This is a genomic window from Comamonas sp. A7-5 (genome assembly GCF_039581385.1).
GTDB classification, from domain to species: Bacteria; Pseudomonadota; Gammaproteobacteria; order Burkholderiales; family Burkholderiaceae_C; genus Comamonas; species Comamonas thiooxydans.
Genome location: NZ_JBCPWO010000002.1, coordinates 345681 through 402018, shown reverse-complemented (window position 1 = coordinate 402018; position 56338 = coordinate 345681). Strand labels below are relative to the sequence as shown.

Annotated in this window: 54 protein-coding genes and 1 tRNA gene (2 of these 55 only partly in view); 28 read left to right on the top strand and 27 right to left on the bottom strand. The window is 62.4% G+C overall.

Annotation, left to right across the window (positions count from 1 at the left end):
- Together creD and AAIL67_RS04785 are read left to right on the top strand one after the other, a co-directional pair.
- Positions 1-265, top strand: partial view of a cell envelope integrity protein CreD gene (creD, locus tag AAIL67_RS04790; RefSeq protein WP_045838415.1) — the end only. It extends 1160 nt beyond the left edge of the window; 265 of the gene's 1425 nt are visible here — the last part of the coding sequence; its start codon lies beyond the left edge, outside the window; its stop codon occupies positions 263-265.
- Entirely contained in the window at positions 262-543 is a 282-nt protein-coding gene (locus AAIL67_RS04785; RefSeq protein WP_034389269.1) for a hypothetical protein, read from the top strand. Before creD ends, AAIL67_RS04785 begins: the two co-directional genes overlap by 4 nt.
- A 63-nt stretch (positions 544-606) precedes the next feature.
- Here the strand turns inward: AAIL67_RS04785 and mutY are convergent, their stop codons facing one another.
- The 3 genes from mutY to mutM all read right to left on the bottom strand — a co-directional run bounded on the left by mutY (position 607) and on the right by mutM (position 4783).
- Positions 607-1674 (bottom strand): A/G-specific adenine glycosylase, encoded by a 1068-nt coding sequence (gene mutY / locus AAIL67_RS04780; RefSeq protein ID WP_045838416.1) that lies wholly within the window; start codon positions 1672-1674, stop codon positions 607-609.
- Between the two features lie 4 nt (positions 1675-1678).
- Positions 1679-3676 (bottom strand): dynamin family protein, encoded by a 1998-nt coding sequence (locus AAIL67_RS04775; protein ID WP_343483478.1) that lies wholly within the window; start codon positions 3674-3676, stop codon positions 1679-1681.
- Between the two features lie 267 nt (positions 3677-3943).
- A complete protein-coding gene (mutM, locus tag AAIL67_RS04770) occupies positions 3944-4783 on the bottom strand; it encodes a bifunctional DNA-formamidopyrimidine glycosylase/DNA-(apurinic or apyrimidinic site) lyase (protein WP_059439835.1) in 840 nt (279 codons plus the stop codon).
- Between the two features lie 50 nt (positions 4784-4833).
- Between mutM and AAIL67_RS04765 the strand changes: the two genes are divergently transcribed.
- The 7 genes from AAIL67_RS04765 to pth all read left to right on the top strand — a co-directional run bounded on the left by AAIL67_RS04765 (position 4834) and on the right by pth (position 10719).
- Positions 4834-6621, top strand: coding sequence for a tetratricopeptide repeat protein (locus tag AAIL67_RS04765; RefSeq protein WP_059439834.1), 1788 nt, complete (start codon positions 4834-4836; stop codon positions 6619-6621).
- A complete protein-coding gene (locus tag AAIL67_RS04760) occupies positions 6618-7139 on the top strand; it encodes a lipoprotein insertase outer membrane protein LolB (RefSeq protein WP_045838418.1) in 522 nt (173 codons plus the stop codon). Before AAIL67_RS04765 ends, AAIL67_RS04760 begins: the two co-directional genes overlap by 4 nt.
- Positions 7140-7196: 57 nt before the next feature.
- A complete protein-coding gene (gene ispE / locus AAIL67_RS04755; protein ID WP_224649876.1) occupies positions 7197-8060 on the top strand; it encodes a 4-(cytidine 5'-diphospho)-2-C-methyl-D-erythritol kinase in 864 nt (287 codons plus the stop codon).
- A gap of 30 nt (positions 8061-8090) precedes the next feature.
- Positions 8091-8167 (top strand) — tRNA-Gln (locus tag AAIL67_RS04750).
- 44 nt (positions 8168-8211) lie between these two features.
- Positions 8212-9171, top strand: a complete 960-nt coding sequence (locus AAIL67_RS04745; RefSeq protein ID WP_003066035.1) for a ribose-phosphate pyrophosphokinase — start codon at positions 8212-8214, stop codon at positions 9169-9171.
- Between the two features lie 156 nt (positions 9172-9327).
- Complete coding sequence (locus AAIL67_RS04740; protein WP_034389256.1) at positions 9328-9951, top strand: 50S ribosomal protein L25/general stress protein Ctc; 624 nt, start codon at positions 9328-9330, stop codon at positions 9949-9951.
- A gap of 129 nt (positions 9952-10080) precedes the next feature.
- On the top strand, positions 10081-10719 hold the full coding sequence (gene pth, locus AAIL67_RS04735; protein ID WP_034357598.1) for an aminoacyl-tRNA hydrolase: 639 nt from the start codon (positions 10081-10083) through the stop codon (positions 10717-10719).
- 80 nt (positions 10720-10799) lie between these two features.
- Here pth and AAIL67_RS04730 read toward each other — a convergent pair whose 3' ends face one another.
- Positions 10800-11060, bottom strand: coding sequence for a YfhL family 4Fe-4S dicluster ferredoxin (locus AAIL67_RS04730; protein WP_003073919.1), 261 nt, complete (start codon positions 11058-11060; stop codon positions 10800-10802).
- Between the two features lie 175 nt (positions 11061-11235).
- Here AAIL67_RS04730 and AAIL67_RS04725 point away from each other — a divergent pair, with 175 nt between their 5' ends.
- The 5 genes from AAIL67_RS04725 to AAIL67_RS04705 all read left to right on the top strand — a co-directional run bounded on the left by AAIL67_RS04725 (position 11236) and on the right by AAIL67_RS04705 (position 16621).
- The gene (locus AAIL67_RS04725; RefSeq protein WP_063661769.1) at positions 11236-12198 is read left to right on the top strand and encodes an ABC transporter permease; all 963 of its coding nucleotides are present in this window, start codon (positions 11236-11238) and stop codon (positions 12196-12198) included.
- Positions 12195-13100 (top strand): ABC transporter permease, encoded by a 906-nt coding sequence (locus AAIL67_RS04720; RefSeq protein WP_034409204.1) that lies wholly within the window; start codon positions 12195-12197, stop codon positions 13098-13100. The genes AAIL67_RS04725 and AAIL67_RS04720 overlap by 4 nt, the downstream gene beginning before the upstream one ends.
- Positions 13101-13106: 6 nt before the next feature.
- A complete protein-coding gene (locus tag AAIL67_RS04715; protein ID WP_063661771.1) occupies positions 13107-14135 on the top strand; it encodes an ABC transporter ATP-binding protein in 1029 nt (342 codons plus the stop codon).
- A complete protein-coding gene (locus AAIL67_RS04710; RefSeq protein ID WP_224649875.1) occupies positions 14132-14962 on the top strand; it encodes an ATP-binding cassette domain-containing protein in 831 nt (276 codons plus the stop codon). The genes AAIL67_RS04715 and AAIL67_RS04710 overlap by 4 nt, the downstream gene beginning before the upstream one ends.
- Positions 14963-15133: 171 nt before the next feature.
- Complete coding sequence (locus tag AAIL67_RS04705; RefSeq protein ID WP_224649874.1) at positions 15134-16621, top strand: ABC transporter substrate-binding protein; 1488 nt, start codon at positions 15134-15136, stop codon at positions 16619-16621.
- Between the two features lie 179 nt (positions 16622-16800).
- On the opposite strand, the gene AAIL67_RS04700 is transcribed toward AAIL67_RS04705, so the two are convergent.
- The 16 genes from AAIL67_RS04700 to AAIL67_RS04625 all read right to left on the bottom strand — a co-directional run bounded on the left by AAIL67_RS04700 (position 16801) and on the right by AAIL67_RS04625 (position 34702).
- Positions 16801-17448, bottom strand: coding sequence for a LysE family translocator (locus AAIL67_RS04700; protein ID WP_224649872.1), 648 nt, complete (start codon positions 17446-17448; stop codon positions 16801-16803).
- A 78-nt stretch (positions 17449-17526) separates the two neighbouring features.
- Positions 17527-18417 (bottom strand): DMT family transporter, encoded by an 891-nt coding sequence (locus AAIL67_RS04695; RefSeq protein WP_224649870.1) that lies wholly within the window; start codon positions 18415-18417, stop codon positions 17527-17529.
- Positions 18418-18593: 176 nt separating this feature from the next.
- A complete protein-coding gene (gene folE / locus AAIL67_RS04690; RefSeq protein WP_003073932.1) occupies positions 18594-19316 on the bottom strand; it encodes a GTP cyclohydrolase I in 723 nt (240 codons plus the stop codon).
- A 194-nt stretch (positions 19317-19510) separates the two neighbouring features.
- Positions 19511-20275, bottom strand: a complete 765-nt coding sequence (locus AAIL67_RS04685) for an endonuclease/exonuclease/phosphatase family protein (protein ID WP_003066010.1) — start codon at positions 20273-20275, stop codon at positions 19511-19513.
- A 14-nt stretch (positions 20276-20289) separates the two neighbouring features.
- Entirely contained in the window at positions 20290-20793 is a 504-nt protein-coding gene (gene nudB, locus AAIL67_RS04680) for a dihydroneopterin triphosphate diphosphatase (RefSeq protein ID WP_224649869.1), read from the bottom strand.
- A 243-nt stretch (positions 20794-21036) separates the two neighbouring features.
- Positions 21037-22842, bottom strand: a complete 1806-nt coding sequence (gene aspS / locus AAIL67_RS04675) for an aspartate--tRNA ligase (RefSeq protein ID WP_039049630.1) — start codon at positions 22840-22842, stop codon at positions 21037-21039.
- Between the two features lie 18 nt (positions 22843-22860).
- Positions 22861-23505: a DUF502 domain-containing protein gene (locus tag AAIL67_RS04670; RefSeq protein WP_003058473.1), complete on the bottom strand. Its 645-nt coding sequence runs from the start codon at positions 23503-23505 to the stop codon at positions 22861-22863.
- Between the two features lie 14 nt (positions 23506-23519).
- Positions 23520-23795 (bottom strand): FmdB family zinc ribbon protein, encoded by a 276-nt coding sequence (locus AAIL67_RS04665; RefSeq protein WP_012837126.1) that lies wholly within the window; start codon positions 23793-23795, stop codon positions 23520-23522.
- Positions 23796-23896: 101 nt separating this feature from the next.
- Positions 23897-25348: a sodium:solute symporter family protein gene (locus AAIL67_RS04660; RefSeq protein WP_224649867.1), complete on the bottom strand. Its 1452-nt coding sequence runs from the start codon at positions 25346-25348 to the stop codon at positions 23897-23899.
- Positions 25349-25383: 35 nt separating this feature from the next.
- Positions 25384-26952 carry a ubiquinone biosynthesis regulatory protein kinase UbiB gene (gene ubiB, locus AAIL67_RS04655; protein WP_012837124.1) on the bottom strand — a complete coding sequence of 523 codons (1569 nt, stop codon included), beginning with the start codon at positions 26950-26952 and terminating at the stop codon, positions 25384-25386.
- A complete protein-coding gene (locus AAIL67_RS04650) occupies positions 26949-27560 on the bottom strand; it encodes a hypothetical protein (RefSeq protein WP_063661781.1) in 612 nt (203 codons plus the stop codon). The genes ubiB and AAIL67_RS04650 overlap by 4 nt, the downstream gene beginning before the upstream one ends.
- A 139-nt stretch (positions 27561-27699) precedes the next feature.
- Positions 27700-28701 (bottom strand): Tim44-like domain-containing protein, encoded by a 1002-nt coding sequence (locus AAIL67_RS04645; protein ID WP_063662079.1) that lies wholly within the window; start codon positions 28699-28701, stop codon positions 27700-27702.
- Between the two features lie 51 nt (positions 28702-28752).
- Positions 28753-29484 carry a bifunctional demethylmenaquinone methyltransferase/2-methoxy-6-polyprenyl-1,4-benzoquinol methylase UbiE gene (gene ubiE / locus AAIL67_RS04640; protein WP_003065997.1) on the bottom strand — a complete coding sequence of 244 codons (732 nt, stop codon included), beginning with the start codon at positions 29482-29484 and terminating at the stop codon, positions 28753-28755.
- Between the two features lie 243 nt (positions 29485-29727).
- Positions 29728-30147, bottom strand: coding sequence for a DUF971 domain-containing protein (locus AAIL67_RS04635; protein WP_003065996.1), 420 nt, complete (start codon positions 30145-30147; stop codon positions 29728-29730).
- A gap of 74 nt (positions 30148-30221) precedes the next feature.
- The gene (locus tag AAIL67_RS04630; protein ID WP_034357570.1) at positions 30222-30659 is read right to left on the bottom strand and encodes an HIT family protein; all 438 of its coding nucleotides are present in this window, start codon (positions 30657-30659) and stop codon (positions 30222-30224) included.
- Between the two features lie 125 nt (positions 30660-30784).
- A complete protein-coding gene (locus tag AAIL67_RS04625; RefSeq protein WP_034357568.1) occupies positions 30785-34702 on the bottom strand; it encodes an FAD/FMN-binding oxidoreductase in 3918 nt (1305 codons plus the stop codon).
- 504 nt (positions 34703-35206) lie between these two features.
- On the opposite strand from AAIL67_RS04625, the gene ugpB reads away from it, so the two are divergent.
- The 5 genes from ugpB to ugpQ all read left to right on the top strand — a co-directional run bounded on the left by ugpB (position 35207) and on the right by ugpQ (position 40407).
- On the top strand, positions 35207-36520 hold the full coding sequence (gene ugpB, locus AAIL67_RS04620) for a sn-glycerol-3-phosphate ABC transporter substrate-binding protein UgpB (protein ID WP_034357566.1): 1314 nt from the start codon (positions 35207-35209) through the stop codon (positions 36518-36520).
- A 122-nt stretch (positions 36521-36642) separates the two neighbouring features.
- Positions 36643-37524 (top strand): sn-glycerol-3-phosphate ABC transporter permease UgpA, encoded by an 882-nt coding sequence (ugpA, locus tag AAIL67_RS04615; RefSeq protein ID WP_034357563.1) that lies wholly within the window; start codon positions 36643-36645, stop codon positions 37522-37524.
- Positions 37525-37526: 2 nt separating this feature from the next.
- Complete coding sequence (gene ugpE / locus AAIL67_RS04610) at positions 37527-38375, top strand: sn-glycerol-3-phosphate ABC transporter permease UgpE (RefSeq protein WP_034357561.1); 849 nt, start codon at positions 37527-37529, stop codon at positions 38373-38375.
- A gap of 65 nt (positions 38376-38440) precedes the next feature.
- Complete coding sequence (locus AAIL67_RS04605) at positions 38441-39448, top strand: sn-glycerol-3-phosphate import ATP-binding protein UgpC (RefSeq protein ID WP_063661785.1); 1008 nt, start codon at positions 38441-38443, stop codon at positions 39446-39448.
- A 182-nt stretch (positions 39449-39630) separates the two neighbouring features.
- Entirely contained in the window at positions 39631-40407 is a 777-nt protein-coding gene (gene ugpQ / locus AAIL67_RS04600) for a glycerophosphodiester phosphodiesterase (protein ID WP_343483477.1), read from the top strand.
- A gap of 274 nt (positions 40408-40681) precedes the next feature.
- Here ugpQ and AAIL67_RS04595 read toward each other — a convergent pair whose 3' ends face one another.
- The 4 genes from AAIL67_RS04595 to AAIL67_RS04580 form a co-directional block, all read right to left on the bottom strand.
- Complete coding sequence (locus tag AAIL67_RS04595; protein WP_231905804.1) at positions 40682-41665, bottom strand: tripartite tricarboxylate transporter substrate binding protein; 984 nt, start codon at positions 41663-41665, stop codon at positions 40682-40684.
- Positions 41666-41848: 183 nt separating this feature from the next.
- Positions 41849-43477 (bottom strand): SEL1-like repeat protein, encoded by a 1629-nt coding sequence (locus AAIL67_RS04590; RefSeq protein ID WP_059439822.1) that lies wholly within the window; start codon positions 43475-43477, stop codon positions 41849-41851.
- Positions 43478-43666: 189 nt separating this feature from the next.
- Positions 43667-44560 (bottom strand): N-formylglutamate amidohydrolase, encoded by an 894-nt coding sequence (locus AAIL67_RS04585; protein WP_343483476.1) that lies wholly within the window; start codon positions 44558-44560, stop codon positions 43667-43669.
- A gap of 11 nt (positions 44561-44571) precedes the next feature.
- A complete protein-coding gene (locus AAIL67_RS04580; RefSeq protein WP_034389215.1) occupies positions 44572-45561 on the bottom strand; it encodes a tripartite tricarboxylate transporter substrate binding protein BugE in 990 nt (329 codons plus the stop codon).
- Positions 45562-45719: 158 nt separating this feature from the next.
- Between AAIL67_RS04580 and AAIL67_RS04575 the strand changes: the two genes are divergently transcribed.
- On the top strand, positions 45720-46625 hold the full coding sequence (locus AAIL67_RS04575) for a LysR substrate-binding domain-containing protein (protein ID WP_343483475.1): 906 nt from the start codon (positions 45720-45722) through the stop codon (positions 46623-46625).
- 89 nt (positions 46626-46714) lie between these two features.
- On the opposite strand, the gene AAIL67_RS04570 is transcribed toward AAIL67_RS04575, so the two are convergent.
- On the bottom strand, positions 46715-46990 hold the full coding sequence (locus tag AAIL67_RS04570; RefSeq protein WP_034357547.1) for a hypothetical protein: 276 nt from the start codon (positions 46988-46990) through the stop codon (positions 46715-46717).
- 72 nt (positions 46991-47062) lie between these two features.
- Between AAIL67_RS04570 and hemA the strand changes: the two genes are divergently transcribed.
- From hemA to AAIL67_RS04530, 8 genes are all read left to right on the top strand, one after another.
- Positions 47063-48367 (top strand): glutamyl-tRNA reductase, encoded by a 1305-nt coding sequence (hemA, locus tag AAIL67_RS04565; RefSeq protein WP_063661793.1) that lies wholly within the window; start codon positions 47063-47065, stop codon positions 48365-48367.
- A gap of 126 nt (positions 48368-48493) precedes the next feature.
- Entirely contained in the window at positions 48494-49573 is a 1080-nt protein-coding gene (prfA, locus tag AAIL67_RS04560; RefSeq protein WP_003058512.1) for a peptide chain release factor 1, read from the top strand.
- An 80-nt stretch (positions 49574-49653) separates the two neighbouring features.
- Entirely contained in the window at positions 49654-51630 is a 1977-nt protein-coding gene (locus tag AAIL67_RS04555) for a PEP/pyruvate-binding domain-containing protein (protein ID WP_343483474.1), read from the top strand.
- Between the two features lie 9 nt (positions 51631-51639).
- On the top strand, positions 51640-52173 hold the full coding sequence (locus AAIL67_RS04550; protein WP_343483473.1) for an SUKH-3 domain-containing protein: 534 nt from the start codon (positions 51640-51642) through the stop codon (positions 52171-52173).
- A gap of 13 nt (positions 52174-52186) precedes the next feature.
- Positions 52187-53062 (top strand): peptide chain release factor N(5)-glutamine methyltransferase, encoded by an 876-nt coding sequence (gene prmC, locus AAIL67_RS04545; RefSeq protein WP_343483472.1) that lies wholly within the window; start codon positions 52187-52189, stop codon positions 53060-53062.
- A 127-nt stretch (positions 53063-53189) separates the two neighbouring features.
- Positions 53190-53510 carry a Grx4 family monothiol glutaredoxin gene (gene grxD / locus AAIL67_RS04540; RefSeq protein ID WP_003058519.1) on the top strand — a complete coding sequence of 107 codons (321 nt, stop codon included), beginning with the start codon at positions 53190-53192 and terminating at the stop codon, positions 53508-53510.
- Positions 53511-53543: 33 nt separating this feature from the next.
- The gene (locus AAIL67_RS04535; protein WP_343483471.1) at positions 53544-54002 is read left to right on the top strand and encodes a ribonuclease HI family protein; all 459 of its coding nucleotides are present in this window, start codon (positions 53544-53546) and stop codon (positions 54000-54002) included.
- Between the two features lie 97 nt (positions 54003-54099).
- A complete protein-coding gene (locus AAIL67_RS04530) occupies positions 54100-55482 on the top strand; it encodes a hemolysin family protein (RefSeq protein ID WP_034381637.1) in 1383 nt (460 codons plus the stop codon).
- A gap of 110 nt (positions 55483-55592) precedes the next feature.
- Here AAIL67_RS04530 and AAIL67_RS04525 read toward each other — a convergent pair whose 3' ends face one another.
- Positions 55593-56246: a transglycosylase SLT domain-containing protein gene (locus AAIL67_RS04525; RefSeq protein WP_343483470.1), complete on the bottom strand. Its 654-nt coding sequence runs from the start codon at positions 56244-56246 to the stop codon at positions 55593-55595.
- A 12-nt stretch (positions 56247-56258) separates the two neighbouring features.
- Positions 56259-56338 carry the 3' end of a proline--tRNA ligase gene (locus tag AAIL67_RS04520; protein WP_343483469.1) on the bottom strand. Its footprint extends 1663 nt past the window's final position, so 80 of the gene's 1743 nt are visible here — the last part of the coding sequence; its start codon lies beyond the right edge, outside the window — the gene reads right to left on this strand; it ends in the stop codon at positions 56259-56261.

Sequence of the window (56338 nt, the reverse complement as noted above, 5' to 3'; positions counted from 1 at the left end):
CGTGGCTCTGCTGGCCTTCTATGCCAGCCATATTCTGGGCAGCATCAGACGCGGCCTGCCGTTCGCAATTGCCATCTCGGCCCTGTACGGCCTGCTGTATGTGCTGCTGCAGCTGGAGCAGACCGCTCTGGTCGTCGGCTCCATCGCCCTGTTCGGCGTGCTGGCCCTGGTCATGATCTGCACGCGTCATGTGGACTGGTACGCCTTTGGACGCAGCGAGAGCGAAGCGCCAAACAAGTCTTCGAAACAAGAGGAGGCCGCATGAACCAGTCACGACACACCCCGCAGGCTCAGGCCTTGCTGAACACTTCGTCGCGCCATCTGCTTGGCGAGCCTTGCCAGCTCAGCGTGCAGCAGTACCAGCAACTCTGGCTGAGCGCACAAAGCCAAGGCGACCGCAAGGCGCAGCAAGTCCTGCGCCAGCAGGTGGTGGCCGCGGGCCGGCAATTGCAGACACAGCGCGGCAACCCGCAGGCCAGGGTCCTGTGGCTGGCCTTGATGGGACTGCGCTGCTCCATGCTGATGCCCAGATTGCGCTTCTGAAATCTGCAGCCATCAAAAAAGGTGACGCCGCCCGTCACCTTTTTTCATTCATGCGGCAGGCGTTCAAGCCAGCTCGGCATCGAGCAGCTTGCGGATCGGGGCCGGCAGACCCAGCTCCGCCCAGGCCGCTGCATCCGCCCAGCAGGATTCATCAGCCTCTGAGACCAGGGCGGCATGCGCCTGATCGACGGGCACAAGAACCGGATGCAGGTGCAGATCCTTGTGGGTCAGCACATGCAGAAAGCCGGGAAGGTCCTGCCAGCTCCGGGTCCCGTCCTGAGGCCATGCGGCCTGCGCATGGCTTTGCAGTGCCGCATAGTCTTCAAAGACCGGCGGGCTGTAAAGCCCGGCCCAGATACCGGCTTGCGGACGCTTTTGCAACCATACGCGGCGCTGCGCGTCCACCGCCAGCAGCAGCCACCAGGACTCGGCGCTGCGCTTGATCTTGCGCGTGCGCACGGGATAGTTCTCCGGGTTGCCGGCGCGGGCCGCCCGGCATTCGGAGTGCAGAGGGCACACCAGGCAGGTGGGCTTGCGCGATGTGCAGACGCTGGCGCCCAGATCCATCATGCCCTGGGTGTAGCGCGGCATGGCTTCGTGCAGATTCTCGGTGGGACACAGTTGCTGGGCGTGTTCCCACAGCTGCTTTTCATTTCTGGACTGAGCCAGATCCGCATCGAACGCCAGCACCCTTGTGAGAACACGTCGCACATTGGCATCCAGAATCGGCACCCGCTCGGAAAAGCAGAACGATGAAATGGCACCGGCCGTGGAACGGCCAATGCCTGGCAAGGTCGCCAATTCTTCGGCTGTTTGCGGAAAAGCCCCGCCCCATTGCTCCATCACGGTCTGCGCGCATTTATGCAGATTGCGCGCGCGGCTGTAGTAGCCCAGGCCGCTCCACAGCGCCAGCACGGCATCCTGCGGTGCAGCCGCCAGGCTGGCCACATCCGGGAAAGCGTCCAGGAAGCGCTGGTAGTAGCCCAGCACGGTGCTGACCTGGGTCTGCTGCAGCATGATTTCAGACAGCCAGACGCGGTAAGGGTCACGAGTTTGCTGCCAGGGCAGATGATTGCGGCCATGGCTGGCCTGCCACTGCACTACGGCTGCGGCAATCGAAGGGAGAGTCAAGATTTCAAGCTACCAGGTTGATGTCCAACGGCATGGACGCGGCCTGCGGCCGCTCGGCCGCAATCGGATCCAGCAATTGCGCCGATGCGCTGATCAGCTGCGTCTGCAGCATGCCCAGGCGGGCTTGCGCATTTTCCATGTCTGCAATGCGCTCCTCCAGTTCAGTGGCTGCACCGCTGATCCGGTCCACAGCCTCCAGGCGGCGCGTGTAACTGCGTTTACGTTCGCGCAATTGTGCATCGACTGGTGCAGTCAGTGATTTGCTCCACATATCCACGTCGTTCGATGCCGCTTCAAACACCGTGCGCAGACGCAGCGCCAGAGCTTTGATCAGGCGCTGCGAAAAGTCGGCACTGCCGAGCCTGATGACACTGCTTAGCCCCAAATACTGGGTGTAACTGCCTTCGATGCTGCGCAAGTCGTCCTTGAGCTCGGACAGCACCAGCTGCGGCGGTGTCTGCAGGGAAAAGCCAAACTCCGCATTGAGCTCCTTGAACGAGGAACTCATCATTGCCTGGGTCTCATCGGCCTGGTCCTGCGCCTTTGCAGCCACGGCATGCAGGCGCTCGAAAGTCTGCTCATAGACCTTGCGCAGGCCAAGTTTGAGCCCACGCTGATCCAGCGCTTCTTTCAGCTCGGCCAATTCGGCCTTCAAAGTGCTCGAGCTCAGAAGCAGGAAAAGCTCCTTGAGCATGCGCATATGGATATTGCGCATGGCCTGGATGCGGCTGGCACTCTGGTCGAATTCCTTGTGCTCGGCCTCGATACGGGCACGCATGCTGGCAATCACCGTCGCATTCTTGCCGCGCAGGCCGCAGAGCTCGGCCAGCTGGTCGTCGAGATCGCCGCGGCGCATATTGATGACACGCTCCACCTGCGACTGCAGTTGTTGCACATTGGTGCGCACAGCAGCCTGCAGCACTTTCTGGCGCTGCCCCATGATGCCATTGGCCAGAAGGTCTTCAAAAGCGGGCAGGCCGCTGGCCTGAAGCAGGCTGTCGTTATGCCCCACCTTGGCGACCAGCCCCTTCTGGGCGGAGATGGGCAGCACGCGCTCCAGCGCCACCCCCAGCAACTGGGCCGAGTCCTGCTGCTGACGGCGCAACTGGGCCTGCACCTGCGCGCCAGAACTCAGACTGTCCCACAGCGTATCCACCTTGTTGAGCACCACCAGACGCGATGCTGCCAGAGCGTCATCGCCCCCCGCCTTGCCGGCTCCTGCCGGCAGCACATGGTCGCGCCAGATGGCAAGGTCGGACTTGGTCACGCCGGTATCGGCGCCCAGCACAAAGACCACAGCATGTGCCTGGGGTATCAGATTGACGGTCAGCTCCGGCTCGGCCCCCACGGCATTCAGACCAGGCGTGTCGAGAATCACCAGTCCCTGCTTGAGCAGAGGATGGGGCATATTGATCAAGGCATGACGCCACATCGGCACTTCGACCCAGCCGTCGGCATCGACCATGGGGTTGTCGGCAGCCTCGTCGTCATGCCAAAAGCCCCAGGCCCTGGCCTGATCGATGGAGACCTTGCGCACCTCCGCCACCTTGGCCAGCGTGTCGGATATCTGCTGCGCATCGGCGATATCCAGCGGCTGCTGCACCCAGGCGTCGGGACGCATGCGCCACTGGCCGAGGCTCTCCGGCGACTCTCTGGTATCAATGGGCAGCAGACGCAGACAAGGCGGCAGCTCCGGCTCCCAGCCCAGCTCCGCCGGACACATGGTGGTGCGGCCTGCACTGGCCGGCATCAGCCGGCGGCCGTAATGGGCAAAGAAGACAGCGTTGATCAGCTCGGATTTGCCGCGCGAGAACTCGGCCACGAAGGCAACCATGACCTTGTCGGTGCGCATCTGCTCTTCCAGTCTCTGCAAGCGCTCCTGCACCGAGGCGTCCAGCAGATCCTGGGCAATCAACCATTCACGCAGCTCCTGCAGTTGGGTGGCAAAGCCCCGTCGCCATGCGCCATACTGACCAAACTGCTCGTTGAATGAAGCTGACACATCTACCCCTCTTGTTTGTCTGAGTCGCCGGGTCAGCCAAGGCTGACCGCCTGATCAATATATAGCATTGCCCCTTGACAGCATCTACGGCTCTTCCAGAGGCTGGCCTGATATCTCCAGCCGCCAAGTATCTGCGCGCAACGGCGCAGAACAGCGCCAATGCCTGGGCACTGGCGACGCCTCTGAGGCATATCAAGCATCAAAATGAAATTGTGACGTCAAAACATGCCTGAACGCATACTCAAACTGCGGTATTAGCTATCAAATTCAGAGAGTTTTTGCGGCCTTCTGGCAGCGGGCGCAGTAATAGGTGCTGCGCTGCCCCTGGCGCATGAGCTGGATGGCGGCTCCGCAATGCGAGCAAGGCAGGCCATCGCGGCCATAAACCTGGGCCTCCAACTGAAAGTGCCCTTCCATGCCGTTGGCCGCGGAAAAATCGCGCAAGGTCGTGCCGCCTTTCTCCACCGCCAAGGCCAGCACGGTTCGAATGGCCTCATACAAAACCTTGACCTTGCGCCTGCCCACATCGCGCGCCGGTGTTGTCGGGTGAATCCGCGAGAGAAACAACACCTCGGAAGCATAGATATTGCCGACACCGACGACCACGCTGCCGCTGAGCAGCAGTTGCTTGATGGGCGAGCGACTGGCCGCCAGCCCGGCTTGAAAGGCGTCCAGCGTGAATCCGTCGCTCAGCGGCTCCATACCCAGATGGTCAAGCAGCTTGCGCGCCAGGGCATCGCCTTCATCCGGAACATAGATCACGGCTCCGAAGCGGCGCGGATCATGCAGACGCAGCAAGCCGCGCGATGTCTGCAGGTCGAAGTGATCATGCACTCCGCCAGTTCCCAGCGGCTCCTCGTCGCGGCCCACAAAGCGCAGACTGCCAGACATGCCCAGGTGCATGAGCAGTAGACCCTCGCTCAGGTCCAGCAGCAGATACTTGCCGCGTCTGCGCACGCCCAGCACGACCCTGCCGACCAATGCCTGCGGCAACAGCCCCAGAGGCCAGCGCAGGGGCTTTCCCAAGGTGGCTTTCTCAATCTGCGCACCCGCAATGCGGTCAGCAAAAGAGCGGCGCGTAACCTCGACTTCGGGCAACTCAGGCATGCAATCTCATCTTCGCCAAGTGTTCAACAAGCTTGGATTATTATGAGCCGATGGTTCATCCTCTACGTTTTCAGGGACTCGCCGTGGCCGCCGTTCTGGCCATGGGATCGGCAATCGCATCCGCCCAGACCGCTGACCCGCCATCCCAGCAGGACAAGATCGAGCAAAGCACCGATCTCGAACAGGCCGCGGAGCGTGAGAATGAGCAAGCGGCCCTCTCTGCCGAGCTGTTCTACGAAATCCTGGTGGGAGAGATGGCCGCTCAGGAAGGCGCCCTGACGGACGCCCAGGCCCTGATGATGGAGGCCGCGCGCAGCAGCAACAACGAAAAGCTCTATCGCCGCGCCACCGAACTTGCCATTCAGTCCCGTTCGGGCGACCGCGCACTGCGCAATGCCCGCGCCTGGCTGGAGGCCTACCCCGAATCACGCGATGCCAACCGCGCAGTGCTGCGCATTCTGGTGGTGATGAACCGCATTGCAGACTCGGCCAGCTATCTGCGTCGAGAGGTCGAGCTGACCCCTCAAGCCAATCGCAGCGCCACTTTTCTGGCCATCACCCAGCTCTACAACAATGCCTCGGACAAGCCTCTGGCCGCCGATGTGGTCGAGCAAGCGCTGGAAATCGATTTAAAGGACCCGAAGAACGGCCCCATGGCCTGGGCCGCCATAGGCCATATGCGCCTGATCGCCGGTCAGAAACCTGCCGCCCTGCAGGCGCTGCAGAACGGCGCCAAGCTGGGTCCTGAATCGGGTGCCGTCGCCTTGCTGGCCATGGAACTGCTGGAATCGGGTTCTGCCGAAGTGGAGCCGCTGGTCAAGCGCTATCTTGAAAAGAATCATTCGCCACAACTGCGCCTGACCTATGCCCGCGTGCTGCTGGGACAAAAACGCAACGCCGATGCCAAGACCCAGTTGCAGCTCATAACGCGCGAGGCGCCCGAATTTCCGGAAGCCTGGGTCATGCTCGCCAATTTGCAATTGCAGGATGGTGAGCTGGATGCTGCCGACGTTTCCCTGACACAGTTCAGCGCTCTGCTGCCCAAACTGCCTGAGGGTGTGGGTCGCGCTGCTGGCGAATCCCAGCTCTATCTGCTCAGGGCCGATCTGGCAGAGAAGCGTCAGCGCTACGACGAAGCCGACATCTATCTGCAGCGCATTCCCGATGCCGCCAACCTGCTCAGCGTGCAGGCCCGGCGCGCCGATCTGCTGGCTCGCCAGGGCAAGGTGAAGGAAGCTCGTGCCCTGATCCAGGCCATTCCGGCAAACGGCCCCAACCAGAAGCGCCTCAAGCAGATTGCCGAGGTGCAGCTGCTGCGCGATGCAGGCCTGAACAAGGAAGCCTATGCGCTGCAAGCTCAGCTGCTGAGCCAGGCACCCGATGATGTGGAGCTGGCCTACGACACCGCCTTGCTCGCGGAAAGAGCCGGAAACTTCAGCGAGATGGAGCGCCTGCTGCGCGACATCATCAAGCGCAAACCCGATTTCAAGCATGCGTACAACGCACTGGGATATTCCTACGCTGATCGCGGCATCAAGCTTGAAGAAGCGCAGACCTTGATCCAGACCGCTCTGGACATGCAGCCCGGCGATCCATTCATCACCGACAGTCTGGCCTGGGTGCATTTCCGCCGCGGCAATCTGGACGAAGCCGAAAAACTGCTGGAGCAGGCCTATGCCACGCGTCAGGATGCGGAAATTGCCGCCCACCTGGGGGAAGTTCTTTGGGCCCAAGGCAAGCAAGACCGCGCCCAACTCATCTGGCGCCAGGGCATGAAGGCAGACAGCAGCAATGACACTCTGCTGGAAACCCTCAAACGCCACAAAGTGACGCCATGAAGCGCAGGCCGACTTTCTTGAAAATTCTTCCAGCCCTCGGGCTGGCCCTGGGAGCGGCCATGCTCGGCGGCTGCGCCCAACCTGCACGGCAGCTGCAGCTCGATGTAGCGGCCAGCCACCACTGGTCCGGCCGCATGGCGCTGCAGGTCCAGGATGCCCAGCAGCAATCCTTCAGCGCTGGTTTCGAGCTGCAAGGTCAGCCCGAGAGCGGCACCTTGCTGGTCTTCAACCCGCTGGGATCCATCATGGCCCGCCTGCAATGGACGCGTGCCGGAGCCACCTTGCAGCAGGGCGATCAGATCACCCAGTCAGACTCCCTGCCTGAACTCATCACCCGCATGACCGGCAGCGAGATTCCCGTCGCCGCGCTGTTCGACTGGCTGCAAGGCAAGAACACGGCTGTGACCGGCTGGCAGACAGATCTTTCGCGCATCAGCGATGGCCGCCTGCGTGCCGACCGCATCAGCCCGCCACCCGAGGCCTCCTTGCGCATCGTTCTCGATCAGGACGCTCGCTGACTGGCCGGCAACCCGGTGCTATCGTTGCACCGTTTTTCTTACTGACACATACACGCCATGCACTCGCTTTATGACGTGCCGGCCCCGGCCAAGCTCAACCTTTTTTTGCACATTACCGGCCGCAGGCCTGACGGCTATCACCTGCTGGAATCCGTCTTCATGCTCATCGACTGGCATGATGTGCTGCATCTCGAGCGCACGGTCAGCAGCCAGATCAGCCGTGAAGACCTCAATGGCGTTGACCTGCCTGCCGATGATCTGATCACACGCGCGGCCCGCGCCCTGCAGCAAGCCACAGGCTGCACGCAAGGCGTGCGCATAGGGGTTGAAAAGCACCTGCCCGCCCAGGCCGGCATGGGGGGCGGCTCATCCGATGCGGCCAGCACGCTGATGGCGCTGAACCGCCTCTGGAATCTGAAGCTCTCGCGCCAGGAACTGCAAAGCATAGGCTTGAAGCTCGGCGCCGATGTCCCCTTTTTCCTCTGCGGTCACTCGGCCTGGGTCAGCGGCATCGGCGAAATCATCACCCCGCTGACAGGCCGCAATGCCTTGCCGGAGCAGCAGTTCCTGGTGGTCAAGCCCGAACAGGGCCTGGAAACGGGCAAGATTTTTTCCAGCGATCTCCTGAAACGCGACACAAAGCCTGCTATAGTTGCGGACTTCGCTGCGAATCACTTCGGCTTTGGCCGAAACGACCTGCAGCCGGTCGCTGAAGGCTTGCAGCCCGAGGTGATGAAAGTCAGAAGCTGGCTCGAATCACTCAAATTGCATGCTAGAATGACGGGCTCTGGAAGTGCGGTATTTGCACCGATAGCGCAAAGCATTGATCTGAGCTGTGCTCCTGGCACATGGCAGATCAAGGTTTGCAGAAATCTGGAAAAACACCCACTTAATAGCTGGATTCCAGAGAACAAGTTATAAGGCTGTTTGTCTTCGACAAAAGGCCTGTGTAGGGGAGTCGCCAAGTTGGTTAAGGCACCGGATTTTGATTCCGGCATGCGAAGGTTCGAATCCTTCTTCCCCTGCCAAACATCTTCTTGCGTCATAGCAACCCACAGCACTGGGACGCACAATGCATTCACATCACTCTGATTTCATGGTCTTCACAGGCAATGCCAATGCTGGCATGGCCGAAGAGATTGTTAAGCACCTCGGCACCTCTCTTGGTGCTGCTGACGTTGGCCGTTTCTCCGATGGAGAAGTCGCGGTCGAGATCAAGCAGAACGTTCGCGCCCGCGACGTTTTCGTGGTTCAGTCCACCTGCGCTCCGACCAACGACAACCTGATGGAGTTGCTGGTCATGGTCGATGCCCTCAAGCGTGCATCGGCCGAGCGCATCTGCGCCGTGATCCCTTATTTCGGCTATGCCCGCCAGGACCGCCGCCCCCGCTCCAGCCGCGTGCCCATCACCGCCAAGGTGGTGGCCAACATGCTGCAGGCCGTAGGTGTCGAGCGCGTGCTGACCATGGATCTGCACGCCGACCAGATCCAGGGCTTTTTCGACATCCCCGTGGACAACATCTACGCCACCCCCGTGCTGCTGGGTGACCTGCGCCAGAAGAACTACGAAGACCTGATCGTGGTCTCCCCCGACGTTGGCGGTGTGGTGCGTGCTCGCGCCCTGGCCAAGGAACTGGGTTGCGATCTGGCCATCATCGACAAGCGTCGCCCCAAGGCGAACGTGTCCGAAGTCATGCACGTGATCGGCGATATCGACGGCCGCAACTGCGTGATCATGGACGACATGATCGACACCGCCGGCACGCTGGTGAAGGCCGCCGAAGTGCTCAAGCAGCGCGGCGCCAAGAACGTGTACGCCTACTGCTCGCACCCCATCTTCTCGGGCCCGGCCCTGGAACGCATCGGCAACGGCAGCGCTCTGGACGAAGTGGTTGTGACCAACACCATTCCTCTGAGCCCCGCAGCCCAGCAGTGCGGCAAGATTCGCCAGCTGTCTGTGGCCGGCCTGTTTGCCGAGACAATTCACCGCATTTCCACAGGTGATTCGGTGAGCAGTCTGTTTACCGCTTAAAATCTCTGGTTTTTCGGCTTCGAGCCCAAGCAAACCTCCTTCGGGAGGTTTGACCGTTTCGAGGCCACCGCAAGAATCCACGGCCTTGCTGCAAGGTGCAGATTCTTTTATCAATCGGGCGAGACTGGTCGCGGTCCGCCCATCTAGGAGTTAGTTATGCAATTCGTCGCTACTGAGCGCGCCAAGCAAGGTACGGGTGCGAGCCGCCGTCTGCGTCTGTCGGGCAAGACCCCCGGTATCGTTTACGGTGCTGGTGAAGCCCAACTGATCGAAATCGATCACAACGCCCTGTGGCACGCTGTGCACAAGGAAGCTTTCCACTCCAGCATCCTGGACATGGAAATCAACGGTCAAGTGACCAAGGTCGTGCTGCGCGACGTGCAGTTCCACCCCTACAAGAAGCTGGTGCAACACATCGACTTCCAGCGCGTGGACGGCAACACCAAGCTGCACATGAACGTGCCCCTGCACTTCGAAGGCGTTGCTGAATCCCCCGCCGTGAAGGTCGAGAACTGCACCGTGACTCCTCTGATGCACGAGCTGCAAGTGATCTGCGAACCCGCAAACCTGCCCGAGTTCATCAAGGTGGACCTGAGCGCTCTGACTTCCAAGTCCGTGCTGGGCCTGCAAGCTCTGAAGCTGCCCAATGGCGTGAAGGCTGTGGTGCGTGGCGCCAACAAGAACCCTTCGCTGATCTCGATCAAGCTGCCCGAAGTGGCTCCTGCCGAAGGCGCCGCACCTGCTCCCGCAGCTGCTCCCGCCAAGAAGGGCAAGAAGTAATTCTTGTGACTTCGGTACGGCGCCTGCCGCTGTACTCCAAGAAAAGGCCCACCTCGGTGGGCTTTTTCTTTGGCCCATGCACAACAGCCCCTGTCCTCCCAGCCTTGCTGGCAAGAAGATAATCGAGCAATGATCAAACTGTTTGTCGGCCTCGGCAATCCTGGCCCTGAATATGAAGACACCCGGCACAATGCCGGCTTCTGGTGGATTGATGCGCTGGCGCGCGAACTCAAGGTCAACCTGGTTCCAGAACGCAGCTACTGGGGATTGATGGCACGCACCAGCATCCACGGCCAGAGCATCTGGCTGCTGGAGCCGCAGACCTTCATGAATCTCTCGGGCAAGTCGGTCGGCACACTGGCCCGCTTCTTCAAGATTCAGCCCGAGGAAATCCTGGTCGTGCATGACGAGCTGGACTTCGAGCCCGGCGTGGTCAAGCTCAAGCTCGGCGGCAGCCATGGCGGCCACAACGGCTTGCGCGATATCCATGCCCAGCTCGGCTCGCCCAATTACTGGCGTCTGCGCGTGGGGATCGGTCACCCCGGCCACAAGGGCGAGGTCGCCAACTGGGTGCTCAAAAAGCCGGCCCCCGACCAGCTCAAGCTGATCGAAGACGCCATCGCACATTCGCTCAAGGCCTGGCCCGATATGGTGGCCGGCCAGATGGACAAGGCGACTCTCGCGATTCACACCACCAAGGCACCCCGCCCCAAGCCGCCCCGCAAGCCTGCGCCCGATGCCGCCCAGCCTGCAGCTGGCGAGGCCTGAACCCGAGGCAGAATGAAAAATAGCTCCTGAATAAGGAGCTATTTGCGCTTGATATACAAGTAATTCAGGCTAAAAAAGCCTTAACTTTCTTTCTTAGCCTGCGTAAGCTGCTCATATTTTTTGAACAGAACCTCACGGCTTTCGATGTACTCCGGATTCACCGGTATGCAGGCCACAGGGCAAATCTGCACGCACTGGGGCTCGTCAAAGTGGCCCACGCACTCGGTGCACTTGTGCGGATCGATTTCGTAGAACTCCTCACCCATATAGATGGCATCGTTGGGGCACTCGGGCTCGCACACATCACAGTTGATGCATTCATCGGTAATCATCAATGCCATGTGCCAGCTCCTGTGCAGTTCTCGGTATCGGCCCACATTATCCCAAGCTCCCCAAGACATGGCAGCACCCGGGACAAAGCCGCCCCCTCTCGGACGCGGCACAATTGCCGCTATGCTGCGCAGCACGCAAACACCGCGTCTGAGCCCACTTCACGATGAAACAACGCCCCACGCCATGAGCATCTTCTTGCTCAAACGCCTGCTCACGCTGATCGCCACATTGATCGGTGCCTCCATCGTGGTTTTTGCCGTGCTGGAAGTCCTGCCCGGCGATGCAGCCCAGATGCTCATGGGCCCCGATGCCGAGCCCGAGGCCGTGACGGCCATGGCTCAGCAACTGGGCCTGGACCAGCCCGCGCTGACACGCTACTGGCAGTGGATAGCCGGCTTGCTGCACGGCGACATGGGCGACAGCTACGTCTATGGCTCGCCCGTGACCGAGCTGGTCTGGGAACGCCTTGCGGTCACCGTGCCGCTGGCCGTCATGGCCATGTGCATCACCGCCGTGCTGGCCATTGCTGCGGGAGTGTTTGCGGCCGCCAACCACAAACGCTGGGGCGATGTGGGCCTCATGGGCCTGGCCCAGATCGGCATTGCCATCCCCAACTTCTGGTTTGCGATTCTTTTGATCCTGCTGTTCTCGGTGAAGCTGCAATGGTTCTCGGCCGGCGGCTTTCCGGGCTGGAGCGAGGAGGCCGGCGGCGGCTTCTGGCCTGCGCTGCAGGCACTGCTGCTGCCTGCCGTTGCGCTGGCCGTGGTGCAGGCCGCCATCCTGGCACGCATCACCCGCTCTGCGGTGCTGGAGGTGCTGCGCGAGGACTTTGTGCGCACGGCCCGCGCCAAGGGGCTTTCACGCGGCGCGGCGCTCTGGCGTCATGTGCTGCGCAACGCCATGATTCCCGTCGTCACCGTCATGGGCCTGCAGTTCGCCAATCTGCTGGCAGGCACCATCGTGGTGGAGAACGTGTTCTATCTGCCGGGCCTGGGCCGACTGATCTTTCAATCCATTTCCAACCGAGATGTGATCGTGGTGCGCAACTGCGTGCTGCTGCTGGCCGCCATGGTGGTGGTGGTGAATTTTGTCGTCGACGTGCTTTATGCCGCCATCGACCCCCGCATCAAGGCCAGCGATATATGAGCAGGCAGACCGATACCCGCGCCAGCGTGAGCGACTACCCGACACGCGCCTTCACGCGCACACAGCCCCAAAGCTTTGGCCGACGCGCCTTGCAGCACCGCAGCTTTGTGCTCGGCGCCCTGCTCACGACCTTGCTGGTTGCCGCCGCGCTGCTGTCTTTTGCCTGGACCCCCGGCTCGGCCTATGAAGTGGATATGGACGCAGCCCTGCAGGCCAGCAGCAGCCAGCACTGGCTGGGCACCGATGCCTTCGGGCGCGATATTGCCTCGCAGATTCTGGTCGGCGCACGTGCATCGATTGCCGTGGGCCTGATCGCCGTGGGCATAGGTCTGACGCTGGGCGTGGTGCTGGGCCTGGTCGCCGCTGCACGCCGTGGCTGGGTGGAGGAAATCATCATGCGGCTGGCGGACTTCACCTTCGCCTTTCCAGCCCTGCTCTCGGCCATCATGCTCACGGCCGTGTTTGGAGCCGGCATGGTCAATGCCATCATTGCCATCGGCATCTTCAACATCCCCACCTTTGCGCGCATCACCCGCGCCTCGGCCAACGCCATCTGGGCGCGCGACTACGTGCTGGCCGCGCGCGCCTGCGGCAAAAGCCGCAGTGCCATCACTTTGCAGCACGTGCTGCCCAATATTGCTGCCGTGCTGGTCGTGCAGGCCACCATTCAGTTTGCGCTGGCCATTCTGGCTGAAGCCGCTCTATCCTATCTGGGCCTGGGCACGCAGCCTCCCCAGCCATCCTGGGGGCGCATGCTCAGCGAAGCCCAGACCCTGATGTTCCAGGCTCCGCTGCTGGCCGTCTGGCCCGGCCTGGCAATCGCCTTGTCGGTGCTGGGTCTGAACCTGCTGGGCGACGGTCTGCGCGACCTGCTGGACCCTCGACTGACACGCGAGCGTTGAATCACCATGGCTTTGCTTGAAGTCTCCAACCTCACCATCAATTTGCAGACCCATCGCGGCCGGGCCCAGGCCGTGCGCGATGTGAGCTTTACGCTGGAGCGCGGTGCCACACTGGGCCTGATCGGCGAATCGGGCTGCGGCAAATCGCTGACGGCATTGGCGCTGATGGGCCTGCTGCCCGAGCACGCGCAAGTGGACGGCAGCATCCAGCTGGACGGCCAGGAACTGCTGTGCCTGAGCGAGCGCCAGCTCTGCGCCCTGCGTGGCAACCGCATGGCCATGGTGTTTCAGGAACCCATGAGCGCCCTCAACCCGGTGCACAGCATCGGCCGCCAGGTGGCAGAGCCGCTGCGGCTCCATCTGGGAATGAGCCGCGCCCAGGCCCGCGCCCGCGCCACCGAGCTGCTGGAGAGGGTGGGCATCGCGCAGGCTGCGCAGCGGCTCGATGAATATCCGCACCAGTTCTCCGGCGGCCAGCGCCAGCGCATCATGATTGCCATGGCTCTGGCCTGCGGTCCCGATCTGCTGGTGGCCGACGAGCCCACCACAGCCCTGGATGTGACGGTTCAGCAGCGCATTCTGGATCTGCTGCAGGAGCTGGTGGCCGAGCATTCCATGGCACTGGTACTCATCAGCCATGACCTGGGCGTGATTGCCCAGAATGCGGAGCAGCTGCTGGTCATGTATGGCGGCACCGTGGTCGAATCCGGCATGACGGAAGCGGTGTTCGCCAGGCGCGCCCACCCCTATACGCGCGGCCTGTTTGCTGCACGCCCGCAACTCCACGCCGCAGAAGGTACAGCCCATCTGCCCACCATTGCCGGAGCCGTGCCAGAGCTCGTGGACCTGCCCGCAGGCTGCCCGTTTGCGGGCCGCTGCGCCCATACTCAGGACGAGTGCTATGTGGAGCGCCCCCAGCCTCGCACGCTGCATCAGCCCAGCATGGCGGCACCGGCCTCTCTCGCTTCCTGGCGCCAGCCCCATGTGGCACGCTGCCTGTATGAACGAGTGCTGACGGCAGGAGCAAGGACATGAGCAAGCCGGCCGAAACTTCTGAAACAGGAACCAGCGGCGCAATCTTGCTGAGGGTTAGCGGCCTGAAACGCGCATATTCACGCCCCCGCACATCGCTGTGGCACAAGCCCGAGCCGCTGCAGGCGCTGCGCGGCGTGAGCTTCGAGCTGCAGGGCGGACAAAGCCTGGGCGTGGTCGGCGAATCGGGCTCCGGCAAGTCCACGCTGGCGCGTCTGGTCATGGCGCTGGACCGCCCCAGCGAAGGCAGGGTGGAACTGCTGGGCCGCAATCTGCACCTGCTGTCCGAACAGGAACTGCGCGCCGCGCGGCGCGACTTCCAGATGGTGTTTCAGGACCCCTATGGGTCGCTGGACCCGCGCATGACAGTGGAAGCCATCGTCAGCGAGCCTTTGGGAACGACTCCTGAGAAGCTCAGTCGCCCTGCCAGGCGCCAGCAGGTGCTGAGCGTGCTTGACCAGGTCGGTCTGCGCGCGCAGGACGCCGACAAATATCCGCACGAGTTCTCTGGCGGCCAACGCCAGCGCATTGCCATTGCCCGCGCTCTGATTACCCGCCCCCGCCTGATCGTGGCCGACGAACCGGTCAGCGCGCTCGATGTCTCGGTGCAGGCCCAGGTGCTCAATCTCATGCAGGACTTGCAACGCGAGCTGGGCCTGTCCTATCTGTTCATCAGCCATGACCTGGCCGTGGTCCAGCATGTCTGCGATCAGGTCATCGTGCTCCATCAGGGTGAAGTGGTGGAGCGCGGCACACCGCGCAAGCTGTTCTCCGCTCCCGAGCACCCCTATACCCAGGCCTTGGTCAAGGCCGCACCGCGAGTCATCTGAACCGGGCCGGCAAACAGTTGTTCACACTCGCAGCAGCGATATGCCAGCGACCACAGCAAAGACTGCTCCGGCTGGTGTAAAAACGCATATGAAACAAGTCCGCTCCCCGCGATGACTTGCAGCGCTTTTGATGGCCCCATGCGGCCAGCCCCCCCATCGGAGACTTTGTTGATGCTCAATCGCCGCTCCTTGCTGGCCAGCTCTGCTGCCAGCTTGCCCTTGTTCGCTGCCTGGCCTGCCATGGCCCAGGCCAAGAAAGACAGCGTCACGCTGGCCATGACGCTGGAGCCGCCAGGACTGGACCCCACGGCCGGGGCTGCTTCCTCGATTGCCGAAGTCGTGCTCTACAACGTGTTTGAGACACTGACCAAGATCAACTCCGACGGCAGCGTCTCGCCTCTGCTGGCCGAGAGCTGGGAAGTCTCGTCCGATCTCAAGACCTATACCTTTCGCCTGCGCAAGGATGTGAAGTTCCAGAACGGCGAGCCCTTCAACGCTGCCGCCGTCAAGTTCTCGTTCGACCGCGCGGCCGCCGACAAAAGCACCAACAAGGACAAGCGCACCTTTGCCAATCTGAGCACCAAGGTCGCCGACGAGCATACGGTGGTACTGACCAACCAGGAGATCGATCCCGACTTTCTGTTCATGATGGGTCAGGCCACGTCCATCATCGTCGAGCCCAAGAGCGCCACCACCAACGCCAGCAAGCCCGTAGGCACCGGCCCCTACAAGCTGGCGGCCTGGGCCAAGGGTGCATCGGTCACACTGACCGCCTGGCCCGGCTATCGCTCGGCACAGAGCATTCGCATCAAGCGCGCCGTGTTCCGCTTCATTCCCGACCCTGCGGCACAGGTTGCAGCCCTGCTGGCGGGCGATGTCGATGCCTTCCCGCGCGTCTCGCCGCGCAGCGTGCCTCAGTTCAAGGCCAATGCCCGCTTTCAGGTGGTGGTGAGCAACTCGCGCGCCAAGACCATTCTGGCCATCAACAATGCGCGAAAGCCGCTCAGCGATATTCGCGTGCGCCGTGCCATTGCCGCCGCCATCGATCGCAAGGCCGTGATTGCCGGTGCCGCCGACGGCTATGGCGTGCCCATCGGCAGCTACTATGTGCCCACGGCCTTTGGCTATGTGGACACCACAGGTGTCAACCCCTTTGACCTGGAAAAGGCCAAGGCTCTGATGGCTGAAGCCGGCATCAAGACCCCGCTGACGCTGACCATGACGCTGCCGCCAGCGCCCTATGCGCGCCAAGGCGGTGAGCTGATTGCAGCCCAGCTGGCCAAGATCGGTATCCAGCTCAAGCTGCAGAATGTGGAATGGGCGCAGTGGCTGTCGGGCACCTACACCAACAAGAACTACGACCTGACCATCATTTCGCATGTGGAGCCGTTTGATCTGGGCAACTTTGCCAAGCCCGATTACTACTGGGGCTACCAGTCCCAGGAATTCAACGAGCTTTTCGACAAGATCAAGCACACACCGCGCCCCGCCGACCGCGCACGCCTGCTTGGCGATGCCCAGCGCCTGCTGGCGCATGATTCGGTGCACGGCTTTCTCTACACCCCGCAGTGGGTGACCGTGGCAAACAAGAAACTGCGCGGGCTGTGGAAGGACATGCCGGTGTTTGTCAATGACTTGTCGTCCTTGTCCTGGGGATAAGAACGACAAGCTCCCCCTGAGGCGCTACGCGCCTTCCCTCAGCCGGGCGCCTCTTTCCATGTGCTTCGCACTATGGGAGGGGGACGGAGGGGGACGACAGCCTCGCTGCGGTGCGGCCGGCACAGGCCCTTGCTCGCTGCCCCTTTGCTGGGGCGCGTCAGTTTTAAAAGTGTTTGCCTCTAGCGTTGCACCATCACAAGACGAAGTGCGAGCGCGCCGAAAACGGTCGCAGCGATGCGGTTCAGCCAGCGCTGGGCGCGTACGGAGCGCTGCAGGATCTGGCCAAAGAGCCCCGAGAAACAGGCGATAGAGCCAAAGACCAGCCAAGCTGCTGCCATGAAGACGCTGCCCAGCACCATGATCTGCAGCGCGACGCTGCCGCGTGCCGGGTCGGTGAACTGGGGCAAGAAGGCCAGAAAGAAGATCAACACCTTGGGGTTGGTCAGGTTCATGACCACGCCTCTGCCCACCCAGCCCATGGCGGAGCGCAGAGTCAGCACATCGCGCTGCTCCTGCGCCTTGGCACTTTCTTCGACGCTGACCGGCGCATGCCATGCGCCCCAGGCCAGATAGGCCAGATAGGCGGCGCCGCAGAGCTTGAGCGCCGTGAACAGCATGGGCGACGTCGCCACCACGGCCGCCAGTCCCAGCGCCACGGCGGCCGTGTGTCCGACAATGCCCAGACACAGGCCCAGCACCACGCACAACCCCACGCGCCAGCCGCGCTGGGCCGACTGTACCAGCACAAACAGGTTGTCGGGGCCGGGGCTCAGGCCCAGCAGCAGGGCCACGCCAAAGAATGTGATCAGGACTTCCCAGGTCGGCATTTTCAGATCTCTTCAAAAACAATAGCTACTTGCGATTCATCGACAAGGGCTGCAGGCCTTTTTGACAAACAACCCACTTCAACCCAGCCCCAGTGCCGTCACGCCCAGGGCAATCATCACGGCCCCGGCAATGCGCAGGGCCCGGTCGCCCTCGCCCAGCAACCTGCCGCCGATCAGGGCCGCGAACAGCATGGATACCTCGCGCGCCGGAGCGACGTGAGAAATGGGCGCGCTTTGCACCGCATAGAGCACCAGCACATAGGCAATGGGGCTGAAGAAAGCCACCACGGCCGCATAGCGCCACTGCAGACGCCACAGGCGCTTGGTCTCGGGCCAGTCCCGGGCGGCCAGCGGTGCCAGAATCACCAGGCGGATCAGATTGCCCATATAGTCCACCAGAATCGGCGACATCAGCAGCATCTTGACGGCATAGCTGTCCACCACGGTGTAGCTGGCAATAAACAAGCCCGTCAGCAGGCCGTAGTAGAGACCGGACAGCACGCGCTGACGAGCCTCCAGATCCTGCCCCTCGCGGATGGCAACAATCATGCGCGGGCCGCCCGCGATCAGAAACACGCCCAGCACCACGCCCGCAATGCCGGCAGCGCCCAGCGTGGAAATCTGCTCCCCCAAAAACATCACCGCCACCAGCGATGAGATCAGTGGCCCGCTGCCACGCGCCAGCGGATAGACCACGGTGAGATCGGCCACGCGGTAGCCGCGCAGCAGCACCACGAAATAAGCCACATGCAGCACGGCGCTGGCGGTAACGAACGCCCACTCCATCCAGCCCCAGCCCGGCACCACATCCTTGCCCAGCCACCAGCCCAGCGGCAGCCAGATGACGGCATTGCAAATGGAGGTGTAGAGCGAAAAACGGGCATCTCCGCCCGCCTTCTTGGCCACGATATTCCAGCCTGAATGAATCAGGCCGGCCAGAATGATGAGAGTGAACGCTTGCAGGGACATGAGAGCCGGAAATGCAAAAGGCCGCGCGATGCGCAGCCCTTCCAAAGATCAGTTTTCAACACAGAACACAACCCACAAACTAGCGTGCCCCAGGCCAGAGACACCGAGCAAGAGCCGCCTCGCGGCGAAGGTGTCGTCCCCCTTCGGGGGAAGGCGCAAAGCGCCACAGGGGGCATTTATTTTCTAGCTGCTATGAGCGACAGGAATTCGCGGCGCAGTTCGGAGTTGGTGAGGAAAGCGCCGCGCATGACGGAATTCAGCATCTTGGAATCCATCTCGCGCACGCCGCGCCAGGACATGCAGAAATGCGAGGCTTCCATGACCACGGCCAGCCCGTCGGGTCGGGTCTTGTCCATGATCAGGTCGGCCAGCTGGATGATGGCCTCTTCCTGAATCTGCGGGCGACCCATGATCCAGTCCACCAGACGCGCGTACTTGGACAGACCGATCACATTGGTGTTCTTGTTGGGCAGCACGCCGATCCAGATCTTGCCGATCACGGGACACAGGTGGTGGCTGCAGGCGCTGCGCACGGTGATCGGACCGACGATCATCAGCTCGTTCAAGTGTTCGGCGTTGGGGAATTCGGTGATGGCCGGCTGATGCACATAACGGCCGCGGAACACCTCATTCACATACATCTTGGCCACACGGCGGGCCGTGGCGCGCGTGTTGTGGTCGTGCACGGTGTCGATGACCATGGAGTCGAGCACGCCCTGCATCTTCTCCTGCACCTCGTCCAGCAGCTTCTCCAGCTCGCCGGGCTCAATGAATTCGGCAATGTTGTCGTTGGCGTGGAAACGTTTTTTAGCTGCCTGCAGCCGCTCGCGGATCTTGACCGAAACGGGTGTTCCTTCGGCTGAGTTGTCTTTTTTCATGTCGGCGAGATCTCTGAACATCCAAGAATGGTACCAGTGAATCAACTTCCCGAAGCTACAAAGGATTTGCCGTCCAGATGCATGTTTACAAGGCATTGGAAGCTATGGTTTCAGGAGCAATCTCAAAATAAGCATGCACCCGACCAGAGACAGCGGGCAAGCGCCGCCGCGCGGCGAGGCTGTCGCGCCCGGGCGCGGGACCGGGCTCAGGGCCGCTACAGCTTGAACTCTGCGATCAGCGGCAGATGATCCGACATGCGCCACCAGATGCGCCCCTTGGGCACCTGCAGCCCCAGCGGGGTCAGGCCGCGCACATAGATATGGTCGAGCTGCGCAATCGGCAGCCGCGAAGGATAGGTCAGAATGCCCTGCGTTTCCTCGTACTCGAACAGGCCGAAACCCGCCAGCATGCGCTTGATCTGGTTGCCCCAGTCATTGAAGTCGCCCGCCACCACCAGCGGCGCATTGGGCGGCACCTCTCGCTCGATGAAACGCTGCAGCAGTGCAATCTGGCGAATGCGGCTGCCCGGAATCAGACCCAGGTGCACGACGATGGAGTGCACGCGCTTGCCGTGGATGTCCAGCTCCACATGCAGCAGGCCGCGCTGCTCGAAGCGGTGGTCAGAGATGTCCTCGTGCTGGTAGCCGATCACCGGCCAGCGGCTGAGCAGCGCATTGCCGTGCTCGCCGTCCCGGGTATAGGCATTGGTCAGATAGACGGACTCGTAGCCTTCGGGAGCCAGATACTCGGCCTGAGGCACATTGGGCCAGCGGTCGAAATACTGCTCCTCCTTGCGGTTCATCTTGCGAACCTCCTGAAGGCAGACGATGTCCGCATCGAGCTGCTCCACCGCGAGTCCCAGATTGTGAATCTCCAGCCTCCTGGCAGGGCCCAGGCCCTGCACACCCTTGTGAATGTTGTAGGTAGCCACGCGCAGGATCTGCGGCTCTGGCGGCGTAAACAACTGAACTTCAGACATAGGCACTGTGGGTTTCAAGGCTGTTGCCTGCAGCGGCGCTCGACCAGCGCCGGCTCGAAGCGCGGCAACAGCAAAATAGCTTCTGCGTTGGAAGAAGAAAAGCAGCGCTGGGCTGCCTCACGCCAATCATGCCAATCATGTGCGGTGTGCTCCCTGGGATTCAAGTGCACGCTCATGTGAGGTGGCACACGGAGGCCGAAGACACGCTCCTGGTTATGGCTGACGCCCGGCGCGTAACGATGCAGCCATTGCGGATAGATGGCGTAGACGTTCTCGAGTTCCCAATCGGTCAGGCAACACTCCGGCGCCAGCGCATCGATGCCGGTTTCCTCGAGCACCTCGCGCACCGCGGTTTCATGCCAGTCCTCGTCCAGGCTGTCCTTGCTGCCCGTGACGGATTGCCAGAAAGGCTCGCCCTCGGGCGCATCGATGCTTCGGCGCAGCAGCAACACCTGCCCGTCTTCGCGGTAGATCACGACCAGCACGGACTGCGGAATCTTGTAGGGCCTGACTTCCATCGCAGCATATTAGCGCGGCCAGCATGACAGCAGGCTGAGTCGCCCTGCTGCTTGATAGCCATCAATATTCATAGCTTCAACCGCTTTCCAATCATTGAATTCAGATTGAAAACCATCTGAGTCTCAAGATTGACAGGCGCAAGCAGCTCCCGATTTCAAAGCAACAAAAAAGCGCCAGCCGCTTTCGCGAACTGGCGCCCGGGTGTGAACAGCGACCGGCGCTGTTCACGGGGAGCTTGGCAATCAAGCCTCGGTGGTGACCACCATGGGGTTGCGCAGCTTGATGTGCAGCTCGCGCAGCTGCTTCTCGTCCACGGGCGAGGGAGCCTGGGTCAGCAGATCCTGGGCGCGCTGTGTCTTGGGGAAGGCAATCACGTCGCGGATGGAGTCGGAGCCGGTCATCAGCGTGATCAGACGATCCAGGCCGAAGGCCAGACCGCCGTGGGGGGGCGCACCGTACTGCAGCGCGTCCAGCAGATAGCCGAACTTGGCACGTTGCTGCTCGGGCGTGATGTTCAGGGCTTCGAACACCTTGGCCTGCACGTCGGCGCGGTGGATACGCACCGAGCCGCCGCCCAGTTCCCAGCCGTTCAAGACCATGTCGTAGGCCTTGGCAATGCACTTGCCGGGATCGGTGTCCATCAGGTCTTCGTGACCGTCCTTGGGCGAGGTGAAGGGATGGTGCACGGCCACCCAGCGGCCGGATTCCTCGTCATGCTCGAACATGGGGAAGTCCACCACCCACAGAGGCGCCCACTTGTCTTCGAACAGGCCGCTCTTCTTGCCGAATTCGCTGTGGCCGACCTTCAGGCGCAGGGCACCGATGGAGTCGTTGACGATCTTTTCCTTGTCGGCACCGAAGAACAGCAAGTCGCCATCCTGGGCGCCGGTGCGCTTGAGGATTTCGGTCAGGGCAGCATCATGCAGGTTCTTGACGATGGGCGACTGCAGGCCTTCGCGGCCCTTGGCCACTTCGTTGACCTTGATCCAGGCCAGGCCCTTGGCACCGTAGATCTTGACGAACTCGGTGTAGCCGTCGATCTCGCCACGCGAGATGGCAGCGCCGCCGGGCACGCGCAGGGCCACGACACGGCCGCCCTTGGTGGTGGCGGGGGTGGAGAAGACCTTGAAGTCCACGTCGCCCATGATGTCGGTCAGCTCGGTGAACTCCAGCTTGACGCGCAGGTCGGGCTTGTCCGAACCGAAGCGGAAAGCCGCATCCTGGTAGGTCATGATGGGGAACTCGCCCAGATCCACGTTCAACTGGGTCTGGAACACTTCCTTGATCATGCGCTGGAAGATGGCGCGGATTTCCTCTTCGTTCAGGAAAGAGGTTTCGCAGTCGATCTGCGTGAATTCGGGCTGACGATCAGCGCGCAGGTCTTCGTCGCGGAAGCACTTGGTGATCTGGTAGTAGCGGTCGAAGCCCGAGACCATCAGCATCTGCTTGTACAGCTGGGGCGACTGGGGCAGCGCGAAGAATTCGCCGTCATGCACACGCGAGGGCACGAGGTAGTCGCGGGCGCCTTCAGGCGTGGACTTGCCCAGCATGGGGGTCTCGATGTCGATGAAGCCTTCCTTGTCGAGGAAGTTGCGCACCTGGATGGCGGTCTTGTAACGCAGCATCATATTGCGCTGCATCACGGGACGACGCAGATCCATCACGCGATTCGTGAGGCGCACGGTTTCCGACAGATTGTCATCGTCCAGCTGGAAAGGAGGCGTGACGGAAGCGTTGAGCACGTTCAGCTCATGGCACAGCACTTCGATCTGACCGCTCTTGAGCTTGTCGTTGGTAGTGCCGGCGGGACGCGCACGCACCACGCCCTTGACCTGCACGCAGAACTCGTTGCGCACGTCTTCGGCCACCTTGAACATCTCGGCGCGGTCGGGGTCGCAGACCACCTGCACATAGCCTTCACGGTCGCGCAGGTCGATGAAGATCACGCCACCATGGTCACGGCGGCGATTCACCCAGCCGCACAGGGTCACGGTTTCGCCCATTTGGGCTTCGGTCACCAGACCGCAGTATTGAGAACGCATTGCCATGAAAATTCTTCCTGCACCTTAGGGGTGCGACAAGGTTGTTTGTTTGGATTCTTCGATCAGAGCGAGGTCTGGCGGAGCCACCACGCCCATCGAAACAATGTATTTGAGCGCCGCATCCACGCTCATTTCCAGCTCGATGCACTCGCTCTTGCGCACCAGCACGAAGTAACCCCCCGTGGGGTTGGGCGTGGTGGGCACGAAGACGCTCACATATTCATCGCGCAGCAAAGCCGCCACTTCACCGCTGGGCTGGCCTGTGACGAAAGCCACGGTCCATACGCCCTCGCGCGGCCACTGCACCAGCACTGCCGTGCGAAAAGCGTTGCCGCTGTCGGAGAACACGGTGTCCGAGACCTGCTTGACGCTGGAATAGATGGAGCGCACCACGGGAATGCGACGCACCAGCGCATCACCCCAGCCCACCAGCTTGCGGCCGATGAAATTGCTGGCAATGCCGCCCACGAGCAGCAGAATCAGCAAGGTCAGAATAACGCCAAAGCCCGGAATATGCATGCCCAGCAATCTGTCGGGCTGCCAGGCCTCGGGAAGAATGGCCAGCGTCTGATCAAGCGTTCCGATGATCCAGTTGAGCACGCCCAGCGTGATCACCAGGGGAACGATGACCAGCAAACCGGCAATCAGCCACTTGCGCAATGCAGACATAGTGTGGGTAAGCCTCAGGAATTGGCGGGCGCAGGGGCAGGGGCAGCTGCTGCAGGTGCAGCGGCACTGTCACTGGATGAAGAGGTGCTTGCAGCCGGCTTGCTGCCGCTGTTCTTGAAGTCCGTGGCATACCAGCCAGAACCCTTGAGCTGAAAGCCCGGAGCGGTGAGCTGCTTGGAAAAGGCCTCGGCCCCGCAAGCTGGGCACACGGTCAGCGGCGCGTCCGAGATTTTCTGCAGCACATCCTTGGCGTGACCGCAGGAGCCACACTTGTATGCATAGATAGGCATAGCGCTAAAAACGGAGAAAGTGCAAAAACCCTCAATTATAGGCGCCGCCCCTGGTTTTGCTGCGCTGCGCAAGCAAGCCCCGGTGCAGCCGGTTTGCTCTCTCAAGCCTTGATCTCGACCAAGGACTCGATTTCACGGTGATGGTTGCTGATCCACTGGGGCAGCAGCGAGCCCGCCAGCATGCCGGCAACCGCAGCCAAAAGACCAGCCAGCTGCTGTGGAAAAGCCTGGTTGAGCGCGGGCGTGACCATGAAGACCAGCCACACACCTATGCCCAGCGCCACGGCACTGATGGCGCCCTGGGTGGTGGCTCGCTTCCAGTACAGGCCGAACACCAGCGGCACGAAGGCCCCCACCAGCGGCACCTGATAGGCGCTGGCGACCAGCTCATAGATGGGCGTGCCCTCCATGGCTATCGAATAGGCCAGCACGCAGGCCGCGAACACCAGCACGCTGATGCGCATGGTCCTGAGATTGTCCTTGTCCGTGGTGTAGGGACGGAACTGGCGCCAGATGTTCTCGGTAAAGGTCACGCTGGGAGCCAGCAAGGTGGCCGAAGCGCAGGACTTGATGGCCGAGAGCAGCGCGCCGAAGAACAGCACCTGCATGGCAAACGGCATCTTGTCCATCACCAGGGTGGGCAGCACCTTCTGCGGATCATCGGCCAGCAGGGCCGTGGCTTCGGCGGGCATGATGATGAGCGCACTGGCCACCAGGAACATGGGCACGAAGGCAAAGATCACATAGCAGGCACCGCCGATGATGGTGCCGCGCACGGCCGACTTCTCGGTGTCTGCCGACATCACGCGCTGGAAGATGTCCTGCTGCGGAATCGAGCCCAGCATCATGGTCACGGCAGCACCGATGAAGAAAACGATTTCATGCAGCGAGGGCTCGGGCAGAAACTTGAACAGATCGCGGCTGGTGGCCAGATCGACCACCTTGCCCGCGCCACCCGCCATGTCACCGGCAAAAAAGGCCAGTATCAGCAGGCCGGCGACCAGGATGATCATCTGCACGAAATCCGTCACGGCCACCGACCACATGCCACCGAACAGGGTGTAGACCAGCACCGAGAGCACGCCTATCGTCATGCCCATGGGAATGCTGACGACACCGCCCGAGAGCAGGTTGAACACCAGGCCCAGCGCCGTGACCTGGGCCGAGACCCAGCCCAGATAGCTGAGCATGATGATCAGCGAACAGACCACCTCGATAGCTCGGCCATAGCGCGAGCGGTAGTAGTCGCTGATGGTCAGCAGATTCATGCGGTAGAGCTTGGCCGCAAAAAAGACGCCCACCAGGATCAGGCACATGCCCGCGCCAAACGGATCTTCCACCAGCGCATGCAGACCGCCTTCGATGAACTTGGCTGGCACGCCCAGCACCAGCTCGGACCCGAACCAGGTCGCGAATGTGGTGGTGATGATCATGTAGAGCGGCAGATGACGGCCGGCAATGGCGAAGTCCGCCGTGTTCTTCACGCGTCTGGCGGCCCACAGGCCGATGCCGATGGTCACTAACAGGTAGACGATCACCAATGAGAGCAGCACGCTGGCACTCCTCGAACTCTAAAGAAAGGGAAAGCTCAGAAGCGGATGCGCAGCAGAACCTGCAGCACCACCAGCCCGATGACGAAACCGATGCCGCCGCAGAGGATGGCCTGCAGCAGACGGTTGGTCGTTTTCTGCTGCTGCAGCAGCTCCTTGAGCAGGGTCTCGCTGTCGTTGCCGGCGCCATGCCTGGACAGATACTGGTGCAGCACGCGCGGAATGTCGGGCAGGATCTTGGCGTAACGCGGCGCCTGCGCCTGCAGCTCATGCCATAGGCGCTGCGGCCCCATCTGGTCCAGCATCCATTTCTCGAGGAATGGCTTGGCCGTGCTCCAGAGGTCGAGGTTGGGGTCGAGCTGACGGCCCAGGCCTTCGATATTGAGCAGGGTCTTTTGCAGCAGCACCAGCTGGGGCTGAATCTCGACCTGGAAACGGCGCGAGGTCTGGAACAGGCGCATCAGCACCATGCCCAGCGAGATTTCAGCCAGCGGCCGGTCGAAATAAGGCTCGCAGACGGCGCGGATGGCCGCCTCCAGCTCCTCGACGCGCGTCGTGGCCGGCACCCAGCCGCTTTCCACATGCAAGGCGGCAACACGCTTGTAGTCGCGGCGGAAGAAGGCCAGGAAGTTCTGCGCCAGGTATTCCTTGTCGAACTCGGTCAGCGTACCGACGATGCCGAAGTCCAGCGAGATATAGCGCCCGAAGGTATCGGGCTCCAGGCTGACCATGATGTTGCCCGGGTGCATGTCGGCATGAAAGAAGCCGTCGCGGAACACCTGGGTAAAGAAGATGGTCACGCCATCGCGCGCCAGCTTGGGGATGTCCACGCCGGCTTCGCGCAGGCGCTCGACCTGGCTGATGGGCACGCCCTTCATGCGCTCCATCACCATCACATCGGTGTGGCAGTAATCCCAGTGGATCTCGGGGATCAGCACCAGATCCAGCCCTTCCATATTGCGGCGCAGTTGCGCGGCATTGGAGGCTTCGCGGATCAGGTCCAGCTCGTCATGCAGATAGTTGTCGAACTCGGCAACCACTTCCTTGGGCTTGAGGCGCTTGCCATCATGGGAGAGCTTTTCCAGCCAGCTCGCCATCATGTGCATCAGCGCCAGATCCTTGTCGATCACGGACTTCATGCCCGGACGCAGCACCTTGACGGCGACGTCGTGCTCGACGCCGGACTTGTCGCGAACCCTGGCAAAGTGCACCTGGGCGATGGACGCGCTGGCCACGGGCTCACGCTCGAAGCTGATGAAGATCTGCTCCAGCGGCTTGCGAAAGGAGCGCTCGATGGTGTCCACCGCGATCTGGGAATCGAACGGCGGCACGCGGTCCTGCAGCTTGGCCAGTTCCTCGGCCACATCGGGCGGCATCAGGTCGCTACGCGTAGACAGCACCTGACCGAACTTCACGAAGATGGGGCCCAGCTCTTCCAGCGCTTCGCGCAGGCGCACGCCACGTGGCTTGTCCAGCTTGCGGCCAAAGGTCAGCACGCCGCGCAGGCTGCGCAGGCGCGGATGGGGAATCCCGGAGAGCACCAGCTCATCGAGTCCATAACGAAACACCACCCAGAGGATGGCCCAGCCCCGCAGAAAGCGGCTCATGGCTGTGTGTAATCGGCCCCGGGCATGGCTGCCACGGGTGCCGTGCTGGCAGGATTGGCGACATCGGCAGCAGAGGCAGACTTGCTGCCCATGCGTGCGCCGACGAACTGACGCAGCCCCTGTGCGGCCGTGCGTGCCACCTTGCCAATGGTGTGGGCCGGCACATCGCCAATCAGGCGAGCCAGATCTTCCTCCACATCCCACTTGACGTTATCCACCAGCCAATTGATCTCGGCGGCAAACTGCACATCGCCTTCGATGCGAATGCTGGGCTTGTCGCCACGCAAGGCCGTCTGGGCCAGCGACAGAGGAGAGGTCTCGGTGACTTCCAGCATCAGATCGGGTGCAGCCTCCGCAGGAGCCACGTCGAACAGGCCAGCAGGAGTGACCAGCAAGGCGACCGAATACTGGCGCCATTGCACGCGCGCAATACGCCCCTTCTGGCGCACGAGGCGGTCCATGGCCTCTTTTTCCTGCATCAGCACATGATTGAGGAAAAGCACCAGCCGCTGGTGCATTTCACTCACCAGCCATTCGGGAGCTTGGGGACCGGCCATCACGCGTTCGACGAGACCGCCCAGAAAAGAAAAAGGGGACTGTGTTGCCATAGTCCCCGATTATTCATGAAATTAATCCCCCCCTGCGGCGCTTTGCACCTTCCCCCCAAGGGGGACGGCACCATCGCTGCGGGGCGGCCCTTGCTTGGTACCCCTTGCATGGGCCGCGAGTAATCCCCACCTGCAGCGCTTATTGCAGCGCCTGCACACCTGCCACCAGCCAGCCGCTGGAGCCACTCTTGGGCTTGGTCATGTTCCAGACTTCACGGAAGGGGCTGGGGCCTGCCGATGCCTCTTCGCGGATCATGCCGGAGAACTCGACGCTGGCCATATAGCCATTGCCCAGATCTTCGATGCCCAGCAGTTGCGCATCGATCATCAGCACGTCGGTGTGGTTGGGTTCACCGGCACGCTGGCTCTCACGCTCGGACAGCTGGCTGCGGATTTCCGCGAGCATCTCGTCGGTCATCATGGAGCGCAGAGTGGTGATGTCGGACCTGTCCCAGGCCGACTGCAGCGTCACGAAGTTGCGCTTGGCTGCCGTGAGAAAGCCTTCGGCATCGAAGTCTGCAGGCACGCCCCAGTTCTGCGAACCCGACAGGGCAGAGCCGATCATGGAGCCGCCAGCTGCAGCTGCGGCTTCGGGAATATGGTTCTGTTCCCAAGGACGAGCCGACGCGTCATTGCCCACTTTTTCGGGGTTGTACTGGCGTGCCTGAGGTGCATTCACATCACCGCCCAGATTGCCTGCGCCCTGAAAGGCGAATGGACTGCTGGTGCTCTGCACGGCAGGCGCTGCCTTGCGACGGCGCATGATCATGCCGACCACCACCATGATCACCATGGCCAGCAGACCGAACATCAGCATATTGGCAAAGGCTTCGCCCATGCCCAGCGAGTTGGCCAGCCAGGCCAGGCCCAGGCCTGCGGCCAGGCCGCCCAGCATGGCGCCCCATGGCTTCTTGGGTGCAGCAGCCGGAGCCGCTGCAGGCGGAGCAGCACGGTTTTGCTGCGCCGCACTCTGCTGCGGAGCCTGCTGGGTATTCTGAGCGGGAGCACGAGACGCTTCGCGTTGAGTGACGTTGCCCGACTGCTTGCCGAACGATGAGCCACCGCCCATGCGTTTTGCATCGGCCTGACCATGTGCCACCACCAGCATTGCCACCAAGGCGATTGACCAAAGTTTCTTCATCTCATCTCCCTTCTTATAGAAAGTCGCTACAAATCTGCGCACAGGGCGCACTTAACATTTGATTCCCACATGCAAGGCACAGACGCCTCCTGTCATGTTGTGATAGTCCACATGGCCAAAGCCGCATTGCTGCATCAGGGCCTTGAGCTCCTTCTGGCCTGGGTGCATGCGGATGGACTCGGCCAGATAGCGATAGCTTTCGGCGTCGCCGGCAATCATCTTGCCCATGGTCGGCAAAATCTTGAACGAGTACCAGTCATAGACCTTCTCCAGCGGTTTGGCCACCTTGGAAAACTCCAGCACCAGCAGCTTGCCGCCGGGACGCAGCACGCGGTTCATTTCCTTGAGCGCTGCATCCTTGTGCGTCATATTGCGCAAACCGAAGGCCACGCTGACCAGATCGAAATAGTTGTCGGGGAAGGGCAGCTTTTCTGCATCGCAGACCAGCGTGGGCAGGATCACGCCCTTGTCGGTCAAACGGTCACGCCCCACGCGCAGCATGGCTTCATTGATGTCGGTGTGCACCACCTGACCGCTGGCTCCCACCTTCTTGGAAAAAGCCAGGGACAGATCCCCTGTACCGCCCGCGATGTCCAGCGCCTTGTCGCCTTCCTTGAGGTTGGCCACCATCAGCGTGTAAGCCTTCCAGGCGCGGTGCAGTCCACCCGACATCACATCGTTCATGACGTCGTACTTGGAAGCCACGGAGTCGAACACACCGCGTACGCGCGATGCCTTCTCGCTTTCATCAACAGTCTGGAATCCGAAGTGTGTGGAGCTCATAACAAAGAATGCTAAGCAGGCAGTGCTTGCGCGTACAGCGACAACCCCGTATGACTACAGGCTTTGAAGCACTATGGTTTTTTGAAAGAATTCGCCTTGAGCGCTTATTTCACATGCGCTGCCAGCTATTGGAAATATAGCACCAGCCTCAATAACCCTGTACCGTATGCATGGGCTATGTGGCGTGTACGGGACGTTGCTGCCGGCTTTTGAGCCGACATGCAAGCCCCTGGGAGTCAAAGCTCAATGCACGCTGCAGCCATGACCGCCGGCGCCCTTCTCGGGCATGGGCGTGTCGCGCTCCATCCCGGCCTCTTCAAGGCGCTGCAGATATTGCTGCCACAGAGCATCCTGCTGGCTGCCCAGCTGGTAGAGGTATTCCCAGGTGTACAGACCGCTTTCATGCCCATCGCTAAAGAAGGGCTTGATGGCGTAGTTGCCGACCGGCTCTATGGTGTTGATGCCCACATCGCGCTTGCCGGTCTGCAGCACTTCCTGGCCCGGGCCATGGCCTTGCACCTCGGCCGAGGGCGAGTACACGCGCAGCAACTCGAACGGGATGCGGAAAGTCTTGCCGTCCGAATAAGAGACCTCCAGCACGCGCGATGCGCCATGCACGGTCAATGACTGGGGGGTGGGAGTATTGGCTTGCAGTCCTGCCATGGTTCTCTCCTAATCAATGCATAAAAGGGCAGCCTCAAGCTGCCCTTTGAATCTCCCGGCGGAGACGAAAAACATCACGCGGCCCAGAGGGCCAACGCCTTTTGCAGCACTTCATCCACCTGCGGCAGCTGGCGGGCAATCGCAGCTTCGCGCTCTTCATCGCGCTCGCGCTGGGCCGCAGCCCAGACGGAAGCGGGAAAGTGGCTGTCCCAGTCATAGCGCGCAATCACATGCCAGTGCAGATGCGCCACCATATTACCGAGCGCCGCAAGGTTGATCTTGGTCGGAGCCAGTTGCTCGCGCAGCACACGTTCGACCAGGGCCACGGCATCCATGCAGACAATGCGATCCGCCGCACTCAGATCCGAGAACTCAGCCGCATGCTCATTCCAGACCACGCGATAGAAGGCCGGAAAGCCTGCCTCCACGGCTCGAATCACACGCAGCTTGTCGCCGCGCCAGACCAGCGCACCGCCATCGGCAATGCACAGAGGACAATTTTCAACCAGCATCTGAAATCTCCATTGCAATGCTTCTTACCCACATCACTGCGATGCGACCCCAGCGCAGGCCAGAGACACCGAGGCAGGTCCGCCCCGGCCTCCCTTGGGGAAGGCGCGGAGCGACTCAGGGGGCATCACACCAGCACACGCTCGATACCGCCCTGGTTGGCGCGATTGACATACTCGGCCATCCAGTTCTCGCCCAGAATATCGCGCGCCATCTCGACCACGATGTAGTCTGCTTCGAGCAGACCGTTGTTCAGATCGTTGCCGTAGCGGCTCAGGCCCTGCAGGCAGCTGGGGCAGCTGGTCAGGATCTTGACGTTGTCCTGGGCACCCAACTGACCGTTGTCGCGCAATGCGGCCTCGCCCTTGCGGATCTCCTCGGTCTTGCGGAAACGGATCTGCGTGGAGATATCGGGACGCGTCACCCCCAGCGTGCCGGATTCGCCGCAGCAGCGCTCGCTCTTGAGCACGTTGTCACCCATCAAGGCCTTGACGGTCTTCATCGGGTCCTGCTGCTTCATGGGCGTATGGCAGGGGTCGTGGTACAGGTAAGCACCCTTGTTCTGCAGCGTGATGCCCTTTTCGAGCAGATATTCGTGGATGTCGATGATGCGGCAGCCGGGGAAGATCTTGTCGAACTGGTAGCCCTGCAACTGGTCATAGCAGGTACCGCAGCTCACCACCACGGTCTTGATGTCCAGATAGTTGAGCGTGGTCGCCACACGGTGGAAGAGCACACGGTTGTCCGTGATCATCTTCTCGGCCTTGTCGAACTGGCCCGAACCGCGCTGGGGATAGCCGCAGCACAGATAACCGGGCGGCAGCACGGTCTGCACGCCGGCATGCCAGAGCATGGCCTGCGTGGCCAGACCCACCTGACTGAACAGGCGCTCCGAGCCGCAGCCGGGGAAGTAGAACACCGCCTCGGTGTCCGACTTGGTGGCCTGCGGGTCGCGGATGATGGGCACGTAATCCTTGTCTTCGATATCCAGCAAGGCGCGCGCCGTCTTGGTGGGCAGACCACCGGGCAGCTTCTTGTTGATGAAGTGAATCACCTGCTCCTTGATGGGAGCCGTGCCCACGGATGCGGGCGGATGTGCGGTCTGCTTCTTGGCGACAGCCCCCAGCACGTCGGCCGCCAGGCGCTGGGCCTTGAAGCCCACACCCACCATGGCCGTGCGCATGAACTTGATGGTGTCGGGGTTGGTGGCATTGAGCATGGCCATGGCCAGCTTGTTGCCGGGACGGAAGCTCTTCTTGTCCATCTTGCGCAGCAGATTGCGCATATTCATGGTCACGTCGCCGAAGTCGATCTTGACCGGGCAGGGATTGAAGCACTTGTGGCAGACCGTGCAGTGGTCGGCCACGTCTTCGAATTCCTGCCAGTGCTTGATGGACACGCCACGGCGTGTCTGCTCTTCGTAGAGGAAGGCCTCCACCAGCAGCGAAGTAGCCAGGATCTTGTTGCGCGGCGAGTACAGCAGATTGGCGCGCGGCACATGGGTGGCGCACACGGGCTTGCACTTGCCGCAGCGCAGGCAGTCCTTGACGGAGTTGGCGATGGCGCCGATGTCCGACTGCTGCATGATGATGGATTCATAACCCATCAGGCCGAAGCTGGGCGTGTAGGCATTGGTCAGATCGGCAAACATCAGCGACTCGCGCGGCGAGCGACCGTCATGACTCTGGTGCGCCAGGGCGTCCCACTCTTCGTTGCGGATCAGCTTGCCCTTGTTGAAGCGGCCTTCGGGGTCCACACGCTTCTTGTAATCGGCAAACGGTGCCAGCTCTGCATCCGAGAGGAATTCCAGCTTGGTGATGCCGATGCCGTGCTCACCCGAGATCACGCCGTCCAGACTGCGCGCCAGCTCCATGATGCGGGCCACGGCTTCGTGCGCGGTCTGCAGCATTTCATAGTCGTCGGAGTTGACGGGGATGTTGGTGTGCACATTGCCGTCGCCGGCGTGCATGTGCAACGCCACCCAGACGCGCCCCTTGAGCACGGTCTGGTGAATCTCGTTGACGGACTCGCGCAGCGGCTGGAAGGCAGCGCCCGCAAAAATCTTGGACAGCGGCTCCTTGAGCTGAGTCTTCCAGCTCGCACGCAGGCGGTGATCCTGCAGCTCGGGGAACAGCGTGGCCACGCCGTCCAGCCAGCCCTGCCAGAGCTCGCGCACCTCGGCCACCAGCGCCAGGGCCTGCTGCACGCGGTCTTCCAGCAGTTCGGCACTGGGAATGTCGCCAGCATCGTCGCTCTTGCCCAGGGGCAGGTCGGAGTGCTTGAAGAAACCGCTCAGCTCGTCGCAGAGCTTGAGCTTGTTGCGCAGCGACAGCTCGATATTGATGCGCTCGATGCCATCGGTGTACTCGGCCATGCGCGGCAGAGGAATCACCACGTCTTCGTTGATCTTGAAGGCGTTGGTGTGGCGCGAGATCGCTGCCGTGCGCTTGCGGTCCAGCCAGAACTTCTTGCGCGCCTCGGCGCTGACGGCGGTAAAGCCCTCGCCGTTGCGTGAATTGGCGATGCGCACCACCTCGGCAGCCACGCGGGCCACTTCGTCGGCATCGTCGCCGGCGATATCGCCCAGCAGCACCATCTTGGGCAGACGGCCGTTGCCCTTCTTGCTCTTGGTCGCGTAGCCCACGGCCTTGAGGTAGCGGTCGTCCAGGTGTTCAAGGCCGGCCAGCAGCACGCCCGAGCGCTTTTGCTCGGCGAACATATAGTCCTTGATCTCGACGATGGAGGGCACGGCATCCTTGGCATTGCCGAAGAATTCCATGCAAACGGTACGCGTATGCGCCGGCATGCGGTGCACCACCCAGCGCGCGCTGGTGATCAGGCCGTCCGTGCCTTCCTTCTGGATGCCGGGCAGACCCGAGAGGAATTTGTCGGTCACGTCCTTGCCCAGGCCTTCCTTGCGGAAGGTGTGACCGGGGATGTCCAGGCGCTCGGTGCGCACATGGGTCTTGCCGTCCGCCTCGAAGTACTTCAGTTCGAAACAGGCCATCTCGGCATCATGGATCTTGCCGAGGTTGTGATCCAGGCGTGTGACCTCCAGCCATTGCGCATCGGGCGTGACCATGCGCCAGGACACCAGATTGTCCAGGGCAGTACCCCAGAGCACGGCCTTTTTGCCGCCCGCGTTCATGGCGATATTGCCGCCTATGCAGGAGGCCTCGATGGAGGTCGGGTCCACGGCGAACACAAAGCCGCCGCGCTCGGCCGCATCGGCCACACGCTGAGTCACCACACCGGCTTCGGAGTAGATGGTGGGCACTTCGTGATCCACGCCGGGAATCATGCGCATCTCGACTTCGGTCAGCGCTTCCAGCTTCTCGGTGTTGATGACCACCGAGCGCCAGGTCAAAGGTATGGCACCACCCGTGTATCCAGTACCGCCTCCGCGCGGAATGATGGTCAGACCGAGCTCGATGCAGCCCTTGACCAGACCGGCCATCTCGGCTTCGGTATCGGGCGTCAGCACGACAAACGGGTATTCGACGCGCCAGTCGGTCGCATCGGTCACATGGGCCACGCGCGACAGACCGTCGAACTTGATGTTGTCCTTGGCGGTATAGCGGCGCAGCGTCTTCTGCGCGCGGCGGCGCAGCTGCTCGGCCTCGACAAAAGTGGCGTTGAATTCATGCACGGCGCGGTGGGCCGCTTCCACCAGCTGACCCACCAGCTGATCGCGCAGCGCATCCTCGTTGGGCTCGCGGCGCTTGTCGATCTCGGCCAGGCGATGCTCCAGCGCCTCGACCAGCGACTTGCGGCGGTCAGGGTTGTGGATCAGGTCGTCCTGAAGATAGGGATTGCGCTGCACAACCCAGATATCCCCCAGCACTTCGTAGAGCATGCGGGCGGATCGGCCGGTACGGCGTTCCTGACGCAGCTGATTGAGCACATCCCACATGGATGAGCCCAACAGACGAATCACAATCTCACGGTCAGAGAACGATGTGTAGTTATAGGGAATCTCGCGCAGTCGTGCGGGTTCGGCAGCCTGAGCCTGGAGGGCGGCAGCCAACGCAATCGGTACATTCATGGGGGTAGACCGTGTCGGGCGCCCTCTGTGTGGCGCCCCTAAGCCAGTGGGATGACGATTTTAAGCGACGGAGGCTCAGCCATGCTTTGCTATGGGTTCTGAGTGGCCAGCCCTGCTATCGCCAAAGCAGCAAGCCCCCATCGGCATTTCGCAGGCGATCCGCTGCATGACGATGCACAAAGGCGCTGCGAACCCGTTCACCGCTGCACGCAGCCAAAGGGTAGATGAATCTTTCATAGGCTATTTAGACAAAAATCATACATTTCCGAATCAAAAACAACTCAATACGAAAGACTACCAACAACAAACGAAATGCCATTGACCTAGAATGGCGCAGCTTCGCGCACCATCAGATGTCACCGGATCGTCATACAAAGGCTTGTGACTGCGGGTTCTGCCCATGGTGCGGCGCGTTGCCCATGCAAACAATGACATCCATATGTCATACGGATGACTTAGTGTGCATCACCGCATATTTCGTCAACGATCGTTAGAGGAGCCTTCATGCAATTCAAGCAACTGGCCATGGCCGCCGCCGTCGCCGCTACTACTTTCTCGGCACAAGCCGTCACCGAAATCCAATGGTGGCACTCGATGACTGCCGTGAATAACGAGTGGGTCAATGACCTGGCCAAGCAGTTCAACGAAAGTCAGAAGGATTACAAGGTCGTGCCCACGTTCAAGGGCGTGTACGACGAATCCATGACGGCCGCGATTGCAGCCTTCCGCTCGGGCAACGCCCCTCACATCCTGCAGGTGTTTGAAGTGGGTACCGCCACCATGATGGCTTCCAAGGGTGCGACGGTGCCCGTGGGCAAGGTGATGCAGGACGCCGGCGTCGCTTTCGACCCCAAGACCTACATCCCCGCCGTGGCCGGTTACTACACGGCCCCCAACGGCCAGATGCTGAGCTTCCCCTTCAACAGCTCGACAACCATCTTCTACTACAACAAGGACGCCTTCAAGAAGGCAGGCCTGAACCCCGACGTCGCCCCCAAGACCTGGCCCGAAGTCTTTGCTGCCGCCAAGAAGCTCAAGGAAAGCGGCCACAGCTGCCCCATGACTCTGGCATGGCAAGGCTGGACCCAGCTGGAGTCCTTCTCCACCTGGCACAACGTGGAATTCGCCACCGAGCACAACGGTCTGAGCGCCAACGGCTACAAGGCGCGCATGAAGATCAACTCGCCTCTGCACGTCAAGCACATCGACAACCTGGCCGCAGCAGCCAAGGCTGGCGAGTTTGTCTACAAGGGTCGCGCCTCCACTTCCCAGGCTTCGTTCACCGCCGGTGAATGCGCCATGATCCAGACTTCGTCCGGCTTCTACGGCGATGTGGCCAAGAACGCCAAGTTCAACTACGCCCTGGCTCCCTTGCCCTACTATCCCGATGTCAAGGGCGCTCCCCAGAACACCGTGATCGGCGGCGCTTCGCTGTGGGTCATGGCTGGCAAGAAGGCCGAAGAGTACAAGGGCGTGGCCAAGTTCTTCGAGTTCCTGTCGCAAACCAAGGTACAGGCCGCTTCGCACCAGCGCACCGGCTACCTGCCCGTGACCATGGCGGCCTATGACCTGACCGAAAAGTCCGGTTTCTACGCCAAGCACCCCGGCACCGACACCGCCGTGACGCAGATGATCCGCAAGGTGACCGACAACTCGCGCGGCATCCGTCTGGGCAACTACGTGCAGATCCGTACCATCGAGGACGAAGAACTCGAACAGGTGTGGGCTGGCAAGAAGACCGGCAAGCAGGCGCTGGACTCCATCGTGAGCCGTGGCAACGAACTGCTGGCTCGCTTCGAGCGCTCCTACAAACAGTAAACCCTCCAGGCACCCGCAAGGGTGCCGCCAAGGCCTGCGGGGCCTTCAAACAAGGCTCTGCACCCCCAAATACCCCGTTGACTGCACCCAGGCTCCGGCGGTTTTTTTATTTGTAACTCCTCATGGAAAAACGCGTTCTTTTCCGATCCAAGTGGCTTCCCTGGGTGCTGATCACCCCCCAGCTACTGATCATCGGCATCTTCTTCTTCTGGCCCGCCGGTCAGGCTGTGCTCCAGTCATTCCAGATGGAAGACGCGTTCGGCATGAGTACCGAATGGGTTGGCCTGGACAACTTCCGCCAGTTGTTCGCCGACCCCACCTATCTGAATTCCTTCAAGCGCACAGCACTGTTCTCGGTGCTGGTGGCCGGCGTCGGCATTGCCGTTTCGCTGGCTCTGGCCATCTTTGCGGATCGCATCATCCGCTTTGCCATGGTCTACAAGACCTTGCTGATCATCCCCTACGCAGTGGCTCCCGTGATCGCGGGCGTGCTGTGGGTCTTCATGTTCTCGCCCTCCATCGGTGTGGTGACCCATTACATGGGCAAGCTGGGCTATGAATGGAACCATCTGATGAACGAAAACCAGGCCATGGCCCTGATCGTCATCACCTCGGTGTGGAAACAGATTTCCTACAACTTCCTGTTCTTCCTCGCCGGGCTGCAGTCCATTCCCAAGGCACTGATCGAAGCCGCGTCCATCGACGGTGCCGGCCCATGGCGCCGCTTCTGGAACATCCAGCTGCCGCTGCTCTCTCCCACCACCTTCTTCCTGCTGGTGATCAACGTCGTCTACGCCTTCTTCGACACCTTCGGCATCATTGATGCAGCCACGCAGGGCGGCCCCGGCCAGTCCACATCGATTCTGGTCTACAAGGTCTACCAGGACGGCTTCAAGGCGCTGGACCTGGGCGGCTCCGCAGCCCAGTCCGTGATCCTGATGCTGATTGTTGTCGTGCTGACTGTGATCCAGTTCCGCTATGTTGAAAAGAAAGTGCAGTACTGATCATGGTCGATCGTAATCCCTGGCTTGCCTTCATCTCCCACGCCGTGCTGCTGCTGGGCGTGGCCATCGTGGCCTTTCCGCTGTATCTGGCGCTGGTCGCATCCACCCATACGGCGGACGCCATCGTGCAGTCCCCCATGCCGCTGCTGCCCGGCTCGCATATGTGGGAAAACTACCGCGACGCCCTGCTCGGTTCGGGCAAGCTCGGCTCCAACACCAATGTCGTGCAGATGATGTGGGTGAGCTTTGTCGTGGCCATGGTCATCACCGTGGGCAAGATCGCCATCTCGCTGCTGTCGGCCTTTGCCATCGTCTACTTCCGCTTCCCGTTCAAGATGGTCTGCTTCTGGGCGATTTTCCTGACGCTGATGCTGCCCGTGGAAGTGCGTATCCTGCCCACCTACAAGGTCGTGGCCGAGCTGGGCATGCTCAACAGCTACGCCGGCCTGACCCTGCCCCTGATTGCTTCGGCAACCGCCACCTTCCTGTTCCGTCAGTTCTTCCTGACCGTGCCGGACGAGCTGGTGGAGGCCGCCCGCATCGACGGCGCCGGCGCCATGCGCTTTTTCAAGGACATCCTGGTGCCCTTGTCCAAGACCTCGATTGCCGCGCTGTTCGTGATCCAGTTCATCTACGGCTGGAACCAGTACCTGTGGCCACTGCTGATGACCACCTCGGAAGACATGTACCCCGTGGTGATCGGCATCAAGCGCATGCTGGCCGGTGGTGAAGCCGCCGTGGACTGGAACATTGTGATGGCGACCGCCATTCTGGCCATGCTGCCCCCGACAGCCGTGGTGATGCTGATGCAAAAGTGGTTTGTCAAAGGCCTGGTGGATACCGAGAAATAAAGCTCGCCCCCACTGCCTCCGCCACCTTCTTTTGACCCATTGAACGAATACCTGGAATACCTCTCATGGCATCCATCTCCCTGAAGAACATCGTCAAGCGCTACGGCACCGGCAAGTCCGCCGTACCCGTCATCCACGGCATCAACGTCGAAATCAACGACGGCGAATTCATCGTGCTGGTCGGCCCCTCGGGCTGCGGCAAGTCCACCCTGCTGCGCATGATCGCCGGCCTCGAAGAAATCACCGACGGCGACCTGCTGATCGGCAGCAACAAGGTCAACGACCTGGAGCCCGCCAAGCGCAATATCGCCATGGTGTTCCAGAACTACGCGCTCTACCCCCACATGAGCAACTACGAGAACATGGCCTACGGTCTGAAGCTCGCCAAGGTGCCCGAGGACGAGATCAAGCGCCGCGTGGACAAGGCTGCCAAGATTCTGGAGCTGAGCCATCTGCTGGACCGCAAGCCGCGCCAGCTCTCCGGCGGCCAGCGCCAGCGCGTGGCCATGGGCCGCGCCATCGTGCGCCAGCCCCAGGTCTTTCTGTTCGACGAACCCCTGTCCAATCTGGACGCCAAGCTGCGCGGCCAGACCCGCCTGGAAATCCAGAAGCTGCACGCCGAGCTGGGCATCACCAGCCTGTTCGTGACCCACGACCAGGTCGAGGCCATGACCCTGGCCCAGCGCATGGTGGTGATGAACGGCGGCAATGTGGAGCAGTTCGGCACGCCCGAAGAGGTCTATCACACGCCCGCCTCCACCTTTGTGGCTGGCTTCATCGGCTCTCCTCCCATGAACCTGCTCAAGCACTCGCCCAACGGCAAGCCCGGCATGATCCTGGGCATCCGACCCGAGCATATCGACCTGGTGGAAGCCGGCGGCGTGGAGTTCAAGGTCCAGACCGTGGAACTGCTGGGCGCCGAACGCCTGCTCTATGGCAAGGTGGGCGACGAAGACGTCACCGTGCGCGTGGAAGAAGGCAAGCCCTATCCCAAGCCCGGTGAAACGGCCCGCATCTCGGCGCGCGAAGACCGCCTGCACTGGTTCAACGCCGAAACCGGCAAACGGGCCTAAATCGAAACACCCCCTGAGCGGCTTCGCCGCTTCCCCCTCTCTGGCGCGAGCGCCGGAGGGGGACGACACCCTCGGTGCGGGGCGGCCCTTCCTCGGTGTCTCCTGTTTGAATGCTGCCTGCTCCAGGCGCAGCGCCAAACTCGCAGAAAAGTGTTGAGCCGCAAACCTTTGTTGGATTGATCATGACTACTGCTTTGAAACCCTGGCCCTACCCTCGTTGGGTGGCCCACCGCGGCGCCGGCAAGCTGGCACCGGAGAACACCATGAGCGCCTTCCGTCTGGGCGCGCAGCATGGCTACCGCTTTTTTGAATGCGATGCCAAGCTCAGCCAGGACGGCGTGCTGTTTCTGATGCATGACGCCACGCTGGAGCGCACCACCAACGGCCACGGCATTGGCGGCGAACTGAGCATGGGCGAGATCGCCCAGCTCGACGCTGGCAGCTGGCACTCGCGCGCCTATGCGGGCGAGGCCCTGCCCACGCTGGAAGCCCTGGCACGCTGGTGCCTGGCCAACCATCTGCACCTGAATGTGGAAATCAAGCCGACCCCGGGCCAGGAACTGGAAACCGGCCGTGCCTGCGGCGAGCTGATGCAGCGCATCTGGCCGCAAACCGAGGTACAGCCGCTGTTCACCTCGTTCAAGTCCGAGTCGCTCAAGGGTGCCCGCGAGACCGCAGCCCATATTCCGCGCGGCCTGCTGGTGGACAAGCTGGCCGACGGCAACGGCGACGCCGACCTGAAGCTGGCTCTGGAGCTGGACTGCAGCGCCATGGTGCTCAACCATGCGCTGTGGACGCCCGAGCTGGTGGCCAAGGTGCATGGCGCAGGCCTCTACTGCAGCAGCTACACCGTCAACGATCAATGGGCCGCACAGCGCCTGATAGACCTGGGCACGGACGGCATCATCACCGATCGTGTGGACATGTTCAGCCCCGCACAGACAGGCGCTCAGCTGTAAATCAGTAGCTGCTTACGTAGATCCATCTTGAATTTCAGTATCAATCAATGCTGAATTTCTCTCTAATCAAGCGTAAGCAGCTTCGATATCCATAGCAAAACAAAAGCCCGGCCACCCAAAGTGACCGGGCTTTTTTGCGCTCAAAGGCATCAAAAACTGGCGTGCCCCAGCAAAGGGACAGCGAGGAAGGGCCGCCCCGCACCGAGGCTGTCGTCCCCCTTACCTAGCGCAAAGCGCGTAGAGAAAGGGGGAAGGCGCGCAGCGCCTCAGGGGGTTAATCCAGCTTCGTGCCCGAGGCCTTGACGGCTGCCGCCCAGCGCGGCGTCTCGCCGGCCAGGAACTTGCCGAAGGCTTCAGAGCCCAGGAAGGCCGGGTCGGCGCCCTGCTCCACCATGCGGCTCTTCACATCGGGCAGGTTCATCACCTGCTGGAAGGCATTGCTGAGCTTGGCCGTCACCTCCTTGGGCAGGCCGGCAGGAGCTAGAAAGCCATAGAAGCCCACTACCTCGAAGCCCTTGAGGCCGGACTCTATGGCGGTCGGCACCTCGGGCAGCGCGGGATTGCGTTCCTTGCTGGTCACGGCCAGGGCGCGCACCTTGCCCTGCTTGTGATAAGCGGCCGCCTGGGGAATGCTCTCGGCCATGAACTGCACCTGGCCACCAATCAGATCGGTGAACGCAGGCGCGCTGCCCTTGTAGGGAATGTGCACCAGGTCCACGCCTGCAGCGCTCTTGAACATCTCGGGCACCAGATGGCTGATGCCGCCGTTGCCGGCCGAGCCGAAGTTGATCTTGCCGGGGTTGGCCTTGGCATAGGTCGTGAACTCGGTCAGCGTCTTGGCCGGCACCTTGTTGTTGACCAGCAGCGCCAGCGGCTGCATGGCGGTGCGGGCAATCGGCGTGAAATCCTTGAGCGTGTTGTAGGGCAGCTTGCTGTAGAGCGCAGGGTTGATGACCATCACGCCGGTATTGGCCAGCATCAGCGTGTAGCCGTCGGCGGGCGAGCGCATCACGTCCTGCGCCCCCACCGAGCCGCCCGCTCCGGGCTTGTAATCCACCACCAGCGGCTGACCGAGCACGCCCTGCAGCTTGTCGGTCAGCAAACGGGCATGCTGGTCCAGCGGGCCGCCGGCGGGAAAGCCCAGCACGATGCGAATCGGCTTGGTGGGGAAGGCGTCCTGAGCCTGTGCGCCCGCGGACAAAAGCAGGCCTGCGCCAGCCATCAGGCCGGCCAGTATGTTCATTGAAGTCTTCTTCATTGTTGTCTCCTTGGTTTTAGAAATCATCGGCCGCACAAAGCGCTGTCCGGGCAGCCTGATCTGATAGCCAGCCTGCGCTGGATAGCAGCATTCGAGCCATGATTTGAGCCATGGCGGGAGCCGGCCGGCATAAAAAAGCGCTTCTCGATGGAAGCGCTTGGGTGCCTGAGTGCCAAGCGGCAATCAGCGCTTGGGCTGCCAGGCCAGCGCCTTGTTCTGCTGCTCGGCCACCTGGGCAATGCTGAGCTTGTTGGCCGCTTCGTCGCGGCGCTTGGCGGCATCGCCGCCCAGCTCCATGGCCGCCAGGTTGTACCAGAAGTAGGCCCTGGCATTGTCACGCGCCACACCCTGGCCCTGTGCATAGACCATGCCCAGGTTGTACTGGGCAGCGGCATCGCCCTGCTCGGCCGCACGCTGATACCACTGCACGGCCTTGCCGTAGTCGCGCGCAGCGCCCTGGCCTTCGGCGTACATCACGCCCAGGCGGTTCTGCGCACCGGAATGGCCTTGCTCGGCTGCCGCGGCATACCACTTCATCGCCTGAGCAGGGCTGGCTGCACTGCCCTGACCATCGGCATACAGACGCGCCAGGTTGAACTGGGCCGAGGCATCGCCCTTGTCGGCTGCGCGGCGGAACCACTGCATGGCCGTCGCATAGTTCTGCGGCACACCACGGCCTTCGGCGTACAAGGTGCCCACGTTGTTGATGGCGGCGGCATGGCCTTGCTCGGCTGCCTTCTGATACCACTGCAGGGCCGTGCCGTAGTTCTGGGGCGTGCCCAGACCTTCGGCATAGATGGTGCCCAGGTTGTACTGTGCATCGGCATGATTCTGGTCGGCCGCGCGCTGGAACCATTGCGCCGCATAGGCAGGGCTTTGCTCCACCCCCAGACCGTAGAGATAGAGACGACCCAGATGGTTCTGGCCGTCGGCATTCCACTGCTCGGCACTCTTCTGGAACCAGGACGCCGCCAGCTTGTAGTCGCGCGGAACACCCACGCCATCCATATACATGCGGCCCAGGCTGTTCTGGGCCCTGGCATCGCCCTGCTCGGCAGCGCGCTGCAGCCACTGAGCGGCCTGCACGGGGTCCAGCTTCACGCCCACGCCGTCGGACAGCATGGAGCCCAGCTGGTTCTGCGCTTCCGCATGGCCTTGATCGGCGGCTTTCTTGAACCAGTCTGCAGCCGTCATGTAGTTCACGGCCACGCCATTGCCCTTGAGGTAGCGCTGGCCCAGCTCGAACTGGGCCGTCACATGGCCTTGCGCAGCGGATTTTTCCAGCCACTGGGCAGCGGTGCTGAAGCTCTGGGGCACGCCCAGACCTTCCTGATAGAGGTGGGACAGGTTGTACTGGGCCACGGCATTGTTCTGCTGCGCCGCGCGGCCATACCACTGGGCAGCCTCGCGATAGTTCTGCGGCAGGCCCTGGCCGTTGGCATACAGCGCCCCCAGGCTGTTCTGGGCACCCGCATGCCCCTGGGCTGCGGCCTTGCGGAACCATTGCGCGGCCGTGGCGGCATTCTGTGGCACGCCCTGTCCATGCACATACATTTCGCCCAGCTGGTTCTGCGCCTTGGCATCGCCGCGCTCGGCAGCCTGCAGCGGACCGGCAGTGGAGGCCACGCGTGTGCCAGCAATCGGCAGCGGGCCGTATTGCAGGCGGCTGAATTCAAACTGGGGGCCCGATGTGGCGGCTCTGGAATCGCGCAAAAAATTCATGCGACCTTCCGCACCGGTTTGCGCGGATGCGCTCTGGGCAAAGGCCGCCAGACTCGACATGACCAGCGCTGCGATGGGAGTGAACTTCATTCCGGTACGATTCCTAGACGCTTGTTGTTACATCAGACATACGATGACACCAACCTGCGAGCGTAACTGATTCTGATAGCAGCTTCGATAAGGAATCCCTCAATCGCGGCATCCTAGCCACAGTTTTTTGACATTTGACCGTGACATGAAAAAGCCCGGCAAAGCCGGGCCTGGAGCGATGGACTGGTTTCAGCCTCTGGTCATCTGCTGGCGCACATAGTCCGCCAGCACCTGCATGAGCTCGGCAAAATACCTGCGCAGCGGCTCGAAGCCGGCATTCGGTTCGCGCGTGTCCTCATCCATATAGACGGGGCGACGGATCTCGATCTGCATCGAGTGGCGATTGAGCTGCGGCTGGCCTATGCGCCCGATCAGCTCCACACCCTTGTAGGGCTCGTTGTAGGCCACGCTGTAGCCGAAGCCCTTGAGCGTATCGCCCACCAGATGGATGAACTCGGGCGCGCAGGTCGTGCCGTCGCGGTCGCCCAGTACGAAGTCGGCCAGCGGCGGCGCATCGCGGCGTCCCAGTCGCTGGTACACATCGTTGGGCATGGAGTGCAGATTCAGGTGCCACACGGCCCCGAAGCGCGCCACGCTGTCGTCGATGGCCTGCGCCAGCGCCGCGTGATAGGGGCGCCAGTAGCGCTCGATACGGTGCTGCACTTCGGCCACAGTGCGCTTGCGCTCATACAAGGAAGTGGCCACGCCGGCCTTGCTGATGCGCTGCCAGATCAGGCCCAGCCCCTGCTGTGTCTTGATGCTGGGCGACAGCGGCACCGGCCACTCGCCCTCGATCTGCGCAGGGTCCAGGTCGGACTCGTTGCGATTGGGATCGACATAGGTACGCGGAAAAGTCGCTTCCAGCAATGTGGCGCCGAACTCGGGCCAGCGGTCCCAGAGCGCGGCCACATGCGTGTCCTCGCCGCGACGCAGCAGACTCATGGGCACGACGGTGCCGAAGTCCTCGGGGTAGGCCGTGCCGCTGTGCGGCGAGTCGCAGACTATGGGCAGAACCTCTCCCCGGGCCGGGTGCACCAGCACCGGCTCGGCCGGTCTGGCTTGCAGAAAATCAGGCACAGACATTCAAACCTTCATCAGTCCAGCTTGATATTGGCGCGCTTGGCCACGGCCGTATAGCGCTCGATCGCGGTCTTGATCTGCTTGGCAAACTGCTCGGGCGTGTTGCCCATGGACTCGCCGGAGATGGACTTCTGCTTTTCCAGATAGTCGGGCGAAGCCATGACCTTGTGCGCCGCAGCGTTGAGCTTGTCGATGATCGCTTTGGGTGTGCCCGCAGGCGCCACCAGGCCGAACCAGCCGCCGTCACCCATCTGGGGATAGCCCAGCTCGGTATAGGTGGGCACATCGGGCAGCACATCGCTGCGCTTGAGCGCCAGCACGGCCAGAGGACGCAGCTGGCCGGCCTTGATATGCGGCAGGGTCGAAGGCAGGTTGTCCGTCATGGCATTGACCTGCCCGCCCAGCGCATCGGTAATGGCCTGGCCCGCACCCTTGTAGGGAATGTGCAGCAACTGGATACCAGCCAGATTCATGAAGTTCTCGATATTGGCATGACCCAGGGAACCCGTGCCCGGCGATGCAAAGGTGTACTTGTCGGGGTTGGCCTTGGCCAGTGCAATGAATTCCTTCATGGTCTTGGCAGGCACGCTGGCGTTCACCACGAACACGCTGGGCACGCTCATCACATTGGTGATGGGAGCAAAGTCCTTGATCGCGTCATAAGGCAGCTTGCGGAAGATGGCCGGATTGGAGCCATGGGTGGACACCGTGGCCATGCCGATGGTGTAGCCGTCGGGTGCCGCCTTGGCGATTTCAGTCGCCCCGATGGAGCCGCCCGCGCCGCCCTTGTTGTCCACCACCACGGACTTGCCTAACACCGTGCTCATTTTCTCTGCCAGCAGACGCGCCACCATGTCGGTGGACCCGCCGGCGCCAAAGGGCACAACCAGGCGGATGGGGCGATTGGGGTAGTCAGCTGCGGCATTGGCAGCGAACGCGGGGGACAGCGCGGCTGCAGCTGCGCAGGCGGCAATGGACGACAGAACGGTACGACGAATGGCCATGCGGCTTCTCCTTGGATCTCTTGAAAGACTGGTTATGGGCCGGTTCAGAGCGTTTCACCGGACGCTCCGACCTTTGTTTCATTCTGTGCCCCAGGCCGCATGGCGAAAAGCGACAAGACGGCACGCAAGTATTACCAACCGTCATAATCCAAACCGTCATGCGCATGCACTCTCCCTCCCTCTCCGAACTTCACGCCTTTGCCGCGGCCGCCCGCCTGGGCAGTTACTCGCTCGCCGCGCAGGAGCTGTATGTGACGCAGGGCGGCATCAGCCGGGCCATTGCCAGGCTTGAGGAACATCTGGGCTTTGCCCTGTTCGAGCGCCTGGGCAGACGCAACGCGCTTACCGCGGCAGGACAGGACTATCTGCAGGCGATAGAGCCTGCCGTGATGGCGATAGAGGCCGCATCGGCCGCCGCCCGCAGGCGCCGCCACGGGCCGCAGCTGCGCCTGTCGGTCGTTCCCACGCTGTTCAGCCACTGGCTGATTCCGCGCCTGCCCGACTTCAACCGCCGTCATCCGCTAATCATGCTTTCCTTCGCGCCCTACCGGCGCGACGATCCGCTCAATGCGCCTGAGATCGATGCCTGGATTCGCGTCGGCAGCCAGCAATGGCCGGCGGGCGTGGAGGCCGAGTATGTGATCGGCCGCGACCTCATCCCCATCTGCCACCCGCGCGAGCTGCAAGGGCCGAACCCCATCCGCAGCGAGCAGGATTTGCTGAGCCGCCCTCTGCTATTCCACACCAACTACCCGGGCAACTGGGCCAGCTGGATGCAGGCCCGGGGCCTGAGCCAGCCCTGCCCCGCCCCGGTCGCGGACTTTGAGACCGTGGCCCTGCTGGTGCAGGCCGTGGCCGCGGGTATGGGTGTGGCCATGGTACAGCGCTGCCTGGTGGAGGAGGATCTGGCCTCGGGCCGCGTGGCTCTGGCGCTGGATGCGCCGGTGCATATCGAACGCGGCTACTTTCTGTGCCAGCAAGGCAACCGCCCCCCCACGGAGACCTTGAAGCAGTTTCGCCGCTGGATACTGGAGCAGGCCGGGCCCAGGGCCGTCAGCGACTGAGGCCTGGCCAGACACTGGCGCGAATACAACAGGCACTCTTGAGTCAGATCAAGATTTCACGCAAAACAGCTTTCCGGCCGGTACGCCAATCAGCGCCAGGCTCTGGAAAGCACCCACTGGCAGCAGGCACTTGTGCAGACCAGTGCGGCATAAGCGAGCATCTTGCCGTCGCGTGAAAACAGCCAGAGACTGAGTAGCAAAACCGCCCCACCCAATATGAAATTAATAGCTACCTGCGCAATGAAGGATTGGGCTCCAGCCTTGTTTTGCTTTAAAACGCGAGCACAGATTGCCAGGCCCAGAGCGAGAAAAAACGCAGGGGCGAGGAAGTTGAGTAAATGATTAACGCTCGCAACAAAATCCATGGCAACAATCGATTCCAAGGCTTTGAGCCCGGGGGGTGCCCAATTCGGTACTAAATTTTATAATCCCCTGTTATGGCAGTCTGGGCTTTAGGTATCAATCACCACACGGCTCCGCTCGATATGCGGGGCCGTTTTGCGTTCGCGCTCGATCAGATCGCGCCGACGCTGCAAGGTCTGCGCGCATCTCTGTCCCACGCTGGCAGGGCTCACAGCGCCGTGGAAACCGCCATCCTCTCCACCTGCAACCGCACCGAGATCTACTGCGCTGCCGACGCCCCCGCCATGGATCACACCATGCACTGGCTGGCCAACAGCGGCGGCGTGGCGCCTGAATTGCTGCGCCAGCACTCGTATCTGCTGCAGGATGGCTCGGTCGCCCGCCACGCCTTCCGCGTGGCCTCGGGGCTGGACTCCATGGTGCTGGGCGAGGCGCAGATCCTCGGCCAGATGAAGAACGCCGTGCGCGCGGCCGAGACTGCGGGTGCCCTGGGCACCACGCTCAACCAGTTGTTCCAGCGCAGCTTTGCCGTGGCCAAGGAAGTGCGCAGCTCCACCGAGATCGGCGCACACAGCATCTCCATGGCTGCCGCTGCCGTGCGCCTGGCCGGCCAGCTGTTCGAAGACCTCAGCAAGATTCGCGTGCTGTTCGTGGGCGCGGGCGAGATGATCGAGCTGGTCTCCACCCACTTCGCCGCCCGCAACCCCAGGCAGATCACCATCGCCAACCGCACCATGGAGCGCGGCGAGAAGCTCGCCGCCCAGTTCGGCGCCGGCACCATGCGTCTGGCCGACCTGCCCGAGCATCTGCACGAGTACGACGCCATCATCAGCTGCACGGCATCCACCCTGCCCATCATCGGCCTGGGTGCCGTGGAGTCGGCCCTCAAGAAGCGCAAGCGCCGCCCCATCTTCATGGTCGATCTGGCCGTGCCCCGCGATATCGAATCCGAGGTCAAAGACCTCAACGACGTCTATCTCTATACCGTGGACGATCTGGCAACCGTCGTGCGCACCGGTCAGGCCCAGCGCCAGGCCGCCGTGCAACAGGCCGAAGTCATCATCGACACCGGCGTACAGAGCTTTATGCAGTGGATGGACCAGCGCAATCCCGTGGGTGGCGCGGTCTCGCTGATCCAGCAGGTCAATGCCCAGGCCGACGAATGGCGTGCGCTGGAAATTGCCCGCGCCAAAAAGCTGCTGGCCAGGGGCGAAGACATCGATACCGTGCTGGAAGCGCTCTCGCGCGGTCTCACACAGAAAATGCTGCACGGCACCATGGCCGAGCTGCACAAGGGCGATGCCGAAGAGCGCGCCCAGACGGCGGACACCGTCTCCCGCCTGTTCCTGCGCGCCAGCCGCAACCCCAGCAAGCTTTAGCGACGCTCGCCCGCTTGGTCGCTGCCGTCCTCGCGCAGCGCAAGGCCCGACCGTGGCCTGTCCTCCCTCTTCCCTGACTCCACAAAGGTGAGCCCCCTCACCTTTCCCAAGCCCTCGGTACCCCCTATGCAAGACTTTTTGCGCAACCAGCTCGAACGCTATGCCCAACGCCTGCAGGAGCTGGATTTTCTGCTCTCGCGCGAAGACATCATGGGCGACATGAAGCAGTACCGCACCATCTCGCGCGAACATGCCGATGTGACGGCCATTGCCAGTCGCTACACCCGCTACCTGCAGACCGAAGCCGACATAGCCGCCGCGCGTGAAATGCTGGACGACCCCGACATGGCCGAAATGGCTCAGGAAGAGATCGGCAGCGGCGAGGCCGAGCTGATCAAGCTCGAAGACGAGCTGCAGCGCCTGCTGCTGCCCAAGGACCCCGACGATGCCCGCCCCGCCTTTGTCGAAATCCGCGCCGGCACGGGTGGCGACGAATCGGCCCTGTTTGCCGGTGACCTGACCCGCATGTACACCCGCTACGCCGCCAACGTGGGCTGGAAGGTGGAAGTGATGAGCGCCAGCGAAAACGAAATCGGCGGCTATAAGGAAGTGGTGCTGCGCATCGAGGGCGACAATGTGTACGGCGCGCTGCGCTTCGAGTCGGGCGGCCACCGCGTGCAGCGTGTGCCCGCCACCGAAACCCAGGGGCGCATCCACACCAGCGCCTGCACCGTGGCCGTGATGCCCGAGCCCGACGAGGCCGAGGCCATCACGCTCAACCCCGCCGATCTGCGCATCGACACCTTTCGCGCCAGCGGTGCCGGCGGCCAGCACATCAACAAGACCGACTCCGCCGTGCGCGTGGTCCACCTGCCCACGGGCATCGTGGCCGAATGCCAGGACGGCCGCAGCCAGCACAGCAACAAGGCCAAGGCCCTGCAGGTGCTGCAGGCCCGCATCCAGGAAAAGGAACGCAGCGAGCGGGCCGCCAAGGAAGCCGCCATGCGCAAGGGCCTGATCGGCTCGGGCGACCGCAGCGACCGCATCCGCACCTACAACTTTCCCCAGGGCCGCCTCACCGACCACCGCATCAACCTCACGCTGTACAAGCTGCTGGCCGTGATGGAAGGCGATCTGGGCGATGTGATCCAGGCCCTGCAACATGCACGCGAGGCCGAGTTGCTGGCAGAGCTGGCCGCTTCCTGAGTCTGCAGGCACCGGCAGGCTGCAGCCGGCTCGAGCCGGGTCCGTTAGAACGCTTCGCCAGAAATGGGAACAATTTCAAGATGACACAGCGCTTTTTGCCGGTTCTGGTTTCTGCCCTGCTATCCGGCCTGTTGTTCACATCGACCGCCGCCCAGGCTCAGGCCTTGCGCAAGCCATCGGCCTATGACTCGGGTGCGGGGCGCCCGGTTGACGCCAGCGGCAACCGCAACGCTCCTGCCAGCCTGCCGGCCCTGACCAGCCGCGCCGATTTCGATCGCGTGGCCCGCATCTTCGATCCGGTCAGCGCCATGCCCCATGTGCTGTTTGTGATCGACCGTCACAGCAAGAGCACGCCGCTGCATTTCATCAACACGCCGCGCTATGCGTTCCACGAGGACTTTCTGCGCGCCAAAGGCCTGCTGCAGGGCGGCAAGCCTGCGCTCAACCGCAATTACCGCGAGCCAGGCCGCCGCTTCATTCTCGGCACGCTGAGCTGGCAGCCCGTGCTCAAGGACTACAGCTACGAGTTCTGGGAGGGCGACCAGCTCACGCCCGAGCTGCTGCAGACCACGGCGGCCGCGCTGAAAACCGGCTTCTTCGCCCCTGTGCGCTTCAAGGCCAACTCCACGCAGCAGGAAGCCGTGGCCCAGCAGGCCGGTGTTGCAGCGGTCACCCAGGCCCAGTTGCTGGGAGCCCAGACCTATCTGCCGCTGAACCAGGGCCAGGCCGTGGGCCGGCTGCGCATCCTGAACCAGGCCGAAGCCGTGAATGACCTCCAGCCCAGGGACATCGTGCTGTTGCGCGAAGTACCCATCAGCCTGCCGCCCGTGGCCGGCGTGGTGACGGAGCGCCCTTCCACGGTGCTATCCCATGTCAATCTGCTGGCGCGTGGCTGGGGCATACCTAATGCCTATGTGCAAAAAGCGGCCGAGCAATACGCGGACTTCAACGGCCGCTGGGTGCATATCGACGTACAGCCCGCCGGCTTTGCGCTGCGCGCCGCCACGGCTGCCGAACAACAGAGCGCCGAAAAGCAGGCCCAGCAACCGCCGCCCAAGGGCCGCAAGGTCTTGCTTCAGCCCGATCTGAGTCGCAGCGAACTGGTGCCCCTGGCGGCCCTGCGCAGCGCGGATCGCCGCCGCTGCGGTGCCAAGGCCGCCAATCTGGGCGAGATCCAGTCCGCCCGCCTCGCGGACGTCAGCGTGCCCGATGGCTTTTGCATTCCGTTTGCCGCCTATGCCGACTTCATGCGCTCCAACGGCCTGGCCGAGCGCATTGCCCGCATGCGCCAACAGCCCGGCTTCGCGACGGATGCAGGCATCCGAAGGCAGGCCCTGTCCGCACTGCAGGCCGAAATCGAGCAATGGCCCGTCAGCCCGACCGTGGCCGATGTCTGGACCCAGCGCTGGTCCGGCCAGCTAGGCAGCCAGGGCGTGTTCGTGCGCAGCTCTTCCAGCTCCGAGGACCTGCCCAGCTTCAGCGGAGCAGGCCTCTACACCACCGTGCCCAATGTACGCAGCGACACGGACCTGGTCGCCGCGGTGCGCAAGGTCTGGGCCTCGATCTACAACTTCGAGGCCTGGGAAGCCAGACAGGCAGCGGGCATCGACGATGCGCAGCTGATGATGTCGGTGTTTGTGCAAAAAGCCGTGGACTCCTCCGCCTCTGGCGTGATGATCACCCGCGACCCCTTCGATGCCTCGCACCGCCACATGAGCTATATCGCCGCCAAGCGCGGCATAGGCATCCGCGTGGTCGAAGGCAAGCGGGTCGCGGAGCAAATCCTCTACTCCAGCCGCAGCAAGGCCGTGCAGGTGCTCAACCGTTCCCAGGACGATGTGGCGCTGCAGCTGGATGCCAGGGGCGGCGTGCGCGAAGTGGCCGTGACTGCCGGCCGCGCCGTGCTCAGCGATACGCTGGTGCAGCGACTGGCCCGTGCCGGAGCCGGCATCAAGCAACGCTTTGGCGGCAAGGACCAGGACATCGAGTGGGCCGTGCAGGGCGATCAGCTCATCATCCTGCAATCGCGCCCCTTCATCTCGGCGCCCGGACGTTAAGAATCCGCCATGCTGAATTTCGAGTCACCTGTCGTCATTGAGCTGCTGCAAGCCCAGGGCTGGACCCCGCAGCGAGAGGTCGCCATACCGGCGCTTGTCCGGAGCGCTCTGGACCAACAGCCCGGTCCGGCCTGCCACCCCGCCGTGGCTGCACTGCAGAACCTGGCGGGCTTGCACATAGGCCAGGTGGGCAAGGGGCTGGAATGCGCCAGCAGCGATATAGAGTTTGATTGGCTCGAAGCGCATTTCACCGGCGAAGATGCGGACGACGCCCTGCTCTCCTGGGAACAGCGCCTGCACACCCGGCTGATAGCAGTTGCCGAAGTTCACCACTCCCACGGCCAGCTGCTGATGGCCGGCGATGGACGCTGCTTTTCCTGGTCTTTTGTAGGTATGAGCTTCGAGGGCGAGAATCTTCAGCAGGCGCTGGAGCATCTGTTGCTGGGAATACGTTCGCGCCCCATGCTGGAGCCCGGCCAGTCGTCGACCCAGCTGTACGGCACGCTCTACAAGGCGGGCGACCCCGAGATATACCGCTACTGAATTTCCGAAGAAGATGGCCGCCGGCCAAGCCATGACCGAACCCTCGCCCCCCACTTTCTCCGTCGCTCAAGCCCTGCAGCAAGCCGCCCGCCAAGGCCTGGCGCGTGTCGATGCACAGATGCTGCTGCTGCACTTGATGCAGCAGCCAGCGCATGCCCGCGCCTGGCTCATCACCCATGACTGCGATGCCCTCAGTCAGGAGCAGCAGCAACGCTGGGACCAGCTGTGCGCCCTGCGCCAGCAAGGCACGCCTGTCGCCTACCTGACCGGCAGCAAGGAGTTCTACGGCCTGGATCTGGCCGTGGACAGCAGGGTGCTGGACCCGCGCCCCGACACCGAAACCCTGGTGGACTGGGCGCTGGAGCTCATGCCCGAAAGGCAGCCGGTTCGCGTTATAGACCTGGGCACCGGCAGCGGCGCCATCGCCCTGGCCCTGCAAAGCCAGCGCCCCTCAGCCCGGGTCATCGCCGTGGACGCCAGCGCCGATGCCCTGGCCGTGGCCCGCAGCAACGCCGCCCGGCTCCAACTGCCCGTGCAGTTTGTCCATGGCAACTGGCTGGAGCCTCTGGACGGGCTGGAACCCGTCGATCTGATCGTCAGCAATCCGCCCTATATTCGCGCCGACGACCCGCACCTGGCGGCGCTGACCCACGAGCCGCTGTCGGCCCTGGCTAGCGGCGCGGATGGGCTGGAGGACATACACAGCATCATCGACCAAGCTCCGGCCCGCCTGAAAGACGGCGGCTGGCTGCTCTTCGAGCATGGCTGGGATCAGGCCGAAGACGTGGCGCGGCTCATGCAAGCGGCCGGCTTCGAACAGGTCCAGCACCGCCATGACCTGGCCGGCATTGCGCGCTGCACGGGCGGCTGCCGGAGCGGCAAGGCTTGATTTCCAGACCTCCACCCCAAAATATCCTGTCAGCAAGATTTCCTCACAGCATCGCATTCCTTGCGGTCGGTGAAATAATTGCAGACATCGCGGCTGGTACCGCCATTTCCAAAATCCGGAGCCCACTATGAGCAACACTCAACAACGCATCGACGACCTGGTCAAGAACAACGATATCCTGCTGTTCATGAAGGGCAACGCCAGCTTCCCCCAGTGCGGCTTCTCCGGCCGTGCCATCCAGATCCTCAAGGCCTGCGGCGTGGACGCCAAGTCCATCGCCACCGTGAACGTGCTGGAAGACCAGGAAATCCGCCAGGGCATCAAGGACTACAGCCAGTGGCCCACGATCCCCCAGCTCTACATCAAGGGCGAATTCATCGGTGGCTCGGACATCATGATGGAGATGTACGAATCGGGCGAACTGCAGCAAGTGCTGGCCGCCAAGTAAGCCCAACCCCGTCTGCAAGCCACCGGCACCCCGGTGGCTTTTTTCATGCCACCTCCCAAACCTGTTCCCCCTCACCACTGCTGCATCCATATCGATGGCAGTGCCCTGCCCAACCCCGGCCCCATGAGCCTGGGCGTGTTGCTGCAGCTGCCCGATGGCAGCCGCCATACGCTGTCGCAGGATCTGCACCGCAGCGGCTGCAACAACGAAGCCGAGCTGCGCGCCCTGATGGCCGCCCTGAAGCTGGCACGCGATCTCGGCGCGCGCAGCCTGACCGTGCGCACCGACTCCCAGGTGCTGCTGGAGCAGCTCGGCCCGCCCACGGCCAAGCCCGCGCGGCCCATCGCCCGGCTCGCCCCGCTGTTCGAGGCCGCCCGCGCACAGATGCAGGACTTTGACGAGCTGGTGCTGCAATGGGTGCCCAGACACCGCAATACCGAGGCCGATGCGCTGGCACGCATGGCCCGTTCGGCAGCCGCGCTTCAGCCCTGAAGCCAGTACGGCTGCCTGCCGCAGGCTTTATGTGGTCGAATAGAGACTCCTTGATAACCGGCCGCAGGCACTGCCAGGTGCCGCAGCAGCCCTGCCTATGAGTGTGTCCCAAAGCCTTGCGGTGATTGTTCTGCTGATTCTGCTCAGCGCCTTTTTCTCTGTGGCGGAGATTTCTCTGGCTGCCTCGCGCCGCCTGCGCCTGCGCCAGATGGCCGACGACGGCAACGAGGGAGCCGAGCATGCGCTGCGCGTACAGGAGCAGCCGGGCGAATATTTCACCGTGGTGCAAGTGGGACAGAATGCCGTCGCCATACTCGGCGGCATCGTCGGCGAGGGTGCGTTCAGCCCTGCGCTGACCGAGTTCTTCTCGATCTGGTTCTCGCCCAGCCTCTCTACAACTCTGGGGTTCCTGCTCTCGTTTTTCATAGTCACCTCGGCCTTCATCCTGCTGGCCGATCTGTTGCCACGCCGCATCAGCATGAACGAGCCCGAGCGCTATGTGGTGCGCGTGCTCGCGCCCATGCGCTGGTTTGTGGTGATCTTCAAGCCCATCATCTGGTTCTACAACCTGGCCACCGACACCCTGTTTCGCCTGCTGGGCCTGCCGGCCACGCGCGACGAGCGCATCACCAGCGACGACATCCTGGCCATGACCGAAGCGGGCACCAAGGCCGGCGTGCTGGCCGCCCGCGAGCAGCAGGTGATTGCCAATGTCTTCGAGCTGGACTCGCGCACCGTGGCCTCGGCCATGACACAGCGCGACAGCGTGGCCTTCTTCTACCGCGACGACAGCGACGCCATCATCCGCGCCCGCATTGCCGAGGAGCCCTTTTCCACCTACCCGGTCTGCGACGGCGATATCGACCATGTAATCGGCTATGTGGACGCCAAGGACCTGTTCCAGCGCGCGCTCAACAACCAGCCGCTGTCGCTCAGCGACGACAGCCTGATCCGCAAGGTGCTCATCGTGCCCGACCGCCTGACGCTGGCCGAGGTGCTGGAGCAGTTCCGCATGGTGCACGAGGACTTTGCCGTCATCGTCAACGAATACAGCCTGGTCGTGGGCGTGGTGACGCTCAACGACGTGATGAGCACGGTGATGGGCGATCTGGTCGGCCCGGCCGACGAGGAGCAGATCATCCGCCGCGACGAGCATTCCTGGCTGATCGACGGCATCACGCCCATCGAGGACGTGATGCGCGTGCTGCATCTGGACGATATGCCGCATGACGACGAGTACGAAACGCTGGCCGGCTTTCTCATGGTCATGCTGCGCCGCGTGCCGCGCCGCACCGATACCGTCACCTGGGGCGGCTTCAAGTTCGAGGTGCTGGACGTGGACAGCTACCGCATCGACCAGGTCATGGTGACCCATCTGCCCGAGCCCGCGGCGGAATCTGCCGCACCTTCGGCGGCCGCTGCGGCCAAGGTACAGGGCAGCGCAGCCCAGTCCCAGGCTGGCAAAAGCAGCCACTCCTGAATCAGGAGCTTATTTCGCATATCCGAAAAGGACTTCAGGTTCTTTTTTTGCTGAAACCAATGAAAAGAGAGCGCTAGGCGCTCTCTTTTTTTCTGTATATCGCCACGGTATCAGGCCGACTGCGGCTCCTCCACCAGCCAGCGCCGCTGGGCGCCGAACACGGCATTCGGATACTGGGGCTGGCCCCGGCTTCCGTTGTAGCGGCCCAGTGCCATATAGGCATCGCCTTTTTCGCGGTCCATGTAGTGGCGCAGGATCACGCAGCCGAAGCGCAGATTGGTCTGCATGTGGAACAGCTTGCCGATATCGCCGTCACCGATCAGCCGCATCCAGAATGGCATGATCTGCATATAGCCACGCGCGCCCACGCTGGAGATGGCGTATTTGCGATAGCCGCTCTCCACCTGTATCAGGCCCATGACCATGGACACATCGAGACCCGCGCGCTTGGACTCGTACCAGACGGTCTGCAGGAATTCGCGCCGCGCCTGCAGGTCGGGCTTGCGCTTGGCCAGCTTGTCGCTGCTGGCGACCAGCCAGCGCAGATAGCTCATGCGCGCCGCTGTGGAGGCGAACTCCAGCTCGGGCGGCGCGCCCGAGCCCGCCACGGCCGCGCTGAGTGCCGTACGCACAGAGTCGGCCAGCGGCTCTTCGAGCTGCCCGCCGGCCCAGGCCGCCTGCGGCCACAGCCAGCCGGCCGCCGGGGCGGCCAGCGCAGCGGCAGTCCTCAGGCAGTGGCGTCGGCTCAGCAGGGTCTCGGGCATGGAAACAGCAGCTTACAGGCCCAGGCGGCTCTTGAGGTGAGCCAGCACCTCATTCGTCGCCAGCTTTGTGGCTTCTGTGTCACGGCGCTGCT

Excerpts from the sequence above, each read along its gene's own strand:
- ubiB (WP_012837124.1), bottom strand. The coding sequence starts at position 26,952 with ATGAGCCGCTTTCTGCGGGGCTGGGCCATCCTCTGGGTGGTGTTTCGT.
- ispE (WP_224649876.1), top strand. The coding sequence starts at position 7,197 with ATGCACTCGCTTTATGACGTGCCGGCCCCGGCCAAGCTCAACCTTTTT.
- AAIL67_RS04525 (WP_343483470.1), bottom strand. The coding sequence starts at position 56,246 with ATGCCCGAGACCCTGCTGAGCCGACGCCACTGCCTGAGGACTGCCGCT.
- AAIL67_RS04715 (WP_063661771.1), top strand. The coding sequence starts at position 13,107 with ATGGCTTTGCTTGAAGTCTCCAACCTCACCATCAATTTGCAGACCCAT.
- AAIL67_RS04765 (WP_059439834.1), top strand. The coding sequence starts at position 4,834 with ATGGTTCATCCTCTACGTTTTCAGGGACTCGCCGTGGCCGCCGTTCTG.
- AAIL67_RS04760 (WP_045838418.1), top strand. The coding sequence starts at position 6,618 with ATGAAGCGCAGGCCGACTTTCTTGAAAATTCTTCCAGCCCTCGGGCTG.
- pth (WP_034357598.1), top strand. The coding sequence starts at position 10,081 with ATGATCAAACTGTTTGTCGGCCTCGGCAATCCTGGCCCTGAATATGAA.
- ugpA (WP_034357563.1), top strand. The coding sequence starts at position 36,643 with ATGGAAAAACGCGTTCTTTTCCGATCCAAGTGGCTTCCCTGGGTGCTG.
- aspS (WP_039049630.1), bottom strand. The coding sequence starts at position 22,842 with ATGGCAATGCGTTCTCAATACTGCGGTCTGGTGACCGAAGCCCAAATG.
- AAIL67_RS04530 (WP_034381637.1), top strand. The coding sequence starts at position 54,100 with ATGAGTGTGTCCCAAAGCCTTGCGGTGATTGTTCTGCTGATTCTGCTC.
- AAIL67_RS04595 (WP_231905804.1), bottom strand. The coding sequence starts at position 41,665 with ATGAAGAAGACTTCAATGAACATACTGGCCGGCCTGATGGCTGGCGCA.
- AAIL67_RS04645 (WP_063662079.1), bottom strand. The coding sequence starts at position 28,701 with ATGAAGAAACTTTGGTCAATCGCCTTGGTGGCAATGCTGGTGGTGGCA.
- AAIL67_RS04695 (WP_224649870.1), bottom strand. The coding sequence starts at position 18,417 with ATGTCCCTGCAAGCGTTCACTCTCATCATTCTGGCCGGCCTGATTCAT.
- AAIL67_RS04785 (WP_034389269.1), top strand. The coding sequence starts at position 262 with ATGAACCAGTCACGACACACCCCGCAGGCTCAGGCCTTGCTGAACACT.
- AAIL67_RS04710 (WP_224649875.1), top strand. The coding sequence starts at position 14,132 with ATGAGCAAGCCGGCCGAAACTTCTGAAACAGGAACCAGCGGCGCAATC.
- nudB (WP_224649869.1), bottom strand. The coding sequence starts at position 20,793 with ATGGAAGTCAGGCCCTACAAGATTCCGCAGTCCGTGCTGGTCGTGATC.
- AAIL67_RS04730 (WP_003073919.1), bottom strand. The coding sequence starts at position 11,060 with ATGGCATTGATGATTACCGATGAATGCATCAACTGTGATGTGTGCGAG.
- AAIL67_RS04685 (WP_003066010.1), bottom strand. The coding sequence starts at position 20,275 with ATGTCTGAAGTTCAGTTGTTTACGCCGCCAGAGCCGCAGATCCTGCGC.
- AAIL67_RS04725 (WP_063661769.1), top strand. The coding sequence starts at position 11,236 with ATGAGCATCTTCTTGCTCAAACGCCTGCTCACGCTGATCGCCACATTG.
- AAIL67_RS04575 (WP_343483475.1), top strand. The coding sequence starts at position 45,720 with ATGCGCATGCACTCTCCCTCCCTCTCCGAACTTCACGCCTTTGCCGCG.
- AAIL67_RS04635 (WP_003065996.1), bottom strand. The coding sequence starts at position 30,147 with ATGGCAGGACTGCAAGCCAATACTCCCACCCCCCAGTCATTGACCGTG.
- AAIL67_RS04745 (WP_003066035.1), top strand. The coding sequence starts at position 8,212 with ATGCATTCACATCACTCTGATTTCATGGTCTTCACAGGCAATGCCAAT.
- AAIL67_RS04625 (WP_034357568.1), bottom strand. The coding sequence starts at position 34,702 with ATGAATGTACCGATTGCGTTGGCTGCCGCCCTCCAGGCTCAGGCTGCC.
- prfA (WP_003058512.1), top strand. The coding sequence starts at position 48,494 with ATGCAAGACTTTTTGCGCAACCAGCTCGAACGCTATGCCCAACGCCTG.
- AAIL67_RS04665 (WP_012837126.1), bottom strand. The coding sequence starts at position 23,795 with ATGCCTATCTATGCATACAAGTGTGGCTCCTGCGGTCACGCCAAGGAT.
- AAIL67_RS04550 (WP_343483473.1), top strand. The coding sequence starts at position 51,640 with ATGCTGAATTTCGAGTCACCTGTCGTCATTGAGCTGCTGCAAGCCCAG.
- AAIL67_RS04585 (WP_343483476.1), bottom strand. The coding sequence starts at position 44,560 with ATGTCTGTGCCTGATTTTCTGCAAGCCAGACCGGCCGAGCCGGTGCTG.
- grxD (WP_003058519.1), top strand. The coding sequence starts at position 53,190 with ATGAGCAACACTCAACAACGCATCGACGACCTGGTCAAGAACAACGAT.
- AAIL67_RS04720 (WP_034409204.1), top strand. The coding sequence starts at position 12,195 with ATGAGCAGGCAGACCGATACCCGCGCCAGCGTGAGCGACTACCCGACA.
- AAIL67_RS04650 (WP_063661781.1), bottom strand. The coding sequence starts at position 27,560 with ATGGCAACACAGTCCCCTTTTTCTTTTCTGGGCGGTCTCGTCGAACGC.
- AAIL67_RS04740 (WP_034389256.1), top strand. The coding sequence starts at position 9,328 with ATGCAATTCGTCGCTACTGAGCGCGCCAAGCAAGGTACGGGTGCGAGC.
- ugpQ (WP_343483477.1), top strand. The coding sequence starts at position 39,631 with ATGACTACTGCTTTGAAACCCTGGCCCTACCCTCGTTGGGTGGCCCAC.
- ugpB (WP_034357566.1), top strand. The coding sequence starts at position 35,207 with ATGCAATTCAAGCAACTGGCCATGGCCGCCGCCGTCGCCGCTACTACT.
- AAIL67_RS04705 (WP_224649874.1), top strand. The coding sequence starts at position 15,134 with ATGCTCAATCGCCGCTCCTTGCTGGCCAGCTCTGCTGCCAGCTTGCCC.
- AAIL67_RS04630 (WP_034357570.1), bottom strand. The coding sequence starts at position 30,659 with ATGCTGGTTGAAAATTGTCCTCTGTGCATTGCCGATGGCGGTGCGCTG.
- hemA (WP_063661793.1), top strand. The coding sequence starts at position 47,063 with ATGGCAGTCTGGGCTTTAGGTATCAATCACCACACGGCTCCGCTCGAT.
- ubiE (WP_003065997.1), bottom strand. The coding sequence starts at position 29,484 with ATGAGCTCCACACACTTCGGATTCCAGACTGTTGATGAAAGCGAGAAG.
- AAIL67_RS04570 (WP_034357547.1), bottom strand. The coding sequence starts at position 46,990 with ATGGATTTTGTTGCGAGCGTTAATCATTTACTCAACTTCCTCGCCCCT.
- prmC (WP_343483472.1), top strand. The coding sequence starts at position 52,187 with ATGGCCGCCGGCCAAGCCATGACCGAACCCTCGCCCCCCACTTTCTCC.
- AAIL67_RS04555 (WP_343483474.1), top strand. The coding sequence starts at position 49,654 with ATGACACAGCGCTTTTTGCCGGTTCTGGTTTCTGCCCTGCTATCCGGC.
- AAIL67_RS04590 (WP_059439822.1), bottom strand. The coding sequence starts at position 43,477 with ATGAAGTTCACTCCCATCGCAGCGCTGGTCATGTCGAGTCTGGCGGCC.
- AAIL67_RS04700 (WP_224649872.1), bottom strand. The coding sequence starts at position 17,448 with ATGCCGACCTGGGAAGTCCTGATCACATTCTTTGGCGTGGCCCTGCTG.
- AAIL67_RS04605 (WP_063661785.1), top strand. The coding sequence starts at position 38,441 with ATGGCATCCATCTCCCTGAAGAACATCGTCAAGCGCTACGGCACCGGC.
- ugpE (WP_034357561.1), top strand. The coding sequence starts at position 37,527 with ATGGTCGATCGTAATCCCTGGCTTGCCTTCATCTCCCACGCCGTGCTG.
- AAIL67_RS04580 (WP_034389215.1), bottom strand. The coding sequence starts at position 45,561 with ATGGCCATTCGTCGTACCGTTCTGTCGTCCATTGCCGCCTGCGCAGCT.
- mutM (WP_059439835.1), bottom strand. The coding sequence starts at position 4,783 with ATGCCTGAGTTGCCCGAAGTCGAGGTTACGCGCCGCTCTTTTGCTGAC.
- AAIL67_RS04670 (WP_003058473.1), bottom strand. The coding sequence starts at position 23,505 with ATGTCTGCATTGCGCAAGTGGCTGATTGCCGGTTTGCTGGTCATCGTT.
- folE (WP_003073932.1), bottom strand. The coding sequence starts at position 19,316 with ATGTTCAGAGATCTCGCCGACATGAAAAAAGACAACTCAGCCGAAGGA.